This is a genomic window from Aliigemmobacter aestuarii (assembly GCF_004799285.1).
In the GTDB taxonomy this organism is placed as follows: Bacteria; Pseudomonadota; Alphaproteobacteria; order Rhodobacterales; family Rhodobacteraceae; genus Aliigemmobacter; species Aliigemmobacter aestuarii.
Genome location: NZ_SSND01000001.1, coordinates 171,973 through 226,078, shown reverse-complemented (window position 1 = coordinate 226,078; position 54,106 = coordinate 171,973). Strand labels below are relative to the sequence as shown.

Annotated in this window: 58 protein-coding genes (2 of these 58 running past the window's edge); 42 read left to right on the top strand and 16 right to left on the bottom strand. The window is 67.1% G+C overall.

Annotated elements, in window-relative coordinates; genetic code table 11:
• On the bottom strand, positions 1–441 hold the 5' portion of the coding sequence (locus tag E7811_RS01050; protein ID WP_136392754.1) for a cytochrome b/b6 domain-containing protein. 771 nt of this gene lie to the left of the window's left edge; only the first 441 of its 1,212 coding nucleotides appear in the window; its start codon is at positions 439–441; its stop codon lies off the left edge, out of view.
• Between the two features lie 150 nt (positions 442–591).
• On the opposite strand from E7811_RS01050, the gene fabD reads away from it, so the two are divergent.
• From fabD to cysE, 24 genes are all read left to right on the top strand, one after another.
• Positions 592–1,521: an ACP S-malonyltransferase gene (fabD, locus tag E7811_RS01045; RefSeq protein ID WP_136392753.1), complete on the top strand. Its 930-nt coding sequence runs from the start codon at positions 592–594 to the stop codon at positions 1,519–1,521.
• Between the two features lie 117 nt (positions 1,522–1,638).
• Positions 1,639–2,376, top strand: coding sequence for a 3-oxoacyl-ACP reductase FabG (gene fabG / locus E7811_RS01040; RefSeq protein WP_136392752.1), 738 nt, complete (start codon positions 1,639–1,641; stop codon positions 2,374–2,376).
• A 206-nt stretch (positions 2,377–2,582) separates the two neighbouring features.
• Positions 2,583–2,816, top strand: a complete 234-nt coding sequence (locus E7811_RS01035) for an acyl carrier protein (protein ID WP_136392751.1) — start codon at positions 2,583–2,585, stop codon at positions 2,814–2,816.
• Positions 2,817–3,129: 313 nt separating this feature from the next.
• Positions 3,130–4,392 (top strand): beta-ketoacyl-ACP synthase II, encoded by a 1,263-nt coding sequence (gene fabF / locus E7811_RS01030; protein WP_136392750.1) that lies wholly within the window; start codon positions 3,130–3,132, stop codon positions 4,390–4,392.
• Positions 4,392–5,579, top strand: coding sequence for an endolytic transglycosylase MltG (gene mltG / locus E7811_RS01025; protein ID WP_136392749.1), 1,188 nt, complete (start codon positions 4,392–4,394; stop codon positions 5,577–5,579). The genes fabF and mltG overlap by 1 nt, the downstream gene beginning before the upstream one ends.
• A 97-nt stretch (positions 5,580–5,676) precedes the next feature.
• Complete coding sequence (locus tag E7811_RS01020; protein WP_168732893.1) at positions 5,677–6,303, top strand: TetR/AcrR family transcriptional regulator; 627 nt, start codon at positions 5,677–5,679, stop codon at positions 6,301–6,303.
• Between the two features lie 174 nt (positions 6,304–6,477).
• The gene (locus E7811_RS01015) at positions 6,478–6,804 is read left to right on the top strand and encodes a hypothetical protein (protein ID WP_136392747.1); all 327 of its coding nucleotides are present in this window, start codon (positions 6,478–6,480) and stop codon (positions 6,802–6,804) included.
• Positions 6,755–8,098, top strand: a complete 1,344-nt coding sequence (locus E7811_RS01010; RefSeq protein WP_136392746.1) for a DNA-packaging protein — start codon at positions 6,755–6,757, stop codon at positions 8,096–8,098. Before E7811_RS01015 ends, E7811_RS01010 begins: the two co-directional genes overlap by 50 nt.
• 138 nt (positions 8,099–8,236) lie before the next feature.
• A complete protein-coding gene (locus E7811_RS01005; RefSeq protein ID WP_136392745.1) occupies positions 8,237–9,421 on the top strand; it encodes a phage portal protein in 1,185 nt (394 codons plus the stop codon).
• Positions 9,418–9,663: a GTA head formation protein, RCAP_rcc01685 family gene (locus tag E7811_RS01000; protein ID WP_136392744.1), complete on the top strand. Its 246-nt coding sequence runs from the start codon at positions 9,418–9,420 to the stop codon at positions 9,661–9,663. The genes E7811_RS01005 and E7811_RS01000 overlap by 4 nt, the downstream gene beginning before the upstream one ends.
• Before the next feature lie 5 nt (positions 9,664–9,668).
• The gene (locus tag E7811_RS00995) at positions 9,669–10,253 is read left to right on the top strand and encodes an HK97 family phage prohead protease (RefSeq protein WP_136392743.1); all 585 of its coding nucleotides are present in this window, start codon (positions 9,669–9,671) and stop codon (positions 10,251–10,253) included.
• A gap of 37 nt (positions 10,254–10,290) precedes the next feature.
• Positions 10,291–11,487: a phage major capsid protein gene (locus tag E7811_RS00990; protein WP_168732892.1), complete on the top strand. Its 1,197-nt coding sequence runs from the start codon at positions 10,291–10,293 to the stop codon at positions 11,485–11,487.
• Between the two features lie 74 nt (positions 11,488–11,561).
• Entirely contained in the window at positions 11,562–12,158 is a 597-nt protein-coding gene (locus E7811_RS00985) for a head-tail connector protein (protein ID WP_136392742.1), read from the top strand.
• Positions 12,155–12,493: a head-tail adaptor protein gene (locus tag E7811_RS00980; protein ID WP_136392741.1), complete on the top strand. Its 339-nt coding sequence runs from the start codon at positions 12,155–12,157 to the stop codon at positions 12,491–12,493. The genes E7811_RS00985 and E7811_RS00980 overlap by 4 nt, the downstream gene beginning before the upstream one ends.
• The gene (locus E7811_RS00975; protein ID WP_136392740.1) at positions 12,490–12,888 is read left to right on the top strand and encodes a DUF3168 domain-containing protein; all 399 of its coding nucleotides are present in this window, start codon (positions 12,490–12,492) and stop codon (positions 12,886–12,888) included. Before E7811_RS00980 ends, E7811_RS00975 begins: the two co-directional genes overlap by 4 nt.
• 87 nt (positions 12,889–12,975) lie before the next feature.
• Entirely contained in the window at positions 12,976–13,389 is a 414-nt protein-coding gene (locus tag E7811_RS00970; RefSeq protein ID WP_136392739.1) for a phage major tail protein, TP901-1 family, read from the top strand.
• Positions 13,389–13,709, top strand: coding sequence for a gene transfer agent family protein (locus tag E7811_RS00965; RefSeq protein WP_136392738.1), 321 nt, complete (start codon positions 13,389–13,391; stop codon positions 13,707–13,709). Before E7811_RS00970 ends, E7811_RS00965 begins: the two co-directional genes overlap by 1 nt.
• Positions 13,706–13,948 (top strand): rcc01693 family protein, encoded by a 243-nt coding sequence (locus E7811_RS00960; protein ID WP_136392737.1) that lies wholly within the window; start codon positions 13,706–13,708, stop codon positions 13,946–13,948. The genes E7811_RS00965 and E7811_RS00960 overlap by 4 nt, the downstream gene beginning before the upstream one ends.
• On the top strand, positions 13,914–14,570 hold the full coding sequence (locus E7811_RS00955; RefSeq protein ID WP_136392736.1) for a phage tail tape measure protein: 657 nt from the start codon (positions 13,914–13,916) through the stop codon (positions 14,568–14,570). The genes E7811_RS00960 and E7811_RS00955 overlap by 35 nt, the downstream gene beginning before the upstream one ends.
• Positions 14,571–14,578: 8 nt before the next feature.
• Positions 14,579–15,214 (top strand): DUF2460 domain-containing protein, encoded by a 636-nt coding sequence (locus E7811_RS00950; RefSeq protein ID WP_136392735.1) that lies wholly within the window; start codon positions 14,579–14,581, stop codon positions 15,212–15,214.
• Positions 15,211–16,095 carry a DUF2163 domain-containing protein gene (locus tag E7811_RS00945; protein WP_136392734.1) on the top strand — a complete coding sequence of 295 codons (885 nt, stop codon included), beginning with the start codon at positions 15,211–15,213 and terminating at the stop codon, positions 16,093–16,095. Before E7811_RS00950 ends, E7811_RS00945 begins: the two co-directional genes overlap by 4 nt.
• A complete protein-coding gene (locus E7811_RS00940; protein ID WP_136392733.1) occupies positions 16,092–16,538 on the top strand; it encodes an NlpC/P60 family protein in 447 nt (148 codons plus the stop codon). The genes E7811_RS00945 and E7811_RS00940 overlap by 4 nt, the downstream gene beginning before the upstream one ends.
• Before the next feature lie 4 nt (positions 16,539–16,542).
• Positions 16,543–20,442, top strand: a complete 3,900-nt coding sequence (locus E7811_RS00935) for a baseplate multidomain protein megatron (protein WP_136392732.1) — start codon at positions 16,543–16,545, stop codon at positions 20,440–20,442.
• A 248-nt stretch (positions 20,443–20,690) separates the two neighbouring features.
• Positions 20,691–21,515 (top strand): serine O-acetyltransferase, encoded by an 825-nt coding sequence (gene cysE / locus E7811_RS00930; RefSeq protein WP_136392731.1) that lies wholly within the window; start codon positions 20,691–20,693, stop codon positions 21,513–21,515.
• Positions 21,516–21,580: 65 nt separating this feature from the next.
• Here the strand turns inward: cysE and E7811_RS00925 are convergent, their stop codons facing one another.
• The 5 genes from E7811_RS00925 to E7811_RS00905 all read right to left on the bottom strand — a co-directional run bounded on the left by E7811_RS00925 (position 21,581) and on the right by E7811_RS00905 (position 26,817).
• On the bottom strand, positions 21,581–22,903 hold the full coding sequence (locus E7811_RS00925; protein ID WP_136392730.1) for a pyruvate dehydrogenase complex dihydrolipoamide acetyltransferase: 1,323 nt from the start codon (positions 22,901–22,903) through the stop codon (positions 21,581–21,583).
• 9 nt (positions 22,904–22,912) lie between these two features.
• On the bottom strand, positions 22,913–24,289 hold the full coding sequence (locus tag E7811_RS00920) for a pyruvate dehydrogenase complex E1 component subunit beta (protein ID WP_136392729.1): 1,377 nt from the start codon (positions 24,287–24,289) through the stop codon (positions 22,913–22,915).
• Positions 24,290–24,302: 13 nt separating this feature from the next.
• Positions 24,303–25,292, bottom strand: coding sequence for a pyruvate dehydrogenase (acetyl-transferring) E1 component subunit alpha (gene pdhA, locus E7811_RS00915; protein WP_136392728.1), 990 nt, complete (start codon positions 25,290–25,292; stop codon positions 24,303–24,305).
• A gap of 129 nt (positions 25,293–25,421) precedes the next feature.
• On the bottom strand, positions 25,422–25,724 hold the full coding sequence (locus tag E7811_RS00910) for an FtsB family cell division protein (RefSeq protein ID WP_136392727.1): 303 nt from the start codon (positions 25,722–25,724) through the stop codon (positions 25,422–25,424).
• Between the two features lie 163 nt (positions 25,725–25,887).
• Positions 25,888–26,817 carry a class I fructose-bisphosphate aldolase gene (locus E7811_RS00905; protein WP_136392726.1) on the bottom strand — a complete coding sequence of 310 codons (930 nt, stop codon included), beginning with the start codon at positions 26,815–26,817 and terminating at the stop codon, positions 25,888–25,890.
• A 329-nt stretch (positions 26,818–27,146) separates the two neighbouring features.
• On the opposite strand from E7811_RS00905, the gene E7811_RS00900 reads away from it, so the two are divergent.
• On the top strand, positions 27,147–28,001 hold the full coding sequence (locus E7811_RS00900; protein WP_136392725.1) for a calcium-binding protein: 855 nt from the start codon (positions 27,147–27,149) through the stop codon (positions 27,999–28,001).
• Between the two features lie 86 nt (positions 28,002–28,087).
• On the opposite strand, the gene E7811_RS00895 is transcribed toward E7811_RS00900, so the two are convergent.
• Positions 28,088–29,266, bottom strand: a complete 1,179-nt coding sequence (locus tag E7811_RS00895; RefSeq protein ID WP_136392724.1) for a phosphoglycerate kinase — start codon at positions 29,264–29,266, stop codon at positions 28,088–28,090.
• Between the two features lie 156 nt (positions 29,267–29,422).
• Between E7811_RS00895 and E7811_RS00890 the strand changes: the two genes are divergently transcribed.
• From E7811_RS00890 to E7811_RS00865, 6 genes are all read left to right on the top strand, one after another.
• Positions 29,423–29,932, top strand: a complete 510-nt coding sequence (locus E7811_RS00890) for a peptidylprolyl isomerase (protein WP_136392723.1) — start codon at positions 29,423–29,425, stop codon at positions 29,930–29,932.
• A complete protein-coding gene (locus tag E7811_RS00885; protein WP_136392722.1) occupies positions 29,922–30,527 on the top strand; it encodes a peptidylprolyl isomerase in 606 nt (201 codons plus the stop codon). The genes E7811_RS00890 and E7811_RS00885 overlap by 11 nt, the downstream gene beginning before the upstream one ends.
• Before the next feature lie 265 nt (positions 30,528–30,792).
• On the top strand, positions 30,793–31,008 hold the full coding sequence (gene tatA / locus E7811_RS00880; protein ID WP_136392721.1) for a twin-arginine translocase TatA/TatE family subunit: 216 nt from the start codon (positions 30,793–30,795) through the stop codon (positions 31,006–31,008).
• A 51-nt stretch (positions 31,009–31,059) separates the two neighbouring features.
• On the top strand, positions 31,060–31,773 hold the full coding sequence (gene tatB, locus E7811_RS00875; protein ID WP_136392720.1) for a Sec-independent protein translocase protein TatB: 714 nt from the start codon (positions 31,060–31,062) through the stop codon (positions 31,771–31,773).
• On the top strand, positions 31,770–32,657 hold the full coding sequence (gene tatC / locus E7811_RS00870) for a twin-arginine translocase subunit TatC (RefSeq protein WP_136392719.1): 888 nt from the start codon (positions 31,770–31,772) through the stop codon (positions 32,655–32,657). Before tatB ends, tatC begins: the two co-directional genes overlap by 4 nt.
• Positions 32,654–33,499, top strand: coding sequence for an ATP-binding protein (locus E7811_RS00865; RefSeq protein WP_136392718.1), 846 nt, complete (start codon positions 32,654–32,656; stop codon positions 33,497–33,499). The genes tatC and E7811_RS00865 overlap by 4 nt, the downstream gene beginning before the upstream one ends.
• Before the next feature lie 189 nt (positions 33,500–33,688).
• Here E7811_RS00865 and E7811_RS00860 read toward each other — a convergent pair whose 3' ends face one another.
• From E7811_RS00860 to surE, 3 genes are all read right to left on the bottom strand, one after another.
• Positions 33,689–34,912: a peptidoglycan DD-metalloendopeptidase family protein gene (locus tag E7811_RS00860; protein WP_136392717.1), complete on the bottom strand. Its 1,224-nt coding sequence runs from the start codon at positions 34,910–34,912 to the stop codon at positions 33,689–33,691.
• A gap of 74 nt (positions 34,913–34,986) precedes the next feature.
• On the bottom strand, positions 34,987–35,646 hold the full coding sequence (locus tag E7811_RS00855) for a protein-L-isoaspartate(D-aspartate) O-methyltransferase (protein ID WP_136392716.1): 660 nt from the start codon (positions 35,644–35,646) through the stop codon (positions 34,987–34,989).
• Positions 35,643–36,431: a 5'/3'-nucleotidase SurE gene (gene surE, locus E7811_RS00850; protein WP_136392715.1), complete on the bottom strand. Its 789-nt coding sequence runs from the start codon at positions 36,429–36,431 to the stop codon at positions 35,643–35,645. The genes E7811_RS00855 and surE overlap by 4 nt, the downstream gene beginning before the upstream one ends.
• Positions 36,432–36,660: 229 nt before the next feature.
• On the opposite strand from surE, the gene E7811_RS00845 reads away from it, so the two are divergent.
• The 6 genes from E7811_RS00845 (at position 36,661) to E7811_RS00820 (ending at position 42,615) form a co-directional block, all read left to right on the top strand.
• On the top strand, positions 36,661–37,053 hold the full coding sequence (locus E7811_RS00845) for a 5-carboxymethyl-2-hydroxymuconate Delta-isomerase (protein ID WP_136392714.1): 393 nt from the start codon (positions 36,661–36,663) through the stop codon (positions 37,051–37,053).
• Complete coding sequence (gene hpaE, locus E7811_RS00840; protein ID WP_136392713.1) at positions 37,050–38,555, top strand: 5-carboxymethyl-2-hydroxymuconate semialdehyde dehydrogenase; 1,506 nt, start codon at positions 37,050–37,052, stop codon at positions 38,553–38,555. The genes E7811_RS00845 and hpaE overlap by 4 nt, the downstream gene beginning before the upstream one ends.
• 13 nt (positions 38,556–38,568) lie before the next feature.
• Complete coding sequence (hpaD, locus tag E7811_RS00835; RefSeq protein ID WP_136392712.1) at positions 38,569–39,549, top strand: 3,4-dihydroxyphenylacetate 2,3-dioxygenase; 981 nt, start codon at positions 38,569–38,571, stop codon at positions 39,547–39,549.
• Between the two features lie 23 nt (positions 39,550–39,572).
• Entirely contained in the window at positions 39,573–40,448 is an 876-nt protein-coding gene (locus E7811_RS00830) for a fumarylacetoacetate hydrolase family protein (RefSeq protein ID WP_136392711.1), read from the top strand.
• Entirely contained in the window at positions 40,442–41,242 is an 801-nt protein-coding gene (locus tag E7811_RS00825; RefSeq protein WP_136392710.1) for an FAA hydrolase family protein, read from the top strand. The genes E7811_RS00830 and E7811_RS00825 overlap by 7 nt, the downstream gene beginning before the upstream one ends.
• 86 nt (positions 41,243–41,328) lie before the next feature.
• Positions 41,329–42,615: a flavin-dependent oxidoreductase gene (locus E7811_RS00820; RefSeq protein ID WP_136392709.1), complete on the top strand. Its 1,287-nt coding sequence runs from the start codon at positions 41,329–41,331 to the stop codon at positions 42,613–42,615.
• Between the two features lie 6 nt (positions 42,616–42,621).
• On the opposite strand, the gene E7811_RS00815 is transcribed toward E7811_RS00820, so the two are convergent.
• On the bottom strand, positions 42,622–43,617 hold the full coding sequence (locus tag E7811_RS00815) for a helix-turn-helix transcriptional regulator (RefSeq protein WP_136392708.1): 996 nt from the start codon (positions 43,615–43,617) through the stop codon (positions 42,622–42,624).
• 102 nt (positions 43,618–43,719) lie between these two features.
• Here E7811_RS00815 and E7811_RS00810 point away from each other — a divergent pair, with 102 nt between their 5' ends.
• From E7811_RS00810 to E7811_RS00800, 3 genes are all read left to right on the top strand, one after another.
• Positions 43,720–44,433: a hypothetical protein gene (locus tag E7811_RS00810; protein ID WP_136392707.1), complete on the top strand. Its 714-nt coding sequence runs from the start codon at positions 43,720–43,722 to the stop codon at positions 44,431–44,433.
• A gap of 64 nt (positions 44,434–44,497) precedes the next feature.
• Entirely contained in the window at positions 44,498–45,613 is a 1,116-nt protein-coding gene (locus tag E7811_RS00805) for a metallophosphoesterase family protein (RefSeq protein ID WP_136392706.1), read from the top strand.
• Positions 45,610–48,216: an AAA family ATPase gene (locus E7811_RS00800; protein ID WP_136392705.1), complete on the top strand. Its 2,607-nt coding sequence runs from the start codon at positions 45,610–45,612 to the stop codon at positions 48,214–48,216. Before E7811_RS00805 ends, E7811_RS00800 begins: the two co-directional genes overlap by 4 nt.
• 32 nt (positions 48,217–48,248) lie before the next feature.
• Here the strand turns inward: E7811_RS00800 and E7811_RS00795 are convergent, their stop codons facing one another.
• From E7811_RS00795 to E7811_RS00775, 5 genes are all read right to left on the bottom strand, one after another.
• The gene (locus E7811_RS00795) at positions 48,249–49,352 is read right to left on the bottom strand and encodes a mandelate racemase/muconate lactonizing enzyme family protein (protein WP_136392704.1); all 1,104 of its coding nucleotides are present in this window, start codon (positions 49,350–49,352) and stop codon (positions 48,249–48,251) included.
• 146 nt (positions 49,353–49,498) lie between these two features.
• Positions 49,499–50,209: a GntR family transcriptional regulator gene (locus E7811_RS00790; RefSeq protein WP_136392703.1), complete on the bottom strand. Its 711-nt coding sequence runs from the start codon at positions 50,207–50,209 to the stop codon at positions 49,499–49,501.
• Positions 50,210–50,211: 2 nt separating this feature from the next.
• Positions 50,212–51,060 carry an ABC transporter permease gene (locus E7811_RS00785; RefSeq protein ID WP_136392702.1) on the bottom strand — a complete coding sequence of 283 codons (849 nt, stop codon included), beginning with the start codon at positions 51,058–51,060 and terminating at the stop codon, positions 50,212–50,214.
• A complete protein-coding gene (locus E7811_RS00780) occupies positions 51,057–51,875 on the bottom strand; it encodes an ABC transporter ATP-binding protein (protein ID WP_394345586.1) in 819 nt (272 codons plus the stop codon). Before E7811_RS00780 ends, E7811_RS00785 begins: the two co-directional genes overlap by 4 nt.
• A complete protein-coding gene (locus tag E7811_RS00775; protein ID WP_136392701.1) occupies positions 51,875–52,906 on the bottom strand; it encodes an ABC transporter substrate-binding protein in 1,032 nt (343 codons plus the stop codon). Before E7811_RS00775 ends, E7811_RS00780 begins: the two co-directional genes overlap by 1 nt.
• A gap of 244 nt (positions 52,907–53,150) precedes the next feature.
• Between E7811_RS00775 and E7811_RS00770 the strand changes: the two genes are divergently transcribed.
• Positions 53,151–53,849 (top strand): fumarylacetoacetate hydrolase family protein, encoded by a 699-nt coding sequence (locus E7811_RS00770; protein WP_136392700.1) that lies wholly within the window; start codon positions 53,151–53,153, stop codon positions 53,847–53,849.
• A protein-coding gene (locus E7811_RS00765; RefSeq protein WP_136392699.1) for an RraA family protein crosses the window boundary here: on the top strand, positions 53,846–54,106 show its 5' portion. The gene runs 378 nt beyond the window's last position; 261 of the gene's 639 nt are visible here — the first part of the coding sequence; it begins with the start codon at positions 53,846–53,848; the stop codon falls past the right edge of the window. Before E7811_RS00770 ends, E7811_RS00765 begins: the two co-directional genes overlap by 4 nt.

The following is a 54,106-nucleotide window of genomic DNA, read 5'->3' as shown; positions in this document are numbered from 1 at the left end:
CCCGGCGGCCTCGGCCACGGCAGGGCTTTCCGGAACAAAGGGAAGGTCGTCGCCGAAGGGCCAGAGGATCGGGGCGAAGCCTGTGGTCGCGGCGTGATGCACCCAGCCCGACAGCGGCACGACCACCAGCGACAGGTAGAGCGACCAGTGGACAACCTCGGCCAGCCAGGATTCTGCCCTACGGTCGGGGTGCAGGGGGGCCGGGCGCGGCTGGACCACGGCCCAGGCGATCCGCGCCAGAGCCACGAGGAAGGCCGCGACCCCGATCGTCTTGTGCAGGGAAAAGACACGGGCCTTGGCGGCCAGCGCCTCGGACGTGTCATAGGGCAGGCTGTTGGCATAAAGGCCCAAGGGGATCGCGGAAAGGATCAGAATGGCGGTCAGCCAGTGCAGGCTGCGCGCGACAAGGCCATAGCGTTGGCGGCTGTTCGAAAGGGACATGCGACATCCTCCGGTTCAGGACTGAGATAGGCCGACGCAGGCCGGAGCGACAGGCCGCGGTTCGCACAGCGCCTGTGCGAAAGATCGCAGGCAAGATTGCGTGCGCCGCGCCGGCGGGGTAATCGGAGGGTGGTGACAGATGGAGGGGACATGAGCCGCGCATTCGTATTTCCCGGTCAGGGGGCACAGACCATAGGCATGGGCCGGGCCCTCGCAGAGGCCTTCCCGGCTGCCCGGGCGGTGTTCGACGAGGTCGACGAGGCGCTGGGCGAGAAGCTTTCGGCGCTGATCTGGGATGGTACGATCGAGGATCTGACGCTGACGCGAAACGCGCAGCCCGCCCTGATGGCGACCTCGATCGCCGCGGTCCGGGCGCTTGAGGCCGAAGGGATCGGCGTGGAAAGCGCCTCTTTCGTCGCGGGGCACAGCCTGGGGGAGTATTCCGCGCTGTGTGCCGTCGGATCCCTGAGCCTGACCGATACGGCGCGCCTGCTGCGCACGCGCGGCCAGGCGATGCAAGAGGCGGTGCCTGTGGGCGTGGGGGCGATGGCCGCGCTTCTGGGGCTGGATTTCGAGACGGCGACCGAGGTCGCGCAGGAGGCGGCACAGGGCGAGGTTTGTCAGGCCGCCAATGACAACGACCCGGCGCAGGTCGTTGTTTCCGGCCACAAGGCGGCGGTGGAGCGCGCGGTCGAGATCGCGAAGGCACGGGGCGCCAAGCGGGCGCTGATGCTGCCGGTCAGCGCGCCGTTCCACTGTTCGCTGATGGAACATGCGGCCGCCGTGATGTCGGAGGCGCTGGCGGGCGTCGTCATCCATGCGCCGAAGGTTCCGGTCGTGGTGAACGTGCGCGCCGAGGCCGTGACCGAGCCCGACCGGCTGCGCGCGCTGCTGATCGCTCAGGTCACGGGTTCCGTGCGCTGGCGCGAATCCGTCATGTGGATGGAGGGCGCGGGCGTCACCGACTTCTGGGAGATCGGCGCGGGCAAGGCGTTGTCTGGCATGATCAAGCGGATCGCGAAGGAGGCCACGACGCGCGCCATCGGCACCCCCGAGGACGTCGCGGCGGCGAAGGGCTGAGGGGGGCGAAGATTCTTCGTACGAAGAATTTTCGACGGGGGCGCTGCCCCAGCACCCCCGGGATATCTGGGCCAGCGTGAGGAAAGGCGTCTGGTCTGCTGAGGAAGGTAGGGACACATGTTTGATCTGACGGGCAGGACGGCGCTGGTGACGGGCGCTTCGGGTGGCATCGGGGCGGCGATCGCGCGGGCGCTGCATGGGGCGGGGGCCACGGTCGGGCTGTCTGGAACGCGGGTCGCGCCGCTGGAGGCGCTGGCGGCGGAGCTGGGCGGGCGGGCGCATGTGTTGCCCTGCAACCTGTCGGACGCGGCCGCGGTCGAGGCCCTGCCGAAGCAGGCGGCAGAGGCGATGGGTTCGGTCGACATCCTTGTGAACAACGCGGGCATCACCCGCGACAACCTGTTCATGCGCATGTCGGATGACGAATGGCAGAGCGTGCTGGACGTGAACCTCACCTCGACGTTCCGGTTGTGTCGCGGGGTGTTGCGCGGGATGATGAAGGCACGCTGGGGCCGGATCGTGAACATCTCGTCCGTGGTCGGGGCCACGGGCAATCCGGGGCAGGGCAACTATGCCGCGTCGAAGGCGGGCATGGTGGGCATGTCGAAATCGCTGGCCTATGAGGTGGCCAGCCGCGGCATCACCGTGAACTGCGTGGCGCCGGGCTTCATCACGACGGCCATGACCGACAAGCTGAACGACGAGCAGAAGGGCAAGATCCTGACGCAGGTTCCGGCGGGGAGGATGGGCGAGGCGGACGAGATCGCGGCGGCCGTTCTTTATCTGGCGAGCGCCGAGGCGGGCTATGTCACCGGGGCCACACTGCATGTGAACGGCGGCATGGCGATGATCTGACGGCGACACGGTTCTTCGGAAAATCCTTTGGTGGCAAAGGATTGCCAGAGCCGGAAAACGGGGGCGCGGGAAAGCGTTTGCCATGCGGCGCGCGCCTTGCTATAGGCGCGGAAGAAGGCAGCGGGCCAAGGTGGGCCCGGTGCCGCCTTTCGGGGCGAGTGGACATCAAGACCGGGGCCTTCCGCCCCCAAATGCGAGGAAGAGACATGAGCGATATCGCTGATCGCGTGAAGAAGATCGTTGTCGAACATCTGGGCGTCGAAGAGGACAAGGTGACCGAGAACGCCTCGTTCATCGATGACCTGGGCGCCGACAGCCTCGACACCGTGGAACTGGTCATGGCCTTCGAGGAAGAGTTCGGCATCGAGATCCCGGACGACGCGGCCGAGACGATCCAGACCTTCGGCGACGCGGTTTCGTTCATCACGAAGGCCGCCTGATCGGATCTTTTCCCGAAAGGGTGACGCAAGGCCCCTCGCAGCGATGCGGGGGGCTTTTCGTTGTGGATCGGGCCGCGGCCCGTTTGCCGGCCCCTTCCGGCCCCGCACCGTTGACTTTGCCGGTTTGAAGGGCGCGAACGGCCGGTGCCGCGATGGGGCGCGGCGGCCGGGCCAGCATGGGCGGATTGGCGCGCATTCGGGGATGGTGGGGCGGCACGGCAAGAGGCAGGCGCCCGCCCGGTTGCACGGCCTTTCGGGCGCGTGTATCAGGGCGCAAAGAGGGGCTTGGCTCCGGTCTGGAATGGGGGAAGGCATGCGCAGGGTTGTTGTCACGGGGCTGGGTCTGGTGACGCCGCTGGCGTGCGGCGTCGAGGAGACGTGGAGCCGGCTTCTGGCGGGGCAATCCGGCGCAGGGCCGATCACGCGCTTCGATGCTGCGAATGTGGTTACGCAATACGCCTGCGAGATCCCGTTTGGCGACGGGACGGACGGCACCTTCAATCCCGATGACTGGATGGAACCGAAGGAGCGGCGCAAGGTCGACGATTTCATCCTGTATGGAATGGCCGCGGCGGTTCAGGCGGTCAAGGATGCCGGGTGGGAGCCCGAGGACGAGGAAAGCCGCCTGCGCACGGGGGTGATGATCGGGTCGGGGATCGGGGGTCTGACCTCGATCGCCGAGACGGCGGTGCTGATCAAGGAGCGCGGACCCAAGCGGGTGTCGCCCTTCTTCATCCCCGGCGCGCTGATCAACCTGATCTCGGGGCAGGTGAGCATCCGTTTTGGCTTCAAGGGGCCGAACCACGCAGTTGTCACGGCTTGTTCGACCGGCGCCCATGCCATCGGCGACGCGGCGCGGCTGATCATGCTGGGCGATGCCGATGTGATGGTCGCCGGCGGGGCCGAAAGTCCCATTTCGGAGATCGGGATTGCCGGGTTCAACGCCTGCAAGGCGCTGTCCACCAAGCGCGCCGATGACCCGACCAAGGCCAGCCGCCCCTATGACGCGGATCGCGACGGGTTCGTGATGGGCGAGGGCGCGGGCGTGGTCGTGCTGGAGGAATACGAACACGCCAAGGCGCGCGGCGCGAAGATCTATGCCGAGGTTCTTGGCTATGGGCTTTCGGGCGATGCCTATCACATCACCGCCCCCTCCGAGGATGGAGACGGCGGCTATCGCAGCATGCAGGCGGCCTTGAAGCGCGCTGGGATCACGCCGGATCAGGTGGATTACATAAATGCGCATGGCACCTCGACCATGGCGGATACGATCGAACTGGGCGCGGTGGAACGCCTGATGGGCGATGCAGCGGCGAGCGCGACGATGTCGTCGACGAAGTCCTCGATCGGGCATCTTCTGGGTGCGGCGGGCGCGGTGGAGGCGATCTTCTGCGTGCTGGCGATCCGTGACCAAATTGCGCCACCGACGATCAACCTGGATAACCCGGCGGTCGAGCCGAAGCTGGACCTCGCCCCGAACAAGTCGGTCAAGCGCAAGATCGACGTGGCGTTGTCCAACAGTTTCGGCTTCGGCGGCACGAATGCGAGCCTCGTCCTGGGGCGGGTGTCAGGCTGATGTGGCGGGCGATCGCCTCGAACGCGCTGACGCTTTTCATCGTTGTTCTCGTGCTGGTCGCGGGGCTTCTGGCGTTGGGGCGGGAACGCTATGCCGGGCAGGGGCCGCTGGCCGATGCGATCTGCTTCGAGGTGGAGCGGGGCGCATCGATGAGCGCGGTCAGCCGTGCGCTTGAGGCGCAGGGGGCGATCAGCGATGCGCGCATTTTCCGGATCGGGGCCGATTATTCGGGCAAGTCTGAGCAGCTGAAATTCGGCAGCTACCTGATCGGTCCGGGGGCCTCTATGGCCGAGATCGTGGCAATCGTCACGGCGGGCGGTCAGTCGACCTGCGGGCGCGAGGTAAACTACCGGATTTCGGTCGCCAGCTCCGAGGCGGTGCTGCGCGAACTTGATCCGGCGCAGAACCGGTATGTCGAGGTGGTGAAGTTCGACCCGGCGGTCGCGGCGCCGCCGGCGGAATATGTCGAGGCGGCGGAAGCGGCGGATGTGCGCTGGCGGGTAACGCTGGCCGAGGGCGTGACGAGCTGGCAGGTGGTCGATGCGCTGCGGCGGGCGGAGTTCCTGACCGGGGAGATCGCGGAGGTTCCGGCCGAAGGGACGCTGGCGCCCGACAGCTATGAGGTGGCGCGGGGTGCGGACCGTGCGGCGCTGCTGGCGGAGATGACGGCGCGGCAGACGGCGATCCTTGCCGATCTGTGGGCGTCGCGCGCGGGCGGTCTGCCCTATGACACGCCGGAGGAGGCGTTGATCATGGCCTCGATCGTGGAGAAGGAGACGGGCGTCGCGGAAGAGCGCAAGCTGGTGGCGAGCGTCTTCGTGAACCGTCTGGAACAGGGGATGCGGCTGCAGACCGACCCGACGGTGATCTATGGCATCACCAAGGGCGAGGGTGTTCTGGGCCGGGGCCTGCGGCAAAGCGAGTTGCGTCGCGAGACGCCGTGGAACACTTATGTGATCGACGGCCTGCCGCCGACGCCGATCGCCAATCCGGGGCGCCTGTCGATCGAGGCGGCGCTGAACCCCGAGACGTCGGATTACCTGTTCTTCGTGGCGGACGGGACCGGGGGGCATGCCTTTGCCACTACGCTGGCCGAGCATAACGAAAACGTCGCCCGCTGGCGCGAGATCGAACGCCAGTTGCAGGAGCAGCAAGAACAGCAGCAGGACGGATCGGGCGGCAACTGAGCCGCCCTTTTCCTTTCCGTTGCGGGACGGCCGGCCGTGGCTTTACTTGCCCGTAACCCGTGTTACGCTTCTGCGTCCGGATCGAGGGGGAGTGCGGATGCGCGAGGAACTGCGGGCAGGGCGGCGCGAGGCGATCGAGGCGGCGGCCTATCGTCTGCTGGCCGAAAAGGGCTATGCCGGGATGTCGATGCTGGCGGTGGCGCGGGCGGCCCGCGCCTCGAACGAGACGATCTATCGCTGGTACGGCAGCAAGGAAGGGCTGGCGCGGGCGCTGGTGGACAGTAACACGCTGGTCGTGCGGCAGGTGCTTGACCGGGCGCTGGCGGCGGCCCCGGAGGGTGCGCCGGAGGGTGGCGGGGAGCCGCTGAAGGCGCTTTATGCGATCTGTCCGGTGCTTCTGGAGATGCAGGTCGGTGACCGGATGACGGCGTTGAACCGGGCTGCGGCGGCCGATCCGAGCGGAGAACTGGGGCGGGCGTTGGACCGGTCGGAGCGCGAGGAGATCATCGTGCGGCTGGCCCTGCTTATGCAGGCGGCGATTGCGGCGGGCAGCGTCAAGGAAGAGAACGCCGCGCGCGCCACGGAATGGCTGATGCGGCTTCTGGTCGGCGATTGGCAGGTCCGCCGGATGACGGGTGTCATGCCGATGCCCGGGGCGGAGGCCATCGCCGCACGGGTCGCCGAAGCCTGGAGGGCCTTTCGCCGACTGGCGGTGTTGCGGTAACGGGGAATTCGGCGTTCTATTTGTTAAGATATTGAAAATAATAAATTTCTTGACCTTCCGCGCGGTCCTGTGTATAGCTTGCGGCATGATGGATGAATTGGGTCAGCGGCCGGGGGGGAACCCCTTGGGCCGCTTTTTCATGTCGGCAGGTCACGAGGGCGGAAATAGCAGGCGATGACGGAAACGCTCCCCGGCGGCGATGAGATGCCGCCGCGCGACCTGATCGAGGTCGCCGAAGGGCTGGTCGCGGCGGCAGCCAGCGATCTGTGGGAATTGCACGAACGGGTCAGGACGGGCGAGTTGCAGACGCTGAAGGAGGCGTTGGCGGCGGCGCGGGAATTGCGCGCGGCCTGTCAGACCCTGATGGATGAAAGGGCAAAGGTTGAAAAGCTCCGCAAACAGGTCGCAGGTGTCACGACCGGACATGCGTTCGACTTCGGCGCCGCGCGGGATGAGATCGGGCGCCGCCTGGCTTGCCTCCGCGACGCCGGAGACGGTTGAGGAATTCCTGTCGGGGCTGAGCGACAATGCGCTGCTGTCGCTGCCCTGGATGTTCGAGTTCTGGGCGCTGCCGCATCAGGTCCCGCCGGAGGGCATGTGGAAGACATGGGTCATCCTGGGCGGACGCGGGGCGGGCAAGACACGGGCCGGGGCGGAATGGGTGCGCTCGCAGGTCGAAGGCGCGGGGCCACTGGACGAGGGTGCCGCGCGGCGCGTAGCGCTGGTGGGCGAGACGGTCGATCAGGTGCGCGAGGTGATGATCTTCGGCGACAGCGGCATCATGGCCTGCTCGCCGCCCGACCGGCGGCCGGAATGGCAGGCCACGCGCCGCCGTCTGGTCTGGCCGAACGGGGCGGAGGCGCGGGTCTTTTCCGCGCATGAGCCCGAAAGCCTGCGTGGCCCGCAGTTCGATGCGGCCTGGGTGGACGAACTGGCCAAGTGGAAGCGGGCGGCGGACACCTGGGATCAGTTGCAGTTCGGGCTTAGGCTGGGCGCGCATCCGCGTCAGGTGGTGACGACAACGCCGCGCAACGTGGCGGTTCTGAAGGCGATCCTGAAGAACCCCTCGACCGTGATCACCCACGCGCCGACCGAGGCGAACCGGGCCTATCTGGCGGCCTCGTTCCTGGAAGAGGTGCGGGCGCGTTATGGCGGCACGCGGCTGGGGGCGCAGGAACTGGACGGGATGCTGGTGGAAGACCTGGAGGGCGCCTTCTGGACGGCTGCCTTGCTTGAAGCGGCACGGGTCGAGGAGGTTCCCCCGCTGGACCGGATCGTCGTGGCGGTGGACCCGCCGGTGACGGGCAAGGCGGGGTCGGATGCCTGCGGGATCGTGGTGGCGGGCGCCGTGACGAAAGGCGCACCGAAGGACTGGCGCGCCTATGTGCTGGAGGATGCCAGCGTTACCGGCGCCTCGCCCAATCAATGGGCACGGGCGGCGGTGGAGGCGTTTCACCGACACGGGGCCGACCGGCTGGTCGCGGAGGTGAACCAGGGCGGGGAACTGGTGCGCGAGGTGATCCACCAGGAGGATCCGCTATTGCCGGTGCGTCTGGTCCATGCCAGCCGAGGCAAGGCGGTGCGGGCCGAACCGGTGGCGGCGCTGTACGAACAGGAGCGCGTCGCGCATGTCCGCGGGCTTCTGCCACTGGAGGACCAGATGGCCCAGATGACGCGGGCGGGCTTTCAGGGGCGTGGCAGCCCTGACCGGATGGATGCACTGGTCTGGGCGATCCACGAGCTGATGATCGAGCCCGCGGCGGCGTTCCGCGATCCGCGGGTGCGGACCCTTTGAGCAGGGCGCCGGGGGCTTTCGGCGCAATCGGTATCTGGATCGGGATGAAGATGGGCCGGGGCGCGCAGGGCGTGCCGCCGGGGACGATGGCGGCTGCCCGGTCGGCGGGTGTCCATCGCGGAAACGGGAGAACGGGCGATGGTGTTTGATTTTCTGCGGCGGACGGAGCGGGCGGCGGAGCCCGTGCCGGAAACCAAGGCCTCGGCCACCGGGCGGGTGATCGCCTGGGGTGGCGCGGGGCGCGTGGCCTGGAGCCCGCGGGATACGGTCAGCCTGACGCGGAACGGGTTCCTGGGCAATCCGATCGGGTTCCGGGCGGTCAAGGTGATCTGCGAGGCGGCGGCGGCCCTGCCGCTGGTGTTACAGGATTGCGAGCGTCGCCACGATATTCATCCGGTGCTGGACCTGATCCGGCGGCCGAACGGGGCGCAGGGCCGGGCCGAATTCCTTGAAGCGGCCTATGGCCAGCTTGTGCTAACCGGAAACGCCTATCTGGAGGCGGTTCCCGGAACGGCCACCCTGCCGGGTGAGCTGCATGTGCTGCGGTCGGACCGGATGGCGCTGGTGCCGGGCGCGGATGGCTGGCCGGTGGCCTATGACTATACGGTGGGCAACCGGAGGCACCGGTTCGACCTGACCGGGGAGGTGCCGCCGATCTGCCACATCCGCGCCTTCCATCCGCAGGACGACCATTACGGGTTTTCGCCCCTGCAGGCTGCGGCGGTGGCAATCGATGTCCATTCCTCGGCCAGCCGCTGGTCGAAGGCGCTTCTGGACAATGCGGCGCGGCCGTCGGGCGCGATCGTCTATCGGGGCGCGGACGGGCAGGGCAGCCTGTCCGCCGATCAGTACGACCGGCTGGTGAGCGAGATGGAGGCGCATCATCAGGGCGCGCGGAACGCGGGGCGCCCGATGCTGCTGGAAGGGGGGCTGGACTGGAAGCCGATGGGGTTCAGCCCCAGCGACATGGAATTCCAGAAGACCAAGGAGGCGGCCGCGCGCGAGATCGCCATCGCCTTCGGAGTGCCGCCGATGCTGATGGGGATTCCCGGGGACGCGACCTATGCGAATTACCAGGAGGCAAACCGCGCCTTCTATCGGCTGACGGTGTTGCCGCTGGCGGCGAAGGTAACGGCGGCCTTGTCGCACTGGCTGGCCGGGTTCACGGGCGAGGCGGTGGAACTGCGGCCCGATCTGGACCAGATCCCGGCGCTGGCCTCGGAAAGGGATCAGCAATGGGCGCGAGTGGGGGCGGCCGATTTCCTGACGGCTGCGGAAAAGCGCGCGATCCTTGGCCTGCCACGGCTGTCGGAGGACGCATGAGCGCGCGCGGGCAGCAGGGCGGGTCGCGGTTTCTGTACGACAGTTTCGATGCGGCCACGGCGCGTATCGAGGCGAACGAGCGCGTGGCCGAGGAACGCTGGGCCGGGCTGGAATACCGGCTGGGCCGGATCGAAGACACGCTGGAGCGCCTGGAAAAGCGCATCTGGCTGGGCGTTTACGGGGTGGCGGCCTTTCTGCTGGCGCAGGGAGCCGAGGCGATCCTGAGGGCGGCAATGAGGTGAGGGACATGGAGTATCGGGACAATCCGGGCGCGCCGGAACGCAAGTTTCACCGCCCCGAAGCGGGGCTGGCGGTAGAGGCAGGGGAGGCCGGCACGGTGATCGCGGGCTATGCCAGCCTGTTCGGGACGCGCGACCAGGGGGGTGACGTCGTCTTGCCCGGCGCCTATGCCGCGTCGCTGGCCGCGCTGGAAAAGGGGGGGCGGCGGGTAAAGATGCTGTGGCAGCACGATCCGCGCGAACCGATCGGCATCTGGGACGAGGTGCGCGAGGATGCAAAGGGGCTTTGGGTCAGCGGGCGGCTTTTGCCCGGCGTGGCCCGTGCGCGGGAGGCGGCCGCGCTTTTGGAAGCGGGGGCAATCGACGGGCTGTCGATCGGCTATCGGACGAAGCGCGCAGAACGCGATGCTGCGGGCCAGCGGAGGCTGGCGGAAGTGGAACTTTGGGAAGTGTCTCTGGTGACTTTCCCGATGCTGTCCGACGCCCGTGTGGCCGCCAAGGCAGGGGACGACGCGCAGGCGACCTGGCGGGCGATCGCCGAGGTCTTCGAGGCGGCGCGGCAGGACATCGCGGGGCTGACGCTGCGCGGCTGAGGCGCGGGCGGCCCGTTCATCAAGGAAAGGACGAACGATGAACGAGATCAAGGCTCGGGCCGGGACGGATCTGTCCGCGGCCCCGGAACCGGCTGCGGAGGTGAAATCCGCGATGGCTGGATTGCTGAATTCCCTCAAGGGCTTTCAGGAAGAAGTGAAATCTGTGTTGCAACAACAGGAAGAGCGACTGACCATGCTGAGTGCAAAGATGATGACCCATGGCCGCCCGGCGCTGGCGACGGCGGCCGAGATCGAGGCCCCGCATCAGAAGGCCTTCGACGCCTATCTGCGGTCGGGCGATGACGACGGGCTGCGCGGCCTGCACCTGGAGGGCAAGGGGCTGAACACGGCGGTGGCGGCCGAGGGTGGCTATCTGGTCGATCCGCAGACCGCCGAGATGATCCGGTCGAGCCTGAAATCGACCTCGTCGATCCGGGCCATCGCCAATGTCGTGCAGGTCGAGGCGACGTCGTTCGACGTGATCATCGACCATTCGGACGTGGGGTCGGGCTGGGCCACCGAAAGCGGCACGGTGACGGAAACCGCGACGCCGCAGATCGAACGCATCTCGATCCCGCTGCACGAGCTGTCGGCCATGCCGAAGGCAAGCCAGCGCCTGCTGGACGATGCGGCCTTTGACGTGGAGGGCTGGCTTGCGGGGCGCATCGCCGACAAGTTCGCGCGCGCCGAGGCCGCGGCCTTTGTCGCGGGCGACGGGGTGGACAAGCCGCGCGGGTTCCTGAACCACAGCGCGGTGGCCGAGGCCGTCTGGGCCTGGGGCAGCCTTGGCTATATCGCCACGGGGGCTGCGGGCGACTTCGCGCCGGTCAATGCCGCCGATGCGATCGTGGACCTCGTCTATGCGCTGGACGCCAGCTACCGCGCCAACGCGGCCTTCGTGATGAATTCGAAGACCGCGGGCGCGGTGCGCAAGATGAAAGATGCCGACGGCCGCTTCCTGTGGTCGGACGGTCTGGCCGCCGGGGAGCCCGCGCGCCTGATGGGCTATCCCGTGCTGATCGCCGAGGACATGCCCGACATTGGCGCGGATGCCCAGGCGATCGCCTTCGGCGACTTTGCTGCGGGCTATACGATCGCCGAGCGTCCTGAGCTGCGCGTGCTGCGCGATCCGTTCTCGGCCAAGCCGCATGTGCTGTTCTATGCCTCCAAGCGCGTGGGCGGCGACGTGAGCGACTTCGCCGCGATCAAGCTGCTGAAATTCGCGGTGTCCTGACCTGGGCGGAACGACAGGCCCGGCCCTGCGTCGCAGCGGGGCCGGGCCATCTGCGGCTGGTCTAGGGGGATGACATGAGACTGACGGAACAGACGGCGGTGCCGGTCGGCGCTTTGCCGGTGGCGGCGCTGAAGGATCATCTGCGGCTGGGCAGCGGATTTGCCGATGACAGCCTTCAGGACGGGTTGATCGAAGGGTATCTGCGCGCCGCGATGGCGGCGATCGAAGGGCGGATCGGGAAGGCGCTGATCTCGCGGCGGTTCCTGCTGGAACTGTCGGACTGGCGCGACGGCGCGGCGCAGGCGCTGCCGGTGGCCCCGGTGGGTGCGATCATTTCCGTCACGTTGGTCGATGCGGCGGGGGGCGAAACGGTCGTGCCGCCCGACCGTTACCGGCTGGCCGCCGACACCCATAGGCCGCGCCTTCTGGCCGTGGGGGTGCAACTGCCCCTTGTGCCGGACGACGGCCGGGCCGAGGTGGTCTTTGACGCGGGTTTCGGCGCGGACTGGGGCGGGGTTCCGCCCGATCTGCAACAGGCGGTGCTGTTGCTTGCGGCCGAGTTCCACGAAAATCGCCATGATCCGGGCGACGGCACGGGCGGGATGCCCGCGGCGGTTCTGGCGCTGACCGAGCGTTGGCGGACGGTGCGCGTTCTGGGGGGCGGCGCATGACGCGGCGCGACTTCAGCCGGCGGCTGGTGCTGGAGCGCGTCGTGCGCGCACCGGATGGGGCCGGGGGGTTCACCGAGACCTGGGAAGCCCTGGGAACGCTCTGGGCGGAGATCCGGGCCGGAACGGGCCGCGAGGCCGCGGGTGAGGAAATCACGCTTTCGAGCGTGGCCTATCGCGTCTTTGTGCGTGGCGCGCCGGTTGGATCGACCGCGCGCCCGGAGCCCGGTCAGCGCTTTCGCGAGGGGCAGCGCGTGTTCGCGATTCAGGCCGTTGCAGAGGCCGATCCGGCGGGCCGGGTTCTGGTCTGCTTTTCGCGCGAGGAGGAACCGGCATGAGCTATGGCGCGGCAGTGGCCCTGCAGGTGGCGGTCTATGAGCGGTTGACAGCGGAACCGGCGCTGGCGGGGGTGGCGATCCACGATCAGGTGCCGCCCGGGCCGATGCCGGGGCTGTTCGTCCTGGTCGGGCCCGAGGAGGTGACGGAAGCCTCGGACAAGACCGGCGCGGGGGCGGAACACCGCTTTGCGGTGGCGGTGATTTCGGATGCGGCGGGCTTCATGGCCGCAAAGGTCGTGGCCGTCGCGATCTGCGACGCGCTGGACGGGGCGGCGCTGACGCTGACCCGCGGTCGGCTGGTTTCCTTGCGCTTTGCCCGGGCGGTGGCGCGGCGTCTGGACGAGGGCGAGATCCGGCGGGTCGATGTGACCTTTCGCGCCCGGATCGAAGATTGAGCGGACCCAAGACCGGGTGATCCATTCCATCCGGTCCGGCGCGGCGGTTGGCCCGCGCCGGGCCATTCCTGAACATCGGAGAATGTCATGGCTGTGCAAAGCGGCAAGGACCTTTTGGTCAAGCTCGACCTGACCGGGGACGGTCAGTTTGAAACCATCGCGGGGCTGCGGGCGACGCGGATCAGCTTCAACGCCGAGACGGTGGATGTGACCAGTCTGGAATCGGCGGGGGGATGGCGCGAACTGCTGGCAGGCGCCGGGGTGCGGTCGGCCTCGATCAGCGGGTCGGGGGTGTTTCGCGACGCCGATACAGATGAGCGCGCGCGGCAGATCTTCTTTGCAGGGGAAACGCCGGATTTCCAGGTGATCATCCCGGATTTCGGCACGGTGCAGGGGGCGTTCCAGATCACGGCGATCGAGTATGCGGGCAGCCACAACGGCGAGGCGACCTATGAAATCTCGCTGGCCTCGGCCGGGGTGCTGACGTTTACGGCGCTGTGATGGCGAACCCTTACGCGGGCGAGGTCGCGCTAGTGGTCGATGGCCAGCGCCGGGTGGCCAGGTTAACGCTTGGGGCGCTGGCCGAACTGGAAGCGACGCTTGAGACGGGCGGCCTGATCGATCTTGCGGAGCGGTTCGAGGCGGGCCGGTTTTCGACACGCGACGTGCTGGCGCTGGTCGTGGCGGGCCTGCGCGGCGGCGGCTGGCCGGGAACCGCCGGGGACCTGATGACGGCGGACATCGCAGGCGGCCCGGTGGAGGCGGCGCGGGTTGCGGCGCAGTTGCTGGCGCGCGCCTTCGCGGTTCCGGACCGGCCATGAGGCGGATCGACTGGCCGGGCCTGATGCGGGCCGGGATGCACGGGCTTGGCCTGACACCGGATCAGTTCTGGCGCCTGACGCCGGCGGAACTGCGGATCATGCTGGGGGCGGAACAGGCGGCGCCGCCCCTGACACGCGCGCGGCTGGAGGAACTGGCCGCGGCATTCCCCGACATCGATCGGGCAGCGAAGCAGGAGGCGAGCAATGGCAGAGATCGAGACGCTGAAGGATCAGCTTGACGCGCTGGAGGCCACGTTGACCGGTACGACCGGCATGGTGGTGGCCTTCGAGGGCGAACTGGCGAGGATGCGCGACAGTCTGGTGTTCACCGGGCGCGAGGTCGGCACGCTGACCACGGGGATCGGGGGCGGATTGCGGCGTGCCTTCGACGGCCTGGTGTTCGACGGCATGAAGCTGTCGGACGCGCTGCGCGGTGTCGCGCGGACGATGGCCGAAACGGTTTACAACGTGGCCATGAAACCCGTGCAGGCGGCCGTGGGCGGTTTTCTTGCCGAGGGCATGAACGGGCTTCTGTCGGGGATGATGCCCTTTGAAAGGGGCGGGGCCTTCACGCAGGGCCGCGTCATGCCCTTCGCGAAGGGCGGGATCGTGAGCGGGCCTGTCAGCTTTCCGATGCGCGGGGGGGCGCGCGGCCTGATGGGTGAGGCTGGCCCCGAGGCGATCATGCCGCTGGCCCGTGCGGCCGACGGGCGTCTGGGTGTGCAGATGTCCGGTGGCGGGCGTCCGGTGAACGTCGTGATGAACATCGCAACCCCGGATGTGGCGGGCTTTCAGCGCAGCCAGTCGCAGATCGCGGCACAGGCGGCGCGCGCCCTGGCGCGTGGCCAGCGCAACAGGTGAGGTGAGACATGGCCTTTCATGAAGTCCGGTTTCCTGCGTCGCTGAGCTTCGGTTCGGTCGGCGGGCCGGAGCGGCGCACGGATATCGTGACGCTGGTCAACGGGTTCGAGGAACGCAACAGCCCCTGGGCCCATTCCCGGCGGCGGTATGATGCCGGTCTGGGTCTGCGGTCGCTGGATGATGTCGAGGTTCTGATTGCCTTCTTCGAGGCGCGGCGGGGGCAGTTGCACGCCTTTCGCTGGAAGGATTGGGCCGATTACAAATCCTGCGCGGCCTCGGTCGAGCCCTCGCCCCTGGATCAGGTGATCGGCACCGGGGATGGCATGACGAAGGTCTTTCAGTTGCGGAAGACCTATGCCTCGGGCGGGCAAAGCTATGTGCGTCCGATCGCTAAGGCCGTCGCCGGAACGGTTCTGGCAGCGGTCGCGGGCGACCCCAAGATCCTTGGCGTCGAGTATACGGTGGATCCGAACCGGGGAGAGATCATCTTTGATCATGCGCCCGACGTCGGCACCGAGGTGCGCGCGGGGTTCGAGTTCGATGTGCCGGTCAGGTTCGACACGGACCGCATCCAGGTGTCGGTGGCGTCATTCCGTGCGGGCGATGTCCCGAGCGTGCCCGTGGTGGAGGTCCGCATCGCATGAGCTGGGACCTGCTGGACGACCATCTGAAGAGCGGCACCACGACGCTGTGCCGGGCCTGGCGCATTGCGCGGCGTGACGGGACGGTCTTCGGGTTCACAGACCATGACCGGGATCTGAAATTCGAGGGCACGGTGTTCCGCGCCGAGACCGGGGTGAGCGGTCGGGCGATCGCGCAGGTCACGGGGCTGGCGGTGAACAACACCGAGGTTCTGGGCGCGCTGATGTCGGAGGCGCTGGAGGAGCGGGATATCCTCGCCGGCCGGTTCGACGGTGCCGAGGTCCGGTGCTGGCTGGTCAACTGGGCGCGGCCCCTCGAACGCGTGATCCTGTTCCGGGGCCACGTGGGCGAGATCGTCCGGGAAGGGGAGGCCTTCCGGGCCGAGTTCCGTGGTCTGGCCGAGGCGCTGAACGTGCCCGACGGTCGTGCCTATCAGACGGATTGCGGGGCCGTTCTGGGCGACGGCGCCTGCGGGGTGGACCTGACCCGACCGGCCTTTTCTGCGGTGGTCGAGATCGCAAGCATCGTTGACGGACGGTTTCTGACCCTCCGCGACGGGCCGGAACACGAGGACCGCTGGTTCGAGAGGGGACGCCTTGAGGTGCTTGACGGTGCCGCTGCGGGCGTAACGGCGGTCGTCAAGGGCGATCGGCGGCAGGGACGGCTGCGGACGGTCGAGCTTTGGCAGGACGTGGTGGCCGACCTGCGCGCGGGCGATCGCGTGCGGCTGACCGCAGGCTGCGACAAGCGGGCCGACACCTGCCGGGCGAAGTTCGCGAATTTCCTGAATTTCCGGGGGTTTCCGCATATTCCGGGCGAGGATTGGCTGACCACCTTCCCGTCGATCAACGGGGTGAATGACGGTGGCGGGGTGCGCCCATGACTGTGGTCGCAGAACGTGTGGTCACGGCGGCGCGCGGTTGGCTTGGAACCCCCTATGTGCATCAGGCATCTGCCAGGGGGGCTGGGGCGGATTGCCTGGGCCTGCTGCGCGGCATCTGGCGCGAGGTGATCGGCCCGGAGCCTGTCGCGGTTCCCGCCTATACGATGGACTGGTCCGAGGCGGGCGGGCGCGAGGACCTCTGGGAGGCGGCGCGGCTCTGGCTGGTTCCGAAGGCGCCGGATGAGGCGGCGGTCGGGGATGTCCTGCTGTTTCGCATGCGCGAAGGGGCTGTGGCCAAGCATCTGGGCGTGCAGTCGGCCACGGGGGCGGAGCCGCGGTTCATCCACGCCTATACCGGGCACGGGGTGATCGACAGCCCGTTGTCGGAGCCCTGGGCGCGTCGGCTGGTGGCCCGGTTCGAGTTCCCGCAGGAGAAGGGTTGAGACGATGGCGACGATTCTGCTTTCTGCCGCGGGGGCCGCAGTCGGTTCCGGGTTTGGCGGCACGGTTCTGGGGCTGTCCGGCGCGGTGATCGGCCGTGCGGTCGGGGCGACCCTGGGCCGCGCGCTAGATCAGCTCTTGCTGGGTGCCGGATCAGAGGCCGTCGAGGTCGGACGGGTCGACCGGTTCCGCCTGATGGGCGCCAGCGAGGGGGCAGCCGTGGGCCGTGTCTTTGGCCGCGTGCGCATCGCGGGGCAGGTGATCTGGGCCACGCGTTTCCGCGAGACGCGGAATGAAAGCGGCGGCGGGAAAGGCGCGCCGAGGCCGCGCACGGTGGAATACACCTATAGCGTGTCACTGGCCGTGGCCCTGTGCGAAGGGGTGATCGCCGGGGTCGGTCGGGTCTGGGCCGACGGTGTGGAGATCGCACCGTCGAGGGTCACGATGCGCGTCTATCGCGGCGGGGAAACCCAGCTTCCCGATCCCAAGATCGAGGCCGTGGAAGGGGTGGGGGCCGCGCCTGCCTATCGCGGCATCGCCTATGTTGTCTTCGAGGATCTGGAACTGGCCGCCTTCGGCAACAGGGTGCCGCAGTTCAGTTTCGAGGTGATCCGGCGGGCGCAGGGCCCGGCAACGGGGGCGGTGACATCGCTGCACGAGGCCGTACGGGCCGTGGCGCTGATACCGGGAACGGGCGAATATTCGCTGGCCACGGCGCCGGTGCATTACAGCGAGGATCCCGGCGTCAACCGGTCGGCGAATGTCAATTCACCCGCCGGGCGACCGGATTTCGTCGAGTCCATGCGGCAACTGGACCGCGAGCTGCCGAATGTGGGGTCGGTTTCGTTGGTGGTGTCCTGGTTCGGAAGCGATCTGCGGTGCGGGCAGTGTCTGGTCGAGCCGAAGGTGGAGCAGGTCCAGCGCGATGGCGAGGGGATGCCCTGGCAGGTCTGCGGATTGCCGCGGAGTGCCGCGCAAGAGGTGATCCGCGAGGACGGCCGGTCGATCTATGGCGGCACGCCTTCGGATGCGTCCGTGATCCAGGCGATCCGTGCGATCCGGGCCTCCGGCAAGGAGGTGATGTTCTATCCGTTCATCCTGATGGAGCAATGGAAGGAAAACGGATTGCCCGATCCCTGGACCGGGGCTGCGAACCAGCCGGTTCTACCGTGGCGCGGGCGGATCACGCTTTCTCGGGCGCCTGGTCGGGAAGGATCGCCCGATCGGACCGCGGCCGCCGAGGCGCAGGTTGCCGACTTCATGGGCACGGCCCAGCCGGGGGATTTCGCGCGGGACGGGGAAACGGTGGTCTATTCGGGGCCGGAGGAGTGGCGATACCGGCGGTTCATCCTGCATTATGCGCATCTTTGCGCGGCCGCGGGCGGGGTGGATGCCTTCTGCATCGGTTCGGAAATGGTGGCGCTGACGCAGATCCGCGGGGCTGGCGACACGTTTCCCGCAGTTGATGCGCTGCGCCAGTTGGCGACCGAGGTGCGGGCGATCCTCGGGCCTGATGTGAAGCTGAGCTATGCCGCCGACTGGACGGAGTATTTCGGCTATCACTCCGGCCGGAACGTCTATTTCCACCTTGATCCGCTTTGGGCCGATCCGAACATCGACTTCATCGGGATCGACAATTACATGCCGCTGTCCGACTGGCGCGATGGAGAGGCGCATGCAGACGCATCCTGGGGATCGATCCACAACCTCGATTATCTGAAGGCGAACATTGCGGGGGGCGAGGGCTTTGACTGGTACTATGACAGCCCCGAAGCCGAACGGGCGCAAAACCGCAAGCCGATCGAGGACGGCGCGCATGGCGAGCCCTGGATCTTTCGCTACAAGGACCTGAAGAACTGGTGGTCGCGGGAGCATTTCGAACGGCGCGGCGGTGTCAGGCAGGCGGTTGCGACGCCCTGGGTGCCGAAGTCGAAACCGATCCGCTTCACCGAATACGGTTGCGCGGCCATCGAGAAGGGCACCAACCAGCCCAACAAATTCCTTGATCCGAAGTCGTCGGAGTCGAGGCTGCCAAAGTTCTCGAACGGACGGCGCGATGACCTGATCCAGATGCAGTATCTGCGGGCGTACCACGAATTCTGGGCCGAACCGGGCGCGAACCCGGTCTCGCCCTACTTCGCCGGGCGGATGGTCGACATGTCGCGCGCCCATGTCTGGACCTGGGATGCGCGGCCGTTCCCGCAGTTTCCGAATCTGATCGACGTCTGGGGTGACGGCGACAACTACGCGCGCGGTCACTGGATCACCGGGCGGTCGACGAACCAGCCGCTGGCGGCCGTGGTGGCCGAGATCTGTTCCTGGGCCGGGATCCTGAATGCCGATGTGTCCGACCTGCGGGGCGTGGTGCGCGGATACTGGGTGAACGATGTCCAGTCCGCGCGTGCGGCGCTGCAACCTCTGATGCAGGCCTTCGGGTTCGATGCGACCGAGCAGGGGGGCCGGCTGACTTTCCGCATGCGGGACGGTCTTGTGGATCATGGGTTGTCCCCGCCCGCACTGGCTGTGGATCCGGACGTCGAGGGAGGGGTGATCCGCGCGCGCCTGGCCGAGGCGGAGACCGCGGGAAAGGTGCGCCTTGGCTTTGTCGGGGCCGAGGGTGATTTCGAGTTGCGCCAGGCCGAGGCGATCCTTGCCGAAGACGGAAGCGCGGGCGTGTCACAGACCGACCTGCCGCTGGTCCTGACCGCGCCCGAGGCGCGGGGTATCGCCGAACGCTGGCTGTCCGAGGCACGCGTTGCGCGCGACACCTGCCGTTTTGCGCTGCCGCCTTCGGATGGGCGGATCGGATGCGGCGATGTCGTTTCGCTGGACGGGCTGCGATACCGCATCGACCGGGTGGAGAGGGGCGAATGGCAGGTGATCGATGCGGTCCGGGTCGAGCCTGCGGTCTATCAGCCAAGCGATGCGGCGGACGAGCGGGGCGTGCCGCGCCCTTTCGTGGCCCCGATGCCGGTCAACCCTGTCTTCCTCGACCTGCCGATCCTGTCCGAGGATGCCGCGCCTCATGCGCCCTACGTCGCCGTGTCTGCCCGGCCCTGGCCGGGCGCGGTCGCCGTCTGGAGCGCGCCGGAAGATGACGGTTACAGGCATGATCTGACGTTGTCGGCCTCGGCCAGCATCGGCGTGACGCAATCGCCGTTGCGTGCCGCGCGGGCTGGTTTGTGGGACCGGGGCGAGGATCTGGAGGTGCGGCTTTTCGGCGGAATGCTGCAATCGAGGGGCGAGAGCGCGGTTCTGAACGGCGCCAACGCGATCGCGATCGGTGGTGGTGGGGTGGCCGGGTGGGAGATTTTCCAGTTCCGCACCGCAGAACTGATCGCCCCGTTGACCTATCGGCTGCGGAACCGTTTACGGGGGCAATTGGGGACGGATGCCGACATGCCGCAGGTCTGGCCCGCGGGAAGCCGGGTGGTGCTGTTGGACGATGCCCTGCGGCAACTGGTGATTTCCGAAGGCGCGGTTGCGCTTGAACGGCATTTCCGGATTGGCCCGGCAGCCCTGGGGTATGACGATCCGGCGATTGTTCACCGGATCGAGGCGTTCGAGGGGATCGGGCTTCGCCCTTACCGGCCCTGCCACCTGATGGCGCGGCGGGGAGGCGGAGGCGACATCCGTCTGAACTGGGTCCGGCGAACGCGTATCGGAGGCGATAGCTGGCGACCGCGCGAGGTGCCCCTGGGCGAGGTGCGTGAGGAATACCTGGTGCAGATCAGGAGGGGCGGGGCAACGGTGCGCGAAGTCACCGTGACGGACCCATCATGGACCTACACCGCCGCGATGCAGGCTGAGGATGCCATCGAGGCAGGCGCGGTTGCGCGTGTCGCGCAGGTGTCCGAAAGCTTCGGGCCGGGGCCATTCCAGAGGGTCGCATTGCCCGACGCTTGACACGCAGGATCAACGGTCGGGCGACCATCGGGGGGCCGGTCCTCCCCTTGTTGCGGTGGCTCGGGCCCGTGCCGGCCATCCTTCTGCCGGGGCTGAAGCGGCGCCGAGGCCATGGCGGCCTGATGCCTGCTTTGCGGCCCCCGCGTTCCTTGTGGCACCGGGGGCCTGACAAAAGTGCGAGATGTTCGTGATCTATGGGCTTGGTCCGGAGGCTGTGGTATTCTGCGCGACGTAAAAGGAGGCGACAGATGGCCGAAACAAAACCGAAGATCGCACAGCTTGACCCGGTCTGGGAACGGGTGCGGGAAGAGGCGCTTGAGGCGATCCGTGCGGAACCGCTTCTTGGCGGTCTGGTCCATTCCAGCCTGTTGCACCATCCGACGCTTGAACGGGCGCTGGCGTATCGCTTTTCGCTGAAACTCGCATCCGGCGAGATGAGCGAACAGATCCTTCGGGAAACGGCCGACGAAGCCTATGCCTCGGATCCCGAAATCGGGCAGGCGGCGCGTGCGGATCTGGTGGCGGTGTTCGATCGCGACCCTGCCTGCCATCGCTATCTGCAGCCGATCCTGTTCTTCAAGGGCTTCCAGGCGGTACAGGCCTACCGGATCGGCAACTGGCTCTGGCGTCAGGGGCGCCACGACATGGCCTATTTCGTGCAGATGAGGGTTTCTGAGGTCTTTGGTGTTGACATTCATCCGGCCGCGCGGATCGGGCGCGGCATCATGATCGACCACGCCCATTCGATCGTCATCGGTGAAACCGCGGTTGTGGGCGACAACGTCTCGATGCTGCATTCGGTCACGCTTGGTGGCACCGGCAAGGAGGACGGCGACCGTCATCCCAAGATCGGCAACGGCGTGTTGATCGGTGCGGGGGCCAAGGTGCTGGGCAACATCCGCGTGGGCGAATGTTCCCGGATCGCGGCCGGTTCGGTCGTGCTGACGGATGTGCCGCGCTGCACGACGGTGGCGGGTATCCCGGCCCGAGTGGTGGGCGAAGCGGGCTGTTCGCAGCCTTCGGTCAGCATGGATCATCTGCACATCGGCGAAGACAGGGCGACCGGACGCTGAAGCGCAGGGACGATGTGAAAAGGCCCGGGTGGTGCCCGGGCCTTTCTTCTGTCTAAAGCCGGAAATCAGGCCAGCATCGTGATCGGGTTTTCCAGATTGTCGACGAGCGACTGAAGGAACTGGGCTCCAAGTGCCCCGTCGATGACGCGGTGATCCACCGACAATGTCATCGACATGACAGTGGCCACGCCGATCGTCCCGTCTGCCAAGACCACCGGTTTCTTGAGACCGGCGCCGACGGCGAGGATCGACCCGTGCGGAGGGTTGATCACGGCGTCGAAGTTCTCGATCCCGAACATCCCGAGGTTGGAAATCGCGAAGCTGCCACCCTGGTATTCATGGGGGGCAAGTTTCTTCGTCTTCGCGCGGGTGGCGAGGTCCTTCATCTCGGCCGAGAGGGCCGATAGAGATTTCAGATGGGCATCGCGCAGGACGGGGGTGAAAAGGCCACCTTCAACCGCAACCGCAACAGCGACATCCGAGGGCTTCAGGCGCAGCATCCGGTCACCCGCCCAGACGGCATTCGCATCAGGCACCGCCTGCAGGGCCAGCGCAGAGGCCTTGATGATGAAGTCGTTGACCGAAAGCTTCACACCGCGGGCTTCAAGCTGCTTGTTCAGTTGCGCGCGGAAGGCCATCAGCGCATCCAGCCTGACCTCGCGGCGCAGGTAGAAATGCGGGATCGTCTGCTTGGCTTCGGACAGGCGGGCCGCGATGGTCCGGCGCATGCCGTCAAGCGGCACCTCTTCGTAGGCACGGTCGGCATACATTTTCATCACCATCTCGGCCGAGGGGCCGGTGGGCGCCGCTGCCGGGGCAGGGGCCGCGGTCGACAGCGGAGCGGCTGCCACCGGAGCCGCCGAAGCCGCGGGGACTGCCGGTTTGGCGGTGCTCGCGCTCAGCCCCTCGACATCGGCGCGGACGATCCGGCCATGCGGGCCGGAACCGGTGATCGCCGACAGGTCAATCCCCTTGTCCTTCGCGATGCGCCGAGCAAGTGGCGAGGCAAAGACGCGCTTGCCGTCGGCCTTGGGCGCGGCCGGAGCAGGCGCCGATGGTGCGGCCGGCGCCGCTGTCGCGGCAGGGGGCGGAGATGCTGCCGCGGGGGCCGGGGATGCCGCCGCGGGGGCCGCATCGGCACTTTCGCCTTCCTCGACAAGGACAGCGATCGGCGTGTTCACCTTCACGCCCGAGGTTCCCTCGGCGATCAGGATCTTGCCCATGATCCCTTCGTCGACCGCTTCGAATTCCATCGTCGCCTTGTCGGTCTCGATCTCGGCGATGATCTGGCCGGATTTGACCTCGTCGCCTTCCTTCACCAGCCATTTGGCCAGCGTGCCTTCCTCCATCGTGGGCGAAAGGGCGGGCATCAGGATTTCAATAGCCATTTCCTCACCTCACCGGTAGCAGACGGATTTGACCGCGGCGACGACCTCGGCCGGGGTGATCAGCGCGAACTTTTCAAGGTTCGCCGCATAGGGCATCGGCACATCCTTGCCCGTGCAGGTCACGACGGGGGCGTCGAGGTAATCGAACGCCCGCTGCATGATCGTCGAGGCGATGTGGTCGCCGATGGAACCCACCGGGAAGCCCTCTTCCACCGTCACGCAGCGGTTGGTCTTCATCACCGAGGCCAGCACCGTATCATAGTCGATGGGGCGCAGGGTACGCAGGTCGATCACCTCGGCGCTGATGCCGTCCTTCGCCAGCTGGTCCGCCGCCTCAAGCGCATGCGCCATGCCGATGCCGAAGCTGACAATCGTCACATCGCTGCCCTCGCGCCAGATCCTGGCCTTGCCGAAGGGAATGGTGAAATCGTCGATCTGCGGCACTTCGAACGAGCGGCCGTAAAGGATCTCGTTCTCCAGGAAGACCACCGGATTGGGATCGCGGATCGCTGTCTTCAGCAGGCCCTTTGCGTCGGAAGCCGAATAGGGCATCACCACCTTCAGCCCCGGAATGGCCGCATACCATGCCGCGTAATCCTGGCTGTGCTGGGCCCCAACGCGCGCCGCTGCCCCGTTCGGGCCGCGGAACACCATCGGGCTGCCCATCTGGCCGCCCGACATGTAAAGCGTCTTCGCCGCCGAGTTGATGATGTGGTCGATGGCCTGCATCGCGAAGTTGAAGGTCATGAACTCGACGATCGGCTTCAGCCCGCCCCAGGAGGCGCCGACGCCGATCCCGGCAAAGCCCATCTCGGTGATCGGCGTGTCGACCACCCGCTTGGCGCCGAATTCGTCCAGAAGGCCCTGGCTGATCTTGTAGGCGCCCTGGTATTCGCCCACTTCCTCGCCCATCAGAAAGACGGTCGGATCGGCGCGCATTTCTTCGGCCATCGCCTCGCGCAGGGCCTCGCGCACGGTCATCGTCTTCATCGGGGTGCCTTCGGGCCAGTCGGGCGACGCCTTCGAAACGACCTCGACCGGGGCTGCCGCGGCGGCGGGGGCTGCGGCGGCGACCGGGGCAGGGGCGGCCGCAGCAGCAGCAGCAGGCGCTTCGGCCTTCGCGGCGGGGGCAGGGGCGCTTTCGCCTTCTTCCACCAGCACCGCGATTGGCGTGTTCACCTTCACGTTCTGCGTGCCTTCGGCGATCAGGATCTTGCCCATGATCCCTTCGTCGACCGCTTCGAATTCCATCGTCGCCTTGTCGGTCTCGATCTCGGCGATGATCTGGCCGGATTTGACCTCGTCGCCTTCCTTCACCAGCCATTTGGCCAGCGTGCCTTCCTCCATCGTGGGCGAAAGGGCGGGCATCAGGATTTCAGTTGCCATTGTTCTTTCCCCCTCAGGCGTAGATGTCGGTCCAGAGTTCCTCGACGGGCGGCTCGGGGCTTTCCTTCGAGAACTCGGCGGAGTCGTTCACGATGTCCTTGATCTCGCGGTCGATGGCTTTCAGGTCATCGGCGCTGGCATGGCCGCCGTTCAACAGCAGATCGCGCACATGTTCGATGGCGTCGCGTTCGTCGCGCATCTTCTGCACCTCTTCGCGGGTGCGATATTTCGCCGGGTCCGACATCGAATGCCCGCGATAGCGATAGGTCATCATTTCGAGGATATACGGGCCCTTGCCCGCGCGGCAGTGTGCCACGGCCTTCTCGCCTGCGGCCTTCACAGCAAGAACGTCCATGCCGTCCACCTGTTCGCCCGGAATGCCATAAGCGACACCGCGTTCGTAAAGCGTGGTCGATTTCGTCGCGCGCTTGACGCTGGTGCCCATGGCATACTGGTTGTTCTCGATCACGAAGATCACGGGCAGGTCCCAAAGCTCGGCCATGTTGTAGGTTTCATAGACCTGCCCCTGGTTGGCCGCGCCGTCGCCGAAATAGGTGAAGGTCACGTTGTCATTGCCGAGGTACTTGTCGGCGAAGGCAAGGCCCGCACCCAGTGGCACCTGCGCCCCCACGATCCCGTGGCCGCCATAGAAATGGCGTTCCTTCGAGAACATGTGCATCGACCCGCCCTTGCCCTTGGAGTAGCCGCCGATCCGCCCGGTCAGTTCGGCCATGACGCCCTTGGGGTCCATGCCGCAGGCCAGCATATGGCCGTGGTCGCGGTAGCTGGTGATGCGCTTGTCGCCTTCCTTGGCGGCGGCCTCAAGGCCGACGACCACTGCTTCCTGCCCGATGTAGAGGTGGCAAAAGCCGCCGATCAGGCCCATGCCGTAAAGCTGGCCGGCCTTTTCCTCGAATCGGCGGATCAGCAGCATCTCACGGTAGAACTTCAGCAATTCTTCCTTGGATATATTGGGTTTGTCCGCCGGCTTCTTCGCGGCCATCGCAATTTCCTCCCATCGGTGGCAAGAATGGTTTAGTGTTAAACTATCTTTAGCCTATCGGGAAAACAAGGCAAAGGAAAAACGCGCAAGGGTTTCTTGCGCGTCCTGCATGGGTCGCCAGGGCGGTGTTCAGCGGATCACGATCTCGTCGGCGCGGACATATCCCAGGACGTCGCGCACCTGTTCGTCCAGAAGGTCGATGTCCAGAAAAGCGTCGGACAGGCGGCGCGTGCGGTTTTGCACCTCGGACAGTTCTGCGCGCAACCTGTCACGCTCGGCCTCGAGATCCTCGATCTCGGCCTGAAGCTGGACCTGACGGAAAACGCCGAAATCCCCCTGCACGGCGGCAAAGGTGAAATAACCGCCAAGCGCGACCGCCAGCGACATCAACAGAAACCCGCCGATTGCGGGGCGCGCACCTTGTGTGGACATCTGCCTGCCTCGTCCGGTCCGTCATTCGCCGCGGACCATGAGAGAATCATGGCACATGTGATTCGCGAAGGGAATCCCCCTTCGCGAAAAAGTCAGGAATGATCGGGTCTTGCCGCCTTGGGGCAGGGGATGCCGCCCGTTGCCTCAGGCCCGGCACGGGACCTCAGGCTTTCCCCTTGTAGATGTCCACCAGCTTGGCCAGCATCGCCAGCGCATCCTCGCGCGACCGCTGGAAGCTGTTCCGCCCGATGATTGACCCGTTGCCGCCGCCGTCACGGATGGCGCGGGCATCGTCATAGACGCTGTCCTCGCCCTTCTTGGCCCCGCCCGAGAACACCACGATCCGCCGCCCGTTGAACGACGACTGCATGCAGTGGCGAACGCGCGCGGCCTGCGTCGCGATGTCGATCCCTTCCTTTTCGTAGACCTTCTTGGCTTCGCCCAGCATCAGGTGATCGGTCGACAGTTTGATCTTGATGATATGCGCGCCCAGAAGGGCCGCGATCTGCGCCGCATAGGCCGCCACGTCGATCGCCGTCTCGCCGTCCTTGGTGATCGCCTCGCCCCGCGGATAGGACCAGATCACCGTCGCCACGCCCTTACGCGCGGCTTCCTCGCGCATCGCGCTGATTTCCTCGTACATTTCCAGCGCCATATCGGAGCCGGGATAGATGGTGAACCCGATGGCCGAGCAGCCAAGCCGCAGCGCATCGTCAACCGATGCCGTGATCGCCTGGTTCTTTCCCGCGGTGTCCGACATCAGGCTGTTGGCGCTGTTCACCTTCAGGATCGTCGGGATCTGGCCCGCGAACGTGTCCGCGCCCGCTTCGAGCATCCCCAGAGGTGCCGCATAGGCATTCAGACCCGCGTCGATCGCCAGCTGATAATGGTAATGCGGATCATAGGCCGCCGGGTTCGGCGCGAAGGTGCGCGCGGGACCGTGCTCAAAGCCCTGATCGACCGGCAGGATGATCATCTTGCCCGTGCCGCCCAGCTTGCCCTCCATCAGCATGCGGCACAGGTTGGCCTTCACGCCGGGGGTTTCGCCTTCATAGTTGGAAAGGATCTTCTGGACTTGCTTGCTGGCACGCATCTGTCGCTCCTGCTTCGGTGTGGGGCCTGATCGCGGCTTAGAGCGGGCAAAAGCGCTGCGCAATGATGTTCGCGCTAACACCATGGAAACAACGGGATTCCGCGCGATTCGCAAGGCGGGTTCTGCCGCGATCGGCCGGATGGCCCATGCCAAGGCGCAACCTTCGGCTGATCCCGCCGGACGGCGCACGCGACAAACCCGCCGGAAGACCCGGATTGTTCTCAATTGCGCCACAAATGCATGACAAACTTTACAAAATATCCACGATCGGGAAGGGTCACGGGGTGTGGTTGCCGGTCGCCGGCGTCTAAAGTTTGGGAGTGTGTCGTATGGCGCGTATCGTAGCCCTCAAGGCCTTCAACATGGCCGACCTGTTCACCAATACATTCGGAGATCCCTCACCGCTCGGCATCAATGCGCTGGCGCTGGATTATGGCGAAGGCATCATGCGGATGTGGGGCAGCTATGACTGGAACCGCACGGTCGGGGCCACGTCGGGCAATTTCCGCGCCATGACCTATGTCGAGGACGGCGTTGCGCAGCTGAAGATCAATTCCTTCGCGGCAAACGCCGTCGACTTCCAGGAACAGGGCACGGCGCTGATCGGGCAGACGCTTCTGGGCTTTCTGATGACGGGCTCCGATACTGTGGAAGGCTCGGGCCGCGGCGATCGCCTCTATGGCTTTTCGGGCGACGACAACTTGTTCGGCAACGGCGGAAACGACGTTCTTTTCGGCGGCAAAGGGAACGACCGCATCTTCGGCGGGGCCGGTGCGAACCGCATGGAGGGCGGGGCGGGTAACGACCGGATCGTGGGCGGCGAAGGCGCCGACCGGATGAACGGCGGGGCAGGGGCCGACAGCATGATCGGCGGCTTCGGGGATGACGTGTTCCTGGGCGGGGCCGGAGACGACGCGATGACCGGCGGCCGCGGTGCGGATGCGTTCATCTTTCGCGCAGGCAGCGGGCGCGACATCGTCTATGGCTTCAGGGCCGAGGATGCGCTGGTGCTTGACCGTGCGGTCACCGGGGGGCGCGAACTGTCGGAATTCGTCGATCAGAACGCCCGCGAATTCGACAACAGCGTCGTCCTGCGTCTGGGGGAAGCCCGCGTCCTCTTTGCCGGCCTGACCGACAAGGATGCTTTGTTCCAGAACCTGCAATTGCTGGAAGATTTCATCTGATCGCGGCGCGGAACGCCCGGCATGCAAAGGCCCGCCACGGTGTTGGCGGGCCTTTTTCCTTTCCCTGCGTCCCCTGAGCGGGCCGATCAGCCCATCAGCGCCGCGACGCCGGGCAACTCCTTGCCCTCCATCCATTCGAGGAACGCGCCGCCCGCGGTCGATATGAAGGTGAAATCCGCCGCCGCCCCTGCCTGATTGAGGGCCGCCACCGTGTCGCCGCCGCCCGCCACCGAAACAAGCCGCCCCGCACGGGTCAGCCGCGCCGCCGCCTGCGCCGCCGCATTGGTCGCGCGGTCGAAGGGTGCGATTTCAAACGCCCCCAGCGGCCCGTTCCAGATCAGCGTCTTCGCGTCCTCGAAAACCCGTTCGATCGCGACGACCGTGGCCGGGCCCGCATCAAGGATCATCGCATCCGCCGGACAGGCCTCGGCTGCCACGGTCTCATGCGCGGCCCCGGCCTTGAATTCGCGCGCCACGACGACATCCACCGGCAGGTGGATGGTGCAGCCCGCGGCCCCCGCCTTCGCCATGATCTCGCGCGCCGTGTCGGCCATGTCGCGTTCGGCAAGGCTTTTTCCCACCTCGATCCCCTGCGCCACAAGGAAGGTGTTGGCCATCCCCCCGCCGATCACCAGATGATCGACCTTCGTGACCAGATTTCCCAGAAGGTCCAGCTTGGTCGACACTTTCGCGCCGCCCACCACCGCCACCACCGGGCGCGCGGGCTTGCCAAGCGCCGCATCCAGCGCGGCCAGTTCCTCGGCCATCAGGCGGCCCGCACAGGCAGGCAGCAGGCGCGCCAGCCCCTCGGTCGAGGCATGCGCCCGGTGCGCGGCAGAAAAGGCATCGTTGCAGAAGACATCGCCAAGCCCCGCGAATTCGGCCGCAAGCGCGGGGTCGTTCTTTTCCTCGCCGGGGTGGAACCGGGTGTTTTCCGCCAGCACGACGGCGCCCGCGGGCAGCGCGTCGATCGCGGCGCGCTCTGGCGCGTCCATGAAGGTCACGCTCTGGCCAAGCGCCACCTCAAGCGCGGGCCGCACGAGGTTCAGGCTCATCTCGGGCACCACCTTGCCCTTCGGTCGTCCGTAATGGGCCAAGAGCACCACCTTGCCCCCCTTGGCTTGAATGTCCTTGACGGTCGGCACGATCTTGTCGATCCGCGTCGTGTCCGTCACGCGGCCGTCTTCCATCGGCACGTTGATATCGACCCGCGTCAGCACGACCTTGCCCGCAAGGTCCATGTCATCCAGCGTCTTCCAAGCCATCGGTCTCTCCCTCTTCCGGCGTTAGCGGGGCCGCGCCCTGTTTCCGCCGAATGACCGTCCCGCGTCAACCGATCACGGGGTCCTGAACGGGGTTTGCCCTTTCCCTTGCGCCGAAGTGTCGCTACTTTCGCCCCGAAAAGAAGGAGACCCGCGCCGATGGCCGAGATCAAGGACCCTGAAAACACCATCATCATGACGCTGAAGGACGGCGAAGTGGTGATCGCCCTCCTGCCCGATGTGGCGCCCAAGCACAGCGAACGGATGAAGCAGCTGGCCCGCGACAAGGCCTATGACAATGTCTGCTTCCATCGCGTGATCGAAGGTTTCATGGCCCAGTCGGGCGATGTGGCCAACGGCAATATGGAAAACAACTTCAACCTGCGGCGCGCGGGCACCGGCGGCTCGAACTATCCCGACCTGCCGGCCGAATTTTCCAAGCTGCCGCATGACCGTGGCACGCTCGGCGCGGCGCGGTCGCAGAACCCGAACTCGGCCAACAGCCAGTTCTTCATCAACTTCAAGGACAACCATTTCCTGAACGGCCAGTACACCGTCTATGGCCGCGTGATTTCGGGGATGGAACATGTCGACAAGATCACCCGGGGCGAACCGCCGGCGAACCCCGACCGGATGATCACCGTAAGGGTGGCCGCCGATGTCCTCTGACCGCATCATCGCAGGCGGGCTTTTCGCCCTGGGTCTGGCCGTGGTCGGCGGGTTCGCCGTCACGCAGTTCGTCACCCCCGCTCTGGCGCAGGAAGACGGCCCCGGCCCGAACCTCCGGATCGAGGTCGCAGGCAGCGCAACCGGCACTGTCGTGATCGACCTTCTTCCCGATGTCGCGCCCAAGCATGTCGAACAGATCACCGCACTGGCCACCGAAGGCGCCTATGACGGGGTGGTCTTCCACCGCGTGATCGAAGGCTTCATGGCCCAGACCGGCGACGTGCAGTTCGGCAAGACCGGCGGCGATACCTCGATGGCGGGGATGGGCGGATCGTCCCGTCCCGACCTTCCGGCCGAATTCTCTTCGGTCAGCTTCGACCGCGGCGTCGTCGGCATGGCGCGGGCAATGGACCCGAATTCCGCCAACAGCCAGTTCTTCATCATGTTCGCCCCGGCCCCCCATCTTGACGGCCAGTACACGGTCGTCGGCCGCGTGATCGCGGGGATGGAAGTGGTGGACGCCATCAAGCGCGGCACCGGATCGAACGGCGAGGTGATCGAGCCCGATCACATGGCCAAGGTCACCGTCGAATAAGCCGCGATCCGGCGTGATTTCGGGGGCAGGGCCTGCACGGGCCTTGCCCCTTTTCTTTTCCGACCGCCTCTGTGCGCCTCCGGACGGCGCCCGCATCCGCAAGATGGCAACTGACAAAACCCTGTCAGCAGACCTTCCAAAACCCACCTTACCGGGGAAGAAAACTGTCGGTAGCTTCGTTATGGGTCTATGATCTGTCGACAATCCGGCCTAGATCATGCGGGACATGAACATCCGGGCCTGACCGCCCGAAGGAGTAGGGAAGATGCTGAACAATATCGGGCCGATGGGCCTTCTCTTGATCGCTGTTGTCGTTCTGGTGCTGTTCGGACGCGGCAAGATCTCGTCCCTGATGGGCGAGGTCGGCAAAGGCATCACCGCCTTCAAGAAAGGCGTCAAGGACGGCACCCAGGAAATCGAGGATGCCGCCGCCGACACCGCGCGCGACGTCACCCCCGAAAAGGACAAGGACAAGGCCTGAACGGCCTGATCAGTCTGATCCTATTTCCGTCAACGCAGGGGGCTTCGCGCCATGTTCGATCTCGGCATGTCCGAGCTGCTGATCATCGGGATCGTCGCGCTGATCGTGATCGGTCCGCGTGATCTGCCGGAACTGTTCCGCAGTTTGGGCCGGATGACGGCAAAGCTGCGGGCGATGGCGCGCGAGTTTTCACGCGCAATGGAAGCCGCCGCCGACGAGGCCGGGGCCAAGGACGTGCGCGACGTGGCCAACGACCTGCGCAAGGTCACTTCGCCCAAGGCAATGGGGGTTGACGCGCTGCGCGATGCGGCCTCCAGCTTTGAAAAGTGGGATCCGATGAAATCGTCGAGGCCCGCCGCGAAACCCTCCGCCGCGGCGTCCACGGCCGCATCTCCGGCTGAAGCCGCCCCCGCCGAAGCCGCCCGCGCGCTTGGACCGAACACGCAGGCTCTGGCCGAGGCCCAGGCCGCCAAACGCGCCGCATTGGCCGAGGCGCAGGCGGCGAAGAAGGCCGCCGCCGCGTCGGCAGCCGAACCCGCGCCCAAGGTTGCCCCCAAGACTGCCCCAAAGACTGCGCCCAAGACCGCCCCCAAGACCGCAAGGACAGGATCGGCGGCGCCCAAGGCCACCACGGCCTCCAGATCACGGCCTGCCCCCGAAAAGGCCGGCAAACCCGCCAAAGACCCGGCGCCCAAGGCCACCGCCAAGCCCGCCGCCAAACCAACCGCTTCCACCCGGAAAACGACGAAGAAGTCTGACGCATGAGCGACGAAGTCGACGATTCCAGCATGCCGCTGATCGAGCATCTGGCCGAACTGCGGACCCGCCTGATCTGGTCCGTCGTGGCCTTCCTCGTCGCGATGGTGGTGTGCTTTTCCTTCGGCGAGGCGATCCTCGATTTCCTTCTCGGGCCGATCGAGCAATCCATGCGCGACCTCGGCGATCCCAATCCGGTGATGCAATACACCGCGCCGCAGGAATATTTCTTCACCCTGATCCGCATCTCGATGGTGGGCGGGCTGGCGCTGTCCTTTCCGGTGATCGGCTATCATCTCTGGCGCTTTATCGCGCCCGGTCTCTACAAAAGCGAAAAGAACGCCTTCCTGCCGTTCCTTCTGGCCTCGCCCGCGCTGTTCCTTCTGGGGGCCGCCTTCGCCCATTATGTCGTTACACCCCTGGCAATGACCTTCTTCCTCGGCTTCGCCGACGCGGCCTCGCTGATGGACAAGATCATCGCGCAGGTGGTGGATGCGCCTGTCGACGCCCCCGCCGTGCCGGTGACGGACACCGGCATCGACATCGTGTTCCAGGGCAAGGTCAACGAAACCCTCGACGTGACGCTGAAGCTGATCATCGCCTTCGGCCTCTGCTTCCAGCTTCCCGTTCTGCTGACCCTGATGGGCAAGGCCGGGCTTGTCTCGGCCAACGGGCTTGCGGGCGTGCGCAAATACGCCATCGTCCTGATCCTGATCGTCGCCGCCCTCGTCACGCCGCCCGATGTCATCACCCAGCTCATCCTGTTCTTCGCGATCTATCCGCTTTACGAGGTGTCGATCTTCCTCGTCCGCCGGATCGAAAAGCGGCGTGAGGCCGACCTGCGTGCCCAGGGGCTGTGGGATGAGGACGACGACGAGGAGGCCAGCCATTGACCGACGCCGCCCTGACCCGCATCGCCGAGGCGCTGGAACGCATCAGCCCCCCGCCGATGGTCACCCCCGACTTTGCTGCCGCCGAGGCCTTCGTCTGGCACACCGGCCCCGACCGGCTTGAGCCGGTCGCGCGGGTGTCCCGCGTCGACCTGTCGCTTCTGGTGGGCGTCAACCGCGCCCGCGACATCCTGCTGGAAAACACGCGCCATTTCGCCCGCGGCCTTCCCGCGAACAACGCCCTGCTTTGGGGCGCCCGCGGCATGGGGAAATCCAGCCTGGTAAAGGCTGTCCACGCACGGGTCCGCGCCGAGGGCGAGGATCTCAAGATCGTGGAACTCGCGCGCGAGGATCTGCCCTCGGTGGGGCGGCTGCTCAATCACCTGCGCGCCGCGCCCGCCACGCGGTTCGTCCTGTTCTGCGACGACCTTTCGTTCTCGCATGACGACCAGCATTACAAGTCGCTCAAGGCGGTGCTGGATGGCGGGATCGAGGGGCGGCCGGACAACGTCATCCTCTATGCCACGTCCAACCGCCGCCACCTGATGCCCCGCGACATGATCGAGAACGAACGCTCCACCGCGATCAGCCCTTCCGAGGCAGTCGAGGAAAAGGTCTCGCTTTCCGATCGGTTCGGGCTGTGGCTGGGCTTCCACCCCTGTTCGCAGGACGAATACCTGTCGATGATCGACGGCTATTGCGCGGCCCATGGCGTGACGGTCGATCCCGAGACCCTGCGCGCCGAGGCGATCGAATGGCAGGCCACGCGCGGCGGAAGGTCAGGCCGCGTCGCCTGGCAATTCTTCACCGATCTGGCCGCACGCCACGGTGTCCGCCTGGGATAAGGGGGCTTTGCCCCCGGGTGGCCCGTTCGAACGAGGGGGCTCTGCCCCCTCGGGCCTTGCGGCCCTCACCCCCGGATATTTCAACCAGAATGAACCAAGGCGCCATCGCGCTGCCCTTCATTCTGGCCCAAGTATCCTCGGGGGGTGAATTTGCCGACGGCAAAGAGGGGGGCAGACAGCCCCCCGTCCTTATTGCAGATAGGGCATCGGGTCGGTGCTGTCGAAGCCCTTGCGCACCTCGAAATGCAGGAAGGACGGATCGGCCGACCGGACCTTGGCGACGGTCTGGCCGCGTTTGACCGAGGCGCCCTTTTGCACCATGACCTCCGGGACGTCGGAATAGACCGTGAGGATCCCGTCGGCATGCCGCAGGATCAGCACCGTCAGCCCGCTCACGTCCTTGGTGACGGCGGCGACGGTCCCGTCGGCGGCTGCCACGACGGGGGTTCCGGGGGCGGCCGCGATGTCGATCCCGTTGGTCTGCTTCGAATAGGGGCGGATGATCCGTCCCTGCACGGGCATGGCGAACTTCGAGGCCGTGGCGCCGCTGCGTTCGCTTCCCAGATCGGGCGAGGCGGGTGTGCCCGGGACCGGCGCGGCGGCGGTGGTCGTCGTCCCGCCTGTCGTCTTGACCTGCGCCGAGGGAGGTTCGTCCTTGGCCGGAAGCGGCTTGGCGGCCGAAGGCGGCTCGGGCGTCGGGCTGCCCTGGCCCGGAACGGTGACGGCCTGCGTGGCGGGTTTCGGTGCCTCGCCGCTGGCCACGGGGATCAGCAGATACTGCCCCTCGCGCACCATCATGTCGGCGCCAAGGCCGTTCCAGTCGGCCAGCGCCTTGGCGGTCACGTTATAGGCCCGGGCGATGGTAAAGGCCGTTTCGCCGCGCTTGACCTGATGGCGCACGGGGTCCGGTCCGCCTGAACCGATCACCCTGGGCGTGGCGGCGGGCGTGGAGCCGGACGCGCGGTCGATGGCGCCTGTCGCGATGGACGACACGTCGATCGGCTGCGTGGTGACGCCACTGCCCATGATCGCGCCGGGCGCGGCGGTGACCGGGCCGGCTTCGGCCACGCGCCGGGGCAGGGCCAGCACCTCGCCCGCGCGCAGCGTGTCGCCGGGCTTCAGCGCGTTGAACCGTGCCAGTTCGCCCGCGTCGATGCCGACGCGCGCCGCGACCGATGTCACGCTGTCTCCGCGCCGGGCCACGGCCACCTGATAGCCGGAATACGAAATCACGCCCCGCGCGTCCGGATCGGGGCGATCTGCCGTCGCCTGTCGGGCCGCTGCCGAGGTATCAAGCCCCGCCTGGGGGCGGAAATCCCAGTCGAAGTCGTTCGGGCTGGTGCAAGCCGACAGCGCCGCAAGTGCCGCGCCCAGACCGATTGCGGGAATGAGATGTGCCTGTGGGGTCTTCATGTCTACGCCTCGCTTCGTGCCCGGGTTGGCCCCGGTGCCCTGGTTCACTGCCCGGTCTGCTCACGTCCCGGTCTTCAGTCGCCCCCCAAACCCTCGACCAACGGCACGAAACGAACGGGACGCAACTCGTCATAGTCAAAGCCCCGTTCGGTTCTGACGACCTTGATGAGGCTCTGCACCGTGTCGGACTGGCCAACCGGCAACACCATGATACCCCCGATCTTCAACTGAGCCAATAGGGGGCCGGGCGGGTCCTCGGCGGCGGCGGTCACGATGATGCGGTCGAAGGGGGCCTGTTCGGGCAGGCCGTGGCTGCCATCGGCGGTGCGGGCGGTGATGTTGACCAGTCCGAGCTGGCGGAACACCTCTTGCGCGTCGGCCACAAGACGGCGGTGACGATCCACCGTATAGACCCGCCGGGCCAGCTGTGACAGGACCGCCGCCTGATAGCCCGAACCCGTCCCCACCTCCAGCACCACATCGCGCGGCTGCACCGCCAGCGCCTGTGTCATCAGCCCGACGACCGATGGCTGGCTGATGGTCTGGCCGCAGGCGATGGGAAGCGGCATGTCCTCATAGGCGCGTTCGGCGAAAAGCCCGCGCACAAAGGCGCCGCGGTCGATCCGTTCCATCGCCGTCAGCACACGGGTATCGGTGACGCCGCGTGAACGCAGGGCAAAGAGAAACCGCATCTTGCGTTCGGCGGCGTTCTCGTCCCCGCGGTCCCCGGTCATGCCAGCAGCGCCTCCAGATCGGCCAGCCGGTCATGTGCCGTCAGGTCGGCCCGCATCGGCGTGACCGAGACGTAGCCCTCAAGATTGGCCGCGGCATCGGTGCCGGGCAGGGTGGGCGAATGTTGCGGGCCGCCCTTGATCCACAGGAACTTGCGGCCCGAGGGCGACTGATGCGGTTCGACCGAAAAGGCGGTGTCGCGGCGGAAGCCTTGCGCCGTGACCTTCACCCCCTTGACCTGCGCGGCCGGATAGGGCGGGAAATTCACGTTGTAGAACAGCCGGTAATCGGCGTCGCGGTCCCAAAGCCCCTTTTCCACCAGCGCCCGCACCACACCCGGCCCATGCACCCGCGCCGCTTCGAACGGATCGGCGAGGCCGTCGGTTTCGGGGCCCAGGAACTGCGACAGGGCAATCGCCGGGATCCCCTGCAACGCCGCCTCCATCGCGCCGCCGATCGTGCCGGAGTAAAGCGTGTTCTCGGCCGCGTTGTTGCCCCGGTTGACGCCGGATAGCACCAGATCCGGTTTCGCCCCCTGAAGCACGTCATAAAGCGCGGCCAGCACGCAGTCGGCGGGGCTTCCCTCGGCGGCATAGCGGCGACGGTCCAGCTTGGCGATCATCATCGGGTGGGTGTAGCTGATGCAGTGCCCCACGCCCGATTGTTCAAAGGCCGGCGCCACCGTCCAGACCTCGCCATCCGGCCCGGCGATTTCGGTGGCGATCTGATGCGCCACCTCCAGCCCCGGAGCGTTGATGCCGTCGTCGTTGGTGATCAGTATCCGCATTGTCCTGCCTTTCGCTTCGCCCCTGATTAGACGACCGAAAGGGGCGGCGGCAAGCGTCGCCCCCCGGGCGCAAAGGCAAAAGGGCAAAAGTGGCGCAGATCGGTCGCAGATGAAAATAATTTACATGTTAATTAAAATGTGCCAGCCTTGCCCTCAAGCCTTCTTGAACTGGCTCGCGGTCGGGCGGGCGAGATTAAGCGGGCAAGGCAGTGGGCAAGGGGAGGGGAGGATGCCGCATTTCCAGATCGACTATTCCGCCAATCTCGAAGACCGGCTGGATATCGCGGGCCTGTGCCGCGTCTTGCGCGATGCGGCCGCGGCGACCGGGGTCTTTCCTCTGGCCGGCATCCGGGTCCGGGCGACGGCCTGCACCCATTGCGTGATCGCCGACGGTGATCCCGGCCATGCCTTCCTCGACCTATCGGTGCGGCTGCGCGCGGGTCGCCCGATCGAGGCGCGCCGCGCCGCGACCGAGGCCATCTTCGCCGCGCTTCAGGCCTATTGCGCGCCGGTGATGCGCTCCTCCTCGCTGATGCTGTCGATGGAGATGCGCGACATCGACCCCGACCTCAGCCCCAAGGCCAGTTCCATCCGTGACCACCTGCCGAAAGACCTGCAATGACCGATCTCGCCTCTCGTCTCGCGCGGCTTGAAACCCATCTGGCGCGCTTCCGCGACACAGGCATCCGCCATCTGATCGCCGGACAGGACATGGCCGGGGGCGACTGGTTCGAAACCCGCTCGCCCGTCGATGACAGCCCCATCGCCCGCGTGGCCCTGGGAACGGCCGGGACGGTGGATGCCGCCGCGAAGGCCGCGAAGGCGGCCTTTCCGGCCTGGGCCGGAATGTCCGGCGCCGCGCGGCAGAAGATCCTGCACCGCATCGCCGATGCCATCGTCGCGCGCGCCGATGAAATCGCGCTCTGCGAATGCTGGGATACGGGGCAGGCCTGGCGCTTCATGTCCAAGGCCGCGTTGCGCGGGGCGGAAAACTTCCGCTACTTCGCCGATCTTGCGCCGGGGGCGCGCGACGGCCAGGCGCTGCCGTCGCCCGATCACCTGAACATCACCGGCCGCACGCCGATCGGCCCGGTGGGCGTGATCACGCCCTGGAACACGCCCTTCATGCTGTCCACCTGGAAAATCGCCCCGGCGCTGGCGGCGGGCTGCACCGTGGTCCACAAACCGGCCGAGTTCAGCCCGCTTTCCGCGCGCCTTCTGGCCGAGATCTGCCACGAGGCGGGCCTGCCGCCCGGCGTTCTGAACCTTGTCCACGGTCTGGGCGAAGGGGCCGGGCGGGCGCTGACCGAACATCCCGACATCCGCGCCATCGCATTCGTCGGCGAAAGCCGCACCGGCAGCCAGATCATGCGGCAGGGCGCCGACACGCTGAAACGCTGCCATTTCGAACTGGGTGGCAAGAACCCCGTCGTGGTTTTCGACGATGCCGACCTGGACCGCGCGCTGGATGCGGTGGTCTTCATGATCTATTCGCTGAACGGCGAACGCTGCACTTCGTCGTCGCGGCTTCTGGTGCAGGACAGCATCGCGGGCGAATTCGAGGCGCGGCTGATCGACCGGATCGGCCGGTTGCGCCTTGGTCATCCGTTGGACCCGCAGACGGAGATCGGCCCGCTGATCCACAAGACGCATTTCGACAAGGTCACGGGCTATTTCGACATCGCCCGCGCCGAGGGCGCCACCATCGCCGCCGGGGGCGCGCCGGTTGACGGTCCGGGCTGGTTCGTCCGTCCGACCCTGTTCACCGCTGCCCGCCCCGACATGCGCATCGCGCAAGAGGAAATCTTTGGCCCGGTCCTGACCTCGATCCGCTTCCGCGACGAGGCCGAAGCGCTGGAAATCGCCAATGGCGTGGCTTACGGTCTGGCCGGCTATGTCTGGACGAATGACCTGACGCGCGCGCTGCGCGTGTCGCAGGCACTGGAGGCCGGGATGATCTGGGTGAACTCGGAAAACGTCCGCCACCTGCCCACGCCCTTCGGCGGGGTCAAGGCCAGCGGGATCGGCCGCGACGGCGGGCAATGGTCGTTCGACTTCTACATGGAACATAAGAACGTGGCGCTGGCCCTTGGCGCGCATGCGATCACCCGGCTGGGCGTCTAGGAAAGGAACCACCATGCCCATTCCCGCCCCGAACCTTTATCCGCCCTTCAACATCGTCCGGCTCAGCCATGTGGAACTGGGCGTGACCGACCTGGCCTGGTCGCGCGGCTTCTATGTCGATACCCTGGGCCTTCAGGTCACGCATGAGGACGCAGGCCACATCTACCTGCGCGCGATGGAGGAACGCGGCCATCACTGCATGATCCTGAAGAAGGCCGATCAGCCCTCGGTCGGCGTTCTTGGCTTCAAGGTCTGGGACGAAGCCGACCTCGACCGCGCCGAACACTGGTTCCGGGGGCGGGGGTTGCCGACCCAATGGATCGAACGGCCTTTCATGGGACGCGTGCTGCGCACCTGCGATCCCTTCGGCATCCCGCTGGAATTCTACGCCCGGATGGATCGCCTGCCGCCGATCCACCAGCAATACCGCCTGTATCGCGGGGTCAGGCCACTGCGGATCGACCATTTCAACATGTTCTCGTCCAACGTGGACCAAAGCGCGCAGTTCTACAGCGACATCGGATTCCGCGTGACCGAATACACCGAGGACGCCGAAACCGGGCGGTCCTGGGCGGTCTGGATGCACCGCAAGGGCGGTGTGCATGACGTGGCCTTCACCAATGGCACCGGCCCGCGCCTTCATCACACCGCCTTCTGGGTGCCGACGCCGCTGAACATCATCGACCTGCTCGACCTGATGTCGACGACCGGCTACCTGGAAAACATCGAACGCGGGCCGGGGCGGCACGGCATCTCGAACGCCTTCTTCCTCTATATCCGCGACCGCGACGGCCACCGGACCGAGATCTACTGTTCCGACTACCAGACCGTCGACCCCGATCTTGAACCGATCCGCTGGGATCTGAAGGACCCGCAGCGCCAGACCCTGTGGGGCGCCCCCGCGCCGCGCAGCTGGTTCGAACTGGGGTCCGTCTTCGACGGCGTGCCGCTGGTCGAAAGCGACCTGAAGGCACAGCCGATCATCGCCCCCTGACCCCGCAGCCGAGGCCCCGCATGATGCCCGACCCGACCCGCCTTGCCGCCTACCATGCCGACGGGCGCGATCGCTATGGCCTTGTGACAGATGCGGGCATCATCGACCTGTCGGTCGATTTCGGGCACGAATTCAAGGGGCTGAAAGAGGTTGTCGCGGCCGGTGTTCTGCCCCGCGTCGTCGCGGCTGCGGCAGGGCGGCTGCCAGACCATGCCACGGATGCGGTGGACTTCCTGATCCCGCTCGCCGATCCGGGCAAGATCATCTGTGTCGGCGTCAACTTCCCCGACCGCAACGCCGAATACCGCGACGGGCAGGCCGCGCCCGACCGCCCTTCGCTGTTCATCCGTTTCGCCCAAAGCTTCACCGGGCACGGCCAGCCCCTGATCCGCCCGCCCGAAAGCGACCAGCTGGATTACGAGGGCGAGATCGCCATTGTCATCGGCAAGGCCGGGCGCCGCATCGCGCCCGAAGACGCCTATGACCACATCGCGGCCCTGACGCTGTGCAACGAAGGCACCCTCCGCGACTGGGTGCGCCATGCGAAATTCAACGTGACGCAGGGCAAGAACTGGGACCGGTCGGGCGCGATGGGGCCGTGGATCGTGCCATTCCGGGACGCCGCGCAACTTGACGACATCGCCCTGACAACACGGGTGAACGGCGAGACGCGCCAGCACGACCGCACCTCGCGGATGATCCACGGCTTCCGCCAGCTTGTCGCCTATGTCTCGACCTTCTGCACGCTTCATCCCGGCGATATCCTTGTCTGCGGCACGCCGACCGGCGCCGGGGCGCGGTTCGACCCGCCGGTCTGGCTGAAGCCCGGCGACGTGGTCGAAGTCGAGGCCGAGGGCATCGGTACCCTGCGCAACACGGTGATGGACGAACCATGCTGACCCGCGACCAGATCGACGCCGCTGCGTCGGACCTGCTTCAGGCCGAGGCGACGGGACGCCAGATCGGCCTTCTGACCCTGCGCCATCCCGACATCACGCTGGATGATGCCTATGCGATCCAGGGCGCACAGATGGCGCGCAAGCTGGCCCGGGGCCGCCGCATCATCGGCTGGAAGATCGGGCTGACCTCGAAGGCGATGCAGGACGCGCTCGGGATCGACACGCCCGACAGCGGGGTGATCTTTGACGACATGGATTTCGCCTGCGGATCGACCGTGCCCGCCGGCCGCTTCATCCAGCCCAGGGTCGAGGCCGAGATCGCCTTCGTGATGAAGGCGCCGCTGTCGGGGTGGGTCAGCCGGGCCGAGGTGCTGGCCGCCACGGACTTTGTCGCGCCCTGTCTTGAAATCCTCGACACCCGGATCGTCCGCGCCGATCCGGCCACGGGCCGCGCGCGCCGCATCCAGGACACCGTGGCCGACAACGCGGCCAATGGCGGGATCGTCCTTGGCACGGCCCGCCACGCGCCCGATGAGGTGGACCTGCGTTGGGTCGGCGCCATCGTGAAACGCGGGGCCGAGGTGGTGGCGACGGGCCTTGGCGCGGCGGTGCTGGACGATCCGGTGATGGGGATCGTCTGGCTGGCCGAACGCATGGGCCGCTACGGCCAGCGGATCGAACGGGGGCAGGTGGTGTTGTCCGGGTCGTTCATTCCGCCGGTCGAATGTCCGCCCGGCACCGTGATCGACGCGGATTTCGGCCCTTTCGGCGCGGTTGGCATCGCCTTTGCCTGAGGCGGCGATGATCGCGCCATGACGGCTTGCGCAGGGGCGGTTCCCGCTGGCATCCTTGCCGCCCGTTGCCAGCCGAGGATGCCACCATGAGCCACAGCCCAGACCTTCCGGTTCTGATCGCGGGCGGCGGCGTGGCCGGGCTGACGCTCGCGCTGACGCTGCACCAGATCGGCGTGCCCGCCCTGGTGCTGGAGGCGGTTCCCGAACTCAGGCCGCTTGGCGTGGGCATCAACATCCAGCCTAATGCCGTGCGCGAGCTTTATGACCTTGGCTTCACCGCTGCCGATCTGGACCGGGTCGGCCTGCCTGCGCTGGAATGGGCGCTGGTCGGATTGAACGGGCGCGACATCCACGCGGAACCACGCGGCCTTGCGGCGGGCTATCTCTGGCCGCAATACGCCGTGCATCGCGGCGGCTTCCAGATGCTGCTTTACCACGAGGTGCTGCGCCGCCTTGGCCCCGGCGCGGTCGAGACAGGCGCGCGCGTCACCGGATACCGCAGGGCCGAAGGCGGGGTCGTGGCCCGGATTGCCCATGCCGACGGCACGACATCGGAACATGCCGGGCGGCTCTTGATCGGGGCGGACGGGATACATTCGGCGATCCGGGCGCAGATGCACCCCGATCAGCCGCCGATCCACTGGGGCGGGGCGATCCTGTGGCGTGGCACGACCCGCGCCCGCCCGATCCGCACCGGATCGTCCTTCATCGGCCTTGGCACGCATCGGCACCGGATGGTGATCTACCCGATCACGCGCGCCGACGCCGAGGGGCTGGCCACGATCAACTGGATCGCCGAACTCACCGTGGACACCCAGGGCGCAGGCATCGGCGACCGCTGGTTCAAACCCGTCCCGGTCGAGGATTTCGTGCATCATTTCGATGCCTTCCGCTATGACTGGCTGGATGTCCCCGCGCTTCTGCGGGGGGCCGAGGCCGCCTATGAAAACCCGATGATCGACCGGGATCCGGTGCCCACCTGGGTGGACGGGCCGGTGGCGCTGATGGGGGATGCGGCCCACGCGATGTATCCCACCGGATCGAACGGGGCGAGCCAGGCCATCATCGACGCCCGCACCCTTGGCGCGCGGATGCTGGCACATGGCGTGACGCCCGCGGCGCTTGCCGCCTATGACGCGGAACTCTGCGCCCCGGTCTCGGCGCTGGTGCTGCGCAACCGCGGGGCGGGGCCTTTCGGTTTGCTTGATCTGGTCGATGCCCGCTGCGGCGGTGTCTTCGACCATATCGACGATGTGATCCCCCCTGCCGAACGCGCGGCCTTCATCGCCGATTACAAGGCTGCCGCAGGTTTCGCCCGCGACCGGCTGAACGCCGCGCCGCCGACGATCCCGCCGGGCGCGCGCCTCGGCTGAACCGCCCTAGGGCAGCGCCGGGAAGTCGCCGCGCCGGTGCCGGTCGACCATCGCGCGCAGCGGTTCTGGTGCAATCACCTCCACCGCATCGCCCCAAATGTAAAGGTGCCAGGCCATTTCCAGATGGCCCGAGGCGGTGAAGCGGACGGTCAGGCTGCCATCTTCGCCTTCCGTCATCTCCTGCGTCGGGTGGAACAGGAACTCGCGCGCGGTGGCGGCGGCGGCAGGGGTGAAGCGCCAGACAACCTCGCCATATTCCGCATCGGTGTGGAAACTGCCGAAGGCACGGGCGGCGTGGGTGGACAGGTCAAAGCCAGGGTCGCGGGCGAAGCTGTCGGCTTCCAGCCGGGCGGATGTGATCCGGTCAAGCCGGTAATGCTGCATCCGCCCGTCGCCGCCAGCCTCGCGCGCGACCAGATAGCGGCGGGTGCCAAGAAGCAGGCCATGCGGTTCCAGCCGCCGCGCGCGGTCGGGGTCGCGCCCCCCGGCATAGACGACCGTCAGGACATGCGGCCCCTTCAGCGCCTCGCCGATCACTCCCATCAGGTCCGGCCCGATCCGCACCTGCGGGCCGGGGCGCGAGGCAAAGCCGTGCGCTTCCAGCACCGCTTCGGCATCGGCCTCGGCCCGGCGGGCGTGCGGCCCCGGCATCGCGGCCAGAAGCCGGTCTCGCAGGCCGGACAGGGCGCGCACCTCGGTCGCCAGCCCCTCGCGTTCGGCCCGGCGGATCGCAAGCTCCAGCGCCGCCAGCTCGCTGTCGCGTATGCCCTGCGCCAGCATCAGCCGGGCCTGATCGGCGCGCAATTTCCAGAACTTTCGCCGCTCGTCATCGACCCGCGTGATGCAATGGGGGAACATTTCCTCAAGCGCCCTGGTCATCCGCTGCGCGGTGCGGCGGTCAACGCGGAATTCCTCTTCGATCTCGGTCAGCGACACGCCCTGATAGCGGGCGGTGGCGAGTTCCGCGAGACGCAAGAGGTCAGCGGCTTTCTGGAAGGACATCGCAGGACCCTGTCAGGATTTGCCACCCTTATGCCCCAGATTGAGGGTGTTGACGATTCCTTTACCACGATTCCGCCCCCCCCTTTTTTCCAGGAGACCCCGATGCAGATGAACCACGCCGCCTTCGCCCGTTCGCCCGCCCTTCGCGTCTCGCTCAAAAGGGGCCTTGCGCGGCAGGCCATCGCGACCGCAGGCCGCGATGCGCCCGACATGCCGGGCCTCATTCGCATGGCCTCAGGTCTGCGCCCGAACATCAAGGCGGTGGAACGCCTTGCCCTTCGGCTGAAGGTTCGCCCCGGTGTGGCGCGCGTGACGATGGCACCGGGCGGCAAGGCGCTGACCTTCGTCACCCGCGCCGTGCGCGAGGTCGAGGCGCGGGTCGAAGGCGCGACGGCATTCCAGGAAACCGGCCTGATCTATTTGCGCGCCCGAGTCGGGATGGCGGGCCCGATGCTCGCCTTCCAGCTTTCCGCCGTCAGCTTTTGCGTCCATGCGCTGGAGCGGCTGGTCGAACGGTCCGACATTGCCCTGCAAACCGCGCTTTTGCCGCAGGTCGATGCCGAGGCGCAGGCGATCTTTCGCGGCTGGGACCGTGCGGCCCGGATCCTGGAGGCGGGCGACGAATACTACCCTGCCGCGTCGCCGGGCCTCTGGGCCGGGGGCCATGACGAGATGGCGCTGGATCCGGACTGGGGCCTTTCCAACGGCTGCGGGCGCCTGCCGGTCTTTTCCGCCCGCACCTTCCTGTCCGAGGCCGAGATGCGCCCGACCGTCTGGCTGCGCTGGAAAGACGATCCCGCCTGCCGGATGGCATGATGCAAGGGGTTGATCGGGCGGGATTTCCCGGCGAGGTTGAGGCAACGGCAAAGGCAGGTCAGGCATGAACACATTCCGGTTTCTCCATTCCTCTGACCTGCACCTCGGCCGGGCCTTCGGCGGCTATCCCGAAGGCATCCGGCACCGCCTGCGCGAGGCGCGGCATGGGGCGATTGCCCGGCTGGCGCAGGCCGCGCGGGCTGGCGGGGCAGGGGTGGTGTTGCTGGCGGGCGATACGTTCGACGCCGAAACCCCCGCGCCCGACACGCTGCGCCAGGCGCTGCGCGCGATGGGGGAAGAAGGCGATCTGACCTGGCTCCTGCTGCCCGGCAACCACGACAGCCTCGCCGCCTCGGAACTCTGGCGGAGGATCGCGCAGGACGCGCCCGCGAACCTGCGCGCGATCACCGATGACGCGCCGGTGGAACTGGCCCCCGGCCACTGGCTGCTGCCCGCACCCTGCACGCAGCGCCGCCCCGGCCGCGACCTGACCGAGGCGATGTCGGCCCCCACGCCCGAAGGTGCGCGACGGATCGGGCTGGGTCATGGCGCGATCACCGATTTTTCCGGCGAGGAAGGGGCCATCGGCATCATCCCGCCTGACCGGGCCGCGCGCTCGGGCCTCGATTACCTTGCCCTTGGCGACTGGCACGGTCAGATGCAGGTGACGCCCGCCACCTGGTATTCCGGCACGCCGGAACCCGACAGCTTCAAGCATGATGTGCCCGGGGCGGCGCTCATGGTCATGCTGGACGGCCCCGCGCAGGTGTCGCCGGTGGAAACCGCGCAGTTTCGCTGGACGCGCCCCGCGCTGGACCTTCTGCCGGGCGAGGATGTCGCCGCGCGCCTCGCCGCCGCCCTGCCGCAGACCCGCGCGCGGGATCATCTGGTGCGGATCACGGCGACCGGCCGCCTGCCGCTGGCCGACCGCGCCGCGCTGGAGGCACTAGTTGACGCCCGCGCGCCGGATTTCGGTTGGTTCGAGGCGGATCTGTCCGCACTGGCGGTTGAGGCGCTGCCCGAGGATCTGGACCAGATCGACCGGGCAGGCGCCCTTCGGCAGGCAGCCGAGGTGCTTCTGGCCGAGGCCGGGGATCCTGCCCTCAGCCAGGCGGACCGTGACACCGCCCAGGCGGCGCTTGCGCGGCTTTACGCGCTGACGCAGGAGGTGCGGGCATGAGGCTGCGGGCGATCGAACTGACGAATGTTCGCCGCTTTGCGGGCAAACGCGCGCGGCTGTCCGGCATCGGCGACGGTATCACCGTGCTTTCCGAACCCAACGAATTCGGAAAATCCACGTTCTTTGACGCGATCCACGCGGTCTTTTTCGAACGGCACGGCAGCAGGAACGCCGCGATCAAGGCGCTGCAACCCCATGCCGGCGGCGCGCCCGAGGTGGCGGTAGAGGTGGACCTGCCCGAAGGCCGCTTTCGCATCGCAAAACGCTGGCTGGCCAAACCGCAGGCGCAGGTGCTGGACGCCACCGGTCGCCTGATCGCCCAGGCCGATGAGGCCGAGGCCTGGATCGACCGGTTGATCGGCGGCGGTCTTGCCGGGCCGTCGGGCCTGTTGTGGGTCCGGCAGGGGCAGATGGGGCTCGAATCCGATGACAGGCGCGAACGGGAACGCGACCTGTCGGCCCGGCGCGACCTCATGTCCTCGGTCGCGGGCGAGATCGACATGATGACCGGCGGGCGGCGGATGGATGCGGTGATCGACCGTGTGGCCGAGGCGCTGGCGAAGCTGGCCACCGACAGCGGTCGTCCGAAGGCCGGTGGCGAATGGAAGCGCGCGGTCGATGAGGCGGCGACGCTGGCCGCGGAAGAGGCGGTATTGCGCCCGCGGGCAGAGCGGCTTTCGGGCGATCTGGCCCGGCGGACCGAGGTGAACCGCACACTTGCCCGCCTGACCGACCCCGCCGATGCCGCCACCCGCGCTCAGGCGCTGACGGATGCACAGGCCGCGCATCAGGCGGCGCTGGCGCATCAGGCCGAGGTCGTGCAGGCCGAAACCGCCCTGCGCCTCGCCCGGCTGGATGCCGACCGCGCACAGCAGGAGATTACCGCGGCGGAAACGCTGGCCACCCGCGTGGCCGTCGCGCAGACCGCGCTGGCAAAGGCGGAAGGTGCTGCCACCGCCGCCCGCACCCGCGCCGATGACCTGGGCCAGCGCGACCGCGCGGCGACCGAAGCCGCCGAGGCCCTTGCCCGGCAGACCCGCGACCTGCGGACCCGCCTGCAGGCCGCGACCCGGGCCGAGACCGCGCAGGCCGCAAAGGCACAGGCCGTGGACCTGCAACGCCGTCTTGACCGTGCGACCGGGCTGCGGACGACCCTCGACCAGACCCGCGCGCAGCGGGCGCGGATCACCGTGACCGCCCGTATGATCGAGGCCGCCGACAAGGCGCAATCCGCCCTTGACCTTGCCCGCGCGCGGGCCGCGGCGCAGGCGGTCATGGTAGAGGCCCGTCCCGACGGTGCCCCCGCCATCCTGAACGGCGCGGTCCTTCCCGGTGGACCGGTGCCGATCCTTGCCGCCGCCGACCTGACGCTTCCGGGCTTCGGTACGCTGCGGATCGACCCCGGCGCAGGGCACAGTTCCGACGCGGTCACGCAGGCCGAACAGGCCCTTTCCCGCCTGCTGGCCGAGGCACAGGTGGAAAGCCTGCCCGCCGCCCGCCACCAATGGGCCGAGGGGCAGCGGCTGGAGGCCGAGGCGAAACAGGCCGCCGCGCTGTTGGCCGAGATCGCGCCAGAGGGGCTCGATACGCTTCGCACCGCGCTTGCGCGCGCCGAAACCCTGGCCGCCGACGCCCCCGAGATGGCAGAGGATGCCGCCAGCGTGACGGCGGCGCTTGCAGAGGCCGAGGCCGGTGAACAGGCCGCCCGCGCTGCTGCCAAGGCCGCGCATGACGTGTCGGTTCAGGCAGGTGAGGCGCGCGCGGCGGCCGAGGCCAACCGGGCGAGCGCCGAACGGCAGCTGGCGGCAGCGCTGTCAGAGGCTGGCGATCCGGCCGCGCTTGGCCTTCGCATCGCCGAGATGACGGCCCGTGCACCGGCACTGTCCGAAGCTGCCACAAAGGCCGAAACTGCCCTTGCCGCCCTGCGCGCCACGGCCCCCGACCTTGCCACCGCCGAGGCCCGCCTGACCCGTGCGAAGGGGGCCGTCGATCAGGCCCGCATGGCCGAACAGAAGGCGCGCGAGGATCTGGCGAGCCTCAACGCCACGATCCTCGCGCTGGCCGAGGAGGGGATCGAGGAACGCCTTGCCACCCTCGCCGGTGACCGCGCCGAGGCCGAGGCGCGCGCAGCCCGCTATGAAGGTGAAGTGCGGGCGCTGACCCGGTTGAGGCGCGCGCTGGAAGAGGCGCGGACAAAGGCGCGCGACGCCTATTTCGGCCCCGTGCTGCGCGAGCTTCAGCCGCTTTTGTCGATCCTGCACCCCGGCGCGCAGTTGACCATCGACGACGCCAGCCTTCTGCCCGCGACGCTGACCCGCAACGGCCAACCCGAGGCGCTGGATATCCTGTCGGGCGGCACCCGCGAACAGGTGGCGATCCTGACCCGCCTTGCCTTCGCCCGCCTCTTCGCCGCTGCAGGCCGTCCGGTTCCGGTGATCCTTGACGATGCCCTCGTCCATTCCGACGACGACCGGATCGAGGCGATGTTCGACGCCCTCCACCGCACCGCGCGCGACCAGCAGATCCTGGTCCTCACCTGCCGCCAGCGTGCCTTCGCCGCCCTTGGCGGCGAGAGGGGCGAGGTGACCGTGGAAGACGTCTGAGCGGCGGCAGGCCGGAAGGCGGGAACGCGGGATCACCCCGCCTCGGCCAGCCGGTAGGCGGCGCGGTCAAGCCAGGCGGGGTTGACCTCCACCCCCCAGCCGGGGGCGTCGGGCACCGTCACATGGCCGTCCGTCACCCGGTAGGGATCGCCCAGGAAAAGCCCTTCCTGCCACGGATAGTAATCCGGCCCCTCGATCGACAGTTCCAGATACTTCCCGGCATTCGGGATCGCCTTCAGAAGATGCATCGTGGCCATCGTGACAAGGCTCAGGTTCGCCGAATGGGGCGTCACCGGCAGCCCTTCGGCGGCGGCCATCCGGCAGACCTGCAGGCTGCGGGTGATGCCGCCCATATACATCACGTCGGGCTGCGCGATATCGACCGACCGGCGGTCGAACATCAGCCGCCACGAGGAGTATTCGCAATCCTGTTCGCCCCCGGTCACGTCCAGATCCAGCGCGGCGCGCACCTCGGCGGTCTGGTCGTATTCCCAATAGGGGCAGGGTTCTTCGAAATGGCCGATGCCGTGGTCTTGCAGCATCTTCCCCACCTCGATCGCCCGTGCCGGGGAATAGCAGGAATTGGCATCCACCAGCTTGTCGATCCCGTCGCCGAGCGCGCGGGACACCGTGGCGATGACCTCGGGCGTGCGGCCGGGCCATTCGTCGCGGTCACGGCCGCATTCGGCACCCACCCGCCACTTGAAGGCGGTGAAACCATGCGCATCGCGCAGGCGGCGGAACCGGTCGGCCTCGTCCGCGGGGGTGATGTCGCGCTTCATCGAACTGGCATAGGCGCGCAAGGGGCCGGGCGTGCCGCCCAGCAGGGTGACCACCGGCTTTCCCTCGACCTTGCCGCGCAGGTCCCAGAGCGCGGTATCAAGCCCCGCCATCGCCCGGCGCAGGTAGCTGCCGGGATACTTGTGTTCCCTCTCGCCGATCCGGTCGAGCGTGTCGGCGAAATCCATCGCGTCGGTGCCAAGCGCATGGGGGGCGATCTGCCGGTGGAACACCTCGGCCGTGATGTCGGCGTTATAGGTCGAAACCTGCCCCCATCCGGTTTCCCCGCTGTCGGTCGTGACGCGGACAAAACCCACATCCGGGGTCGTGAAGGTTTCAAGGCGGGCAATCTTCATCCGGGCACCTCCGCTGGTTTGGGCCATCCTTTGTGGCCCGGCGGGGCGATGCGCGCCCGGATGCGACAGGTCACGGCGCAAACCGGCCTTGCCGCCCGATCATTCCGCAGAAGGGAAGGATCAGGCTTCCATATCGGTGTGCTGTGTCAGGGGGCGGGCTTGTCCGGGCCCACGACGCCCCGCAGACCGTCCAGCGTGAGGGTGTAATGTTCTTCCAGCAGGCGGCAGGCGCGATCGGCGTCGCGGTCCACGACGGCGGCCAGAAGCGCCTCGTGTTCGGCCGCCGCACCCTCCCGCCGTTGCAGGCTGGGATGCACGTTCATCGACAGGCTGCGATAGCGCACCGCCTGATCCATCATGGTCGAGCAGAACCCCAGAAGCCAGCTTGACCCGCAGCGGTCCAGCAGCAGCATGTGGAATTCCTTGTGGCGCAGTTCCCATTCCTCGGACAGTTCGCGCCCGGCCTCGGTCGGCAGGCGGCGATGGGTGCGCGCCAGCCGGTGATAGGCCAGCACCAGTTCCTCTTCCCAGGCCTCGTCGCCATTGCGGATCGATTCCCGCAGCGCCAGCGTTTCCAGCCAGATCCGGGTCTTCACCAGTTCCTCGAGCGAGGTCATCGAGATCTCGGCAACGAAAAAGCCGCGCTGGCTCTTGCGTTCGACCAGCCCTTCCGACGACAGCCTGTTCAACGCCTCGCGCACCGGGGCGATGCCGATGCCATAGCGTTCCGAGATCGCCTCGATCTGAAGCTTCTCGCCGGGAAACAGCTCGCCTCCCAGGATGTCCCGGCGGATCCGCGCATGCGCCTGTTCGGACAGGTTGCGCGGATCGCCCAACTTGTTGTCGGATGCATTCATTCCTAACCCACTCCACCCGGCCGGTCGGCCTTGTTCCAGAATACCAGACGCTTCTGCAACCAAGCGACGGCAAAGAAAAGGGCGAGGCCAAGCAAACTGAGATAGAGGATAAGCGCAAAGACGCGCGGCGTGTCCATCTGACTGGCCGATTGCCGGATCAGCGCGCCGAAGCCCTGGCCGCCGCCCAGGAATTCCCCGGTGATGGCCCCGGCCATGACCCCCACCGCCGCGATCTTCAGCCCGGTGAAGATATGCGGCAGGCCCGTGGGCAGCTTCAGCCGGAACAGGGTCTGCAACCGGCTGGCGCCCATCGACTTGAACAGCATCCGTTCGTTTTCCGACGCCGCGTAAAGCCCGGCGGCGGTCGAGACGACGATGGGAAAGGTCGCGATGAAGGCCGCAAGCGCCACTTTCGAGGCGATGTCGAACCCGAGCCAGGCAATGAACAGCGGCGCGAAGGCGACCTTGGGCATGGTGTCGATGGCCACCAGATAGGGCATCACCGCCCGTTCGCCGAACTTCGTCTCGCCCACAAGGACACCCAGCGAAAAGCCGATGCCCGCCGCGATAACGAAGGCCCAGAACACCGTGCGCGTGGTGGTCCATAGCGCCTCGAGCATGTAGCCGCCTGACAAGAGGTTCTTGCCCACGAAGATCAGGTCATCAAGCGTCTCGCCGGGGCTTGGCAGGATGATGGGCGAAACCCAGCCCATGCGGGCGGTCGCCAATTCCCAGATCGCGATCACGATCACCGCAAGGCCCAGCATCGCGGCCCAACGAGGGATCTGGTCGATCAGGGCGACCTTCTCGACCCAGACGGTATCGACATTCGGATCGGGATTGGCGGTCATTGGAAGGCCTCCTTGCCCAAGAGGTCGCGGATATGGGCCACGATCTGGCCGAACCGGGGCGTGTTGATCATTTCAAGCGTCCGCGGACGTGGCAGGTCGATCACGATTTCCTCGACGATCCGGCCCGGTCGGGGCTTCATCACCAGGATGCGGTCGGAAAGGATCACCGCCTCGGCCAGTGAATGGGTCACGAGAAAGGCGGTGGACTGCTGTTCGGCGCAGATCCGCTGCAATTCCATGTTCATGAAATCGCGGGTCAGTTCGTCCAGCGCGCTGAACGGTTCATCCAGAAGAAGCACGGCGGGGTTCGAGATCAGCATCCGGCAGATCGAGGCGCGCTGCGCCATCCCGCCCGACAACTCGCCCGGATAGACATTGGCAAAATCGCCAAGCCCCACCAGTTTCAGAAGGTCCAGCGCACGGGGCAGGGCGGCCTTGGCGGCCGCGCGGCCCTCGCGGATCTCGATCGGCAGGACGATGTTCTCGGCCGTGGTCTTCCACGGCAGAAGCGTGGCCTGCTGGAACATCATCCCGATGTCGGCGCGCGGGCCGGTCACGGGTTTCCCTTCCAGCACGACACGCCCCGTTGTGGGCGGCAAGAGCCCCGACATGATCTTGAGCAATGTCGACTTCCCGCAACCCGACGATCCGACGACCGAAACGAATTCGCCCTTGTGAAGCGTCAGGTTCACGTCGGTCAGGGCCGTCAGGCTGTTCCGGGCATAGGTTTTCGACAGCCGTGCGATCTCGTAGACCGGACGCGCGGCGGCGGCCGGATGTGCCGCTGTCAGGGGCCGGGGCTCTGCCATTGTCATCAGGCGTTCCAGCCTGCCACGAATTCGTTCGTGTAGACTGCGGCCAGATCCGGCAGCGGTGCCTCGAGCGCGCCCGAGGCGACGGCGGAATCGTGGATGGCCTGCCAGTGTTCCGGCGGCTGATAGCCAAAGCCCTGGCCCATGAAGGCGTCGGTCGGCGTCATCCGGTTCACCACACCGTCATAAAGCGAGGCGGCATAGTCCTGTTCGCCTTCCTGCGGGTTGCCGGCGGCGCAATGGGCCAGCGCCTTTTCCTTGTTCGCCGGATCGGCGGCAAAACGCGTGCCGCGCACCAGCGCCCGCCCGAACTTGGGCGCAAGGTCGGGTGTCGCCGCCATCTGGCTTTCCAGCATCGCAATCCCGTTGCCGAAGAAGCCCAGATAGGCCTCGGGCGTGATCTCGCGAAGGGTCAGTCCGCGCGCCGCCAGGATCGCCGCATCCGAAACGGCGCCGGCATAGCTGGCCACCTCGTCGCGCAGGAAGGCCACCGCCGCGGTGCCGCCATCGCCCACCGGCAGGAAGGTATAGTCGGTCCCTTCCGCAAGGCCGAGGTCGGTCATGATCGCCTTGGTGAACGAAACCTCGGCCCCGTCTGCGGTGCCCACGCCGATCACCGTGCCCTTCAGGTCGGCGGGCGTCTGATAGCTGCTGTCGGCCTTGACCAACAGACCGAAGACCGACTTCGGATAAAGGTTGTAGAGGAACTTCACATCCACCCCGCGGGCGCGGGCGCCCAGGGTCGGCCCCGGTCCCGGCGCGCCGATCTGCGCCTGGCCTGCTGTCATCGCCTGCAACACCGCCGACGATCCGTCGATCGCCTCAAGCCGCAGATCAAGCCCTTCCTCGGCGAAATAGCCTTCACCCACGGCCACCCAATAGGGCAGCCACGTCAGCGCCGAGGGGTTCGGGACCGCGAAGGTCACGGCGGTCTGTGCCCGGATGATGGATGGCGCGCCAAGCGCAAGGCTGGCCGCGCCACCCGCCGCAATCAGGCCGAAACTCCGCCGGCTCATGATCGTCGTGTTCGTCATGCTGTTCTCTCCTCCCGTTGTGCCTGGCCAGTCCGCTGGTGTGCCGGTGGTTTTCCGGTGGATTGCCGATCTGCGGCTGCGCCTGACTCGAAGGCTATACGATTCGTCATGAATTGCAAAAAAATATATGAAACGACCAAAAATACCGCTTCATATCTTGATCTGCGGGGCAAAGCGCGAAATCCTGCGGGTATCGAGACTCGAATCCCCGCCGGGCCATCCCCGGCCCAACAAGGAGTTCCCCATGGCGGCCTATGCCCTGACACCTCCGGCGCAAGCGCATCTGGATATCGTCGGCACCGAAGAGAAATTTCCCGTCCGCCGTATCTATTGCATCGGCAAGAACTACGTCGCCCACATCCGCGAGATGAACGCAGATGAACGCGACCCGCCGGTGATCTTCATGAAACCCTCGGACGCGATCGTGAAGAACGGCGGCGAAATCCCCTATCCGGTGCTGACCAACAACTTCCATTACGAATGCGAACTGGTCGTGGCGCTGAAGTCGGGCGGCTACAACATCCCCGAGGCCGAGGCCTCCAGACACATCTTCGGTTATGCCATCGGGCTTGACATGACCCGCCGCGACCATCAGGCCGAGGCACTGGCAAAGGGCCTGCCCTGGGAAATCACCAAGGCCTTCGATCATTCCGCCCCGGTCGGCCCGATCACCCGCGCCGAGGAGTGCGGCATCTTGCGGTCGGGCCATGTCCGGCTGAAGGTCAACGGCGAAGTCCGGCAGGATGCTGACATCTCGCTGATGATCTGGAACGTCGACGAGATCATCGCGAAACTTTCCGAACAGCATCGCCTGATGCCCGGCGACATCATCATGACCGGCACGCCCGCCGGTGTCGGATCGGTGGTTACGGGCGACGTGCTGGATTGCAGCATGGACGGCCTGCAGCCGATGCAGGTCCGCATCGGGCCGAAGGCGGCGTGACGGGGCAGGGCGCAGTAAGACCGGATGCGGCGGCGCTTGTCCCGCTTGGCACCGCGACATTGGGCGAGGCCTGGCCTGCCGCGCGCCTGCTTGCGGCCCCCCCGCGGCCTCTGGCGCCCGGCATGGCGATGGCGGGCCCTGCGCTGACCGTGCACTGCCGCCCCGGCGACAATCTCGCGCTGCATCTGGCCATCGCCTCGGCCAAGGGGGGCGAGGTGCTGGTGGTCGATTACGGCGGCAGCACCGAAAGCGGCCCC

What these genes read in the sequence shown, in the direction of transcription:
- tatB (WP_136392720.1), top strand. Translation starts at nt 31,060, where the DNA reads ATGTTCGATCTCGGCATGTCCGAGCTGCTGATCATCGGGATCGTCGCG.
- fabG (WP_136392752.1), top strand. Translation starts at nt 1,639, where the DNA reads ATGTTTGATCTGACGGGCAGGACGGCGCTGGTGACGGGCGCTTCGGGT.
- pdhA (WP_136392728.1), bottom strand. Translation starts at nt 25,292, where the DNA reads ATGGCCGCGAAGAAGCCGGCGGACAAACCCAATATATCCAAGGAAGAA.
- E7811_RS01010 (WP_136392746.1), top strand. Translation starts at nt 6,755, where the DNA reads ATGAGATCGGGCGCCGCCTGGCTTGCCTCCGCGACGCCGGAGACGGTT.
- fabF (WP_136392750.1), top strand. Translation starts at nt 3,130, where the DNA reads ATGCGCAGGGTTGTTGTCACGGGGCTGGGTCTGGTGACGCCGCTGGCG.
- E7811_RS00815 (WP_136392708.1), bottom strand. Translation starts at nt 43,617, where the DNA reads ATGTCCTTCCAGAAAGCCGCTGACCTCTTGCGTCTCGCGGAACTCGCC.
- E7811_RS00995 (WP_136392743.1), top strand. Translation starts at nt 9,669, where the DNA reads ATGGAGTATCGGGACAATCCGGGCGCGCCGGAACGCAAGTTTCACCGC.
- E7811_RS00860 (WP_136392717.1), bottom strand. Translation starts at nt 34,912, where the DNA reads ATGAAGACCCCACAGGCACATCTCATTCCCGCAATCGGTCTGGGCGCG.
- tatA (WP_136392721.1), top strand. Translation starts at nt 30,793, where the DNA reads ATGCTGAACAATATCGGGCCGATGGGCCTTCTCTTGATCGCTGTTGTC.
- hpaD (WP_136392712.1), top strand. Translation starts at nt 38,569, where the DNA reads ATGCCCATTCCCGCCCCGAACCTTTATCCGCCCTTCAACATCGTCCGG.
- E7811_RS00980 (WP_136392741.1), top strand. Translation starts at nt 12,155, where the DNA reads ATGACGCGGCGCGACTTCAGCCGGCGGCTGGTGCTGGAGCGCGTCGTG.
- E7811_RS00790 (WP_136392703.1), bottom strand. Translation starts at nt 50,209, where the DNA reads ATGAATGCATCCGACAACAAGTTGGGCGATCCGCGCAACCTGTCCGAA.
- E7811_RS00940 (WP_136392733.1), top strand. Translation starts at nt 16,092, where the DNA reads ATGACTGTGGTCGCAGAACGTGTGGTCACGGCGGCGCGCGGTTGGCTT.
- E7811_RS00975 (WP_136392740.1), top strand. Translation starts at nt 12,490, where the DNA reads ATGAGCTATGGCGCGGCAGTGGCCCTGCAGGTGGCGGTCTATGAGCGG.
- E7811_RS00785 (WP_136392702.1), bottom strand. Translation starts at nt 51,060, where the DNA reads ATGACCGCCAATCCCGATCCGAATGTCGATACCGTCTGGGTCGAGAAG.
- E7811_RS00820 (WP_136392709.1), top strand. Translation starts at nt 41,329, where the DNA reads ATGAGCCACAGCCCAGACCTTCCGGTTCTGATCGCGGGCGGCGGCGTG.
- E7811_RS00950 (WP_136392735.1), top strand. Translation starts at nt 14,579, where the DNA reads ATGGCCTTTCATGAAGTCCGGTTTCCTGCGTCGCTGAGCTTCGGTTCG.
- E7811_RS01000 (WP_136392744.1), top strand. Translation starts at nt 9,418, where the DNA reads ATGAGCGCGCGCGGGCAGCAGGGCGGGTCGCGGTTTCTGTACGACAGT.
- E7811_RS00770 (WP_136392700.1), top strand. Translation starts at nt 53,151, where the DNA reads ATGGCGGCCTATGCCCTGACACCTCCGGCGCAAGCGCATCTGGATATC.
- E7811_RS00965 (WP_136392738.1), top strand. Translation starts at nt 13,389, where the DNA reads ATGGCGAACCCTTACGCGGGCGAGGTCGCGCTAGTGGTCGATGGCCAG.
- E7811_RS00780 (WP_394345586.1), bottom strand. Translation starts at nt 51,875, where the DNA reads ATGACAATGGCAGAGCCCCGGCCCCTGACAGCGGCACATCCGGCCGCC.
- E7811_RS00895 (WP_136392724.1), bottom strand. Translation starts at nt 29,266, where the DNA reads ATGGCTTGGAAGACGCTGGATGACATGGACCTTGCGGGCAAGGTCGTG.
- E7811_RS00890 (WP_136392723.1), top strand. Translation starts at nt 29,423, where the DNA reads ATGGCCGAGATCAAGGACCCTGAAAACACCATCATCATGACGCTGAAG.
- E7811_RS00810 (WP_136392707.1), top strand. Translation starts at nt 43,720, where the DNA reads ATGCAGATGAACCACGCCGCCTTCGCCCGTTCGCCCGCCCTTCGCGTC.
- E7811_RS01015 (WP_136392747.1), top strand. Translation starts at nt 6,478, where the DNA reads ATGACGGAAACGCTCCCCGGCGGCGATGAGATGCCGCCGCGCGACCTG.
- E7811_RS00990 (WP_168732892.1), top strand. Translation starts at nt 10,291, where the DNA reads ATGAACGAGATCAAGGCTCGGGCCGGGACGGATCTGTCCGCGGCCCCG.
- tatC (WP_136392719.1), top strand. Translation starts at nt 31,770, where the DNA reads ATGAGCGACGAAGTCGACGATTCCAGCATGCCGCTGATCGAGCATCTG.
- E7811_RS00795 (WP_136392704.1), bottom strand. Translation starts at nt 49,352, where the DNA reads ATGAAGATTGCCCGCCTTGAAACCTTCACGACCCCGGATGTGGGTTTT.
- E7811_RS00830 (WP_136392711.1), top strand. Translation starts at nt 39,573, where the DNA reads ATGCCCGACCCGACCCGCCTTGCCGCCTACCATGCCGACGGGCGCGAT.
- E7811_RS01020 (WP_168732893.1), top strand. Translation starts at nt 5,677, where the DNA reads ATGCGCGAGGAACTGCGGGCAGGGCGGCGCGAGGCGATCGAGGCGGCG.
- E7811_RS00910 (WP_136392727.1), bottom strand. Translation starts at nt 25,724, where the DNA reads ATGTCCACACAAGGTGCGCGCCCCGCAATCGGCGGGTTTCTGTTGATG.
- E7811_RS00985 (WP_136392742.1), top strand. Translation starts at nt 11,562, where the DNA reads ATGAGACTGACGGAACAGACGGCGGTGCCGGTCGGCGCTTTGCCGGTG.
- E7811_RS00960 (WP_136392737.1), top strand. Translation starts at nt 13,706, where the DNA reads ATGAGGCGGATCGACTGGCCGGGCCTGATGCGGGCCGGGATGCACGGG.
- E7811_RS00900 (WP_136392725.1), top strand. Translation starts at nt 27,147, where the DNA reads ATGGCGCGTATCGTAGCCCTCAAGGCCTTCAACATGGCCGACCTGTTC.
- hpaE (WP_136392713.1), top strand. Translation starts at nt 37,050, where the DNA reads ATGACCGATCTCGCCTCTCGTCTCGCGCGGCTTGAAACCCATCTGGCG.
- E7811_RS00855 (WP_136392716.1), bottom strand. Translation starts at nt 35,646, where the DNA reads ATGACCGGGGACCGCGGGGACGAGAACGCCGCCGAACGCAAGATGCGG.
- E7811_RS00920 (WP_136392729.1), bottom strand. Translation starts at nt 24,289, where the DNA reads ATGGCAACTGAAATCCTGATGCCCGCCCTTTCGCCCACGATGGAGGAA.
- E7811_RS00775 (WP_136392701.1), bottom strand. Translation starts at nt 52,906, where the DNA reads ATGACGAACACGACGATCATGAGCCGGCGGAGTTTCGGCCTGATTGCG.
- E7811_RS00970 (WP_136392739.1), top strand. Translation starts at nt 12,976, where the DNA reads ATGGCTGTGCAAAGCGGCAAGGACCTTTTGGTCAAGCTCGACCTGACC.
- E7811_RS01005 (WP_136392745.1), top strand. Translation starts at nt 8,237, where the DNA reads ATGGTGTTTGATTTTCTGCGGCGGACGGAGCGGGCGGCGGAGCCCGTG.
- E7811_RS00885 (WP_136392722.1), top strand. Translation starts at nt 29,922, where the DNA reads ATGTCCTCTGACCGCATCATCGCAGGCGGGCTTTTCGCCCTGGGTCTG.
- E7811_RS00905 (WP_136392726.1), bottom strand. Translation starts at nt 26,817, where the DNA reads ATGCGTGCCAGCAAGCAAGTCCAGAAGATCCTTTCCAACTATGAAGGC.
- E7811_RS00955 (WP_136392736.1), top strand. Translation starts at nt 13,914, where the DNA reads ATGGCAGAGATCGAGACGCTGAAGGATCAGCTTGACGCGCTGGAGGCC.
- E7811_RS00805 (WP_136392706.1), top strand. Translation starts at nt 44,498, where the DNA reads ATGAACACATTCCGGTTTCTCCATTCCTCTGACCTGCACCTCGGCCGG.
- surE (WP_136392715.1), bottom strand. Translation starts at nt 36,431, where the DNA reads ATGCGGATACTGATCACCAACGACGACGGCATCAACGCTCCGGGGCTG.
- E7811_RS00935 (WP_136392732.1), top strand. Translation starts at nt 16,543, where the DNA reads ATGGCGACGATTCTGCTTTCTGCCGCGGGGGCCGCAGTCGGTTCCGGG.
- E7811_RS00925 (WP_136392730.1), bottom strand. Translation starts at nt 22,903, where the DNA reads ATGGCTATTGAAATCCTGATGCCCGCCCTTTCGCCCACGATGGAGGAA.
- E7811_RS01035 (WP_136392751.1), top strand. Translation starts at nt 2,583, where the DNA reads ATGAGCGATATCGCTGATCGCGTGAAGAAGATCGTTGTCGAACATCTG.
- E7811_RS00845 (WP_136392714.1), top strand. Translation starts at nt 36,661, where the DNA reads ATGCCGCATTTCCAGATCGACTATTCCGCCAATCTCGAAGACCGGCTG.
- E7811_RS00800 (WP_136392705.1), top strand. Translation starts at nt 45,610, where the DNA reads ATGAGGCTGCGGGCGATCGAACTGACGAATGTTCGCCGCTTTGCGGGC.
- E7811_RS00945 (WP_136392734.1), top strand. Translation starts at nt 15,211, where the DNA reads ATGAGCTGGGACCTGCTGGACGACCATCTGAAGAGCGGCACCACGACG.
- E7811_RS00825 (WP_136392710.1), top strand. Translation starts at nt 40,442, where the DNA reads ATGCTGACCCGCGACCAGATCGACGCCGCTGCGTCGGACCTGCTTCAG.
- cysE (WP_136392731.1), top strand. Translation starts at nt 20,691, where the DNA reads ATGGCCGAAACAAAACCGAAGATCGCACAGCTTGACCCGGTCTGGGAA.
- mltG (WP_136392749.1), top strand. Translation starts at nt 4,392, where the DNA reads ATGTGGCGGGCGATCGCCTCGAACGCGCTGACGCTTTTCATCGTTGTT.
- fabD (WP_136392753.1), top strand. Translation starts at nt 592, where the DNA reads ATGAGCCGCGCATTCGTATTTCCCGGTCAGGGGGCACAGACCATAGGC.